This window comes from Burkholderia sp. B10 (assembly GCF_004368385.1).
Lineage (GTDB): Bacteria > Pseudomonadota > Gammaproteobacteria > Burkholderiales > Burkholderiaceae > Burkholderia > Burkholderia vietnamiensis.
In genome coordinates, this window is the sequence record NZ_PQMX01000041.1 from 1 (window position 1) to 56,093 (window position 56,093).

The window sequence follows — 56,093 nt, forward strand, 5'->3', positions numbered from 1 at the left end:
GTTGCCGGGTTGCCGGGTTGCCGGGTTGCCGGGTTGCCGGGTTGCCGGGTTGCCGGGTTGCCGGGTTGCCGGGTTGCCGGGTTGCCGGGTTGCCGGTGCGAGCCAAGCGAACCCCGCCGCCTATGCAGCACGCCGGCGAATCGGCCGTTTTCCGTCCATTTGTCGTGAACGCTCCTCATCTGTAGCGATGTAGGCCATCGTTCGCCGCCTGTTGCGTCGATGGCCGCATGTCCAGGGCGCTCGCCATGCCCTCCCCGTATTCAGGCTCCGGCGTGTGACCGGCACGACCGGCACCACCAGCGCGCCGCATCTCCGCATGTCAGCCCCGCTGCCCGAGCAGCGCGCCAAGGTTCGCGCCGGCACGATTGCTCAGCGCTCGACATCCGCGACGGCGAAAGTCCGCAATTTCCATCCGAGTCGCACGGCGAGCATCCGCGTCGCGAAGCCTGCCACGAGCGCGACGATCGTCGCCGGCCCCGCGCCGATACCCAGATACTGCATGCCGACGTACAACCCGCCCGTGAACAATGCGACGCTCGCGTACAGTTCGTCGCGCAGGACCAGCGGCATCTCGTTGCACAGCAGGTCGCGCAGCATCCCGCCGCACACGCCGGTGATCGCGCCTGCCAACACGACGATGATCGGCGCCGCGCCGGTCGACGCGCCGATGTCGCAGCCGATGATCGTGAACGCCGCGAGGCCGATCGCGTCGACGGTCACGAACAGCGTCTTCATCCGCGACAGGTACCGCGCCGCCCACGACGCGGCAGTCGCGGCCGCGAGCGTGATCAGCAGATAGGCCGGATGCGCGATCCAGCCGAGCGGATAGTGTCCGAGCAGCACGTCGCGCACGGTGCCGCCGCCGAGCGCCGTCACCGCGCCGACCAGCGCGAGGCCGAACCGGTCCATCCCGCGCCGCATGCCCATCAGCGCGCCCGACATCGCTTCCGCAACGATCGCAATCAGATATAGCGTATGCATCGTGCGCGCCTCAGCTTTCGATACGAAACAGGCCGCGCACACGCGCGCGCCCGGCTGCGTCGATCGCGGGCAGCGGCGTTGCCGGCTTGCGTTGCGCGTGGCGCTCGATGGTTCCCGAAGCGCCGAGCGCGACGACGCGGCGGATCAAAGGCGCGAAGTCGTCGCTGCGCGTACTGCGCGCGGATCGGGCATGGGCGAAATCGCGTCGGTCGACGCGCGCCATGCGCGGCGGCTTCACGGCCACCGATAGGGTTCCGTCGTCGGTAGTCTTCATGTAGTCGGGCGAGACGGTCACCGCGAGCGGGATGCGCCGAACACAGCGGCGCGGCAATGCCGCACACACGGGTGGTCGCGACGATGGGTCGGCGGTGCGATGGATCATGCAGGCTCCTGATTCGATGTGGCGACCGCGCCCGCCGCAGCGGCGTTCGTCGATTGCGAAACGCGCGCATTGTCGAAGGGATGCCGCGATACCGGAACATTCTTTAGCCAAACTTTGACTGGCTAAATTTTATTTAGGAAAGGCCGATGCACGGGCCTCAGCCCCGGGCGCCGCGCCGCGCCCCGCGCGCGGGCGGCTTCGCCTGTACCATCGTCTGCATGTTCGACACTTATCTGCGCCGATGGGATCTCGTTCCCGACGGCGGCCCGATCCTCAGCGCGAGCGGCGGCGTGCTGCCGGTCACCCGGCATGCGCAGCCCGCGATGCTGAAGGTCGCGACCTGCGACGAAGAGCGGCGCGGCAACGCGCTGATGACGTGGTGGAACGGCAACGGCGCCGCGCGGGTGTGGCTGCACGATCGCGACGCGGTGCTGCTCGAACGCGCATGCGCGACGCCGACGCTGGGCGAGCTGTCGGCCGCCGGCCATGACGACGATGCGATCCGCATCGCGTGCGACGCCGTCGCGCGGCTGCATGCGCATCGCGCGCCGCAGCCGCCCGCGACGGTGCCGCTGCGCGACTGGTTCCACGCATTGCTCGCGCACGCGCACGACGACGGCCACGACGAAGTGCTGCGCGTGTCGGCCGAGATAGCCCAGCGGCTGCTGGCCGCCCCCGTCGACGAAGCCGTGCTGCACGGCGACATCCATCACGGCAACGTGCTGAACTTCGGCGATCGCGGCTGGCTCGCGATCGACCCGAAGGGCCTGCACGGCGAGCGCGCATTCGACTATGCGAACCTGTTCTGCAATCCCGCGCACGACCTCGCGGTCGATCGCGCGCGCTTCGAGCGCCGTGTGGCGCTCGTCGCCGACGCCGCGCAGATCGACCGGCAACGGCTGCTGCAATGGATCGTCGCGTGGGCCGGGCTATCCGCGGTGTGGTCGATCGACGACGGACGAACGGCCGATACGCCGCTGCAGGTCGCGATGCTGGCCGCCGGTTCCCTCGGCCTGAAGTAGCACGCGACGCACACGCCCCGTATCACCCAAAAAGACGCCGGCATGCGCCGGCGTTTCCTCCGATCCAACGCGCGATGCTCAGCGCGCGGGATTCAGCGTCAGGTTCATGTGGCGGTTCACGTCCTTGTACAGCAGATAGCGGAAGCGGCCGGGCCCGCCCGAATAGCACGCCTGCGGGCAGAACGCGCGCAGCCACATGAAGTCGCCCGCCTCCACCTCGACCCAGTCCTGGTTCAGGCGATAGACGGCCTTGCCTTCGAGCACGTACAAGCCGTGCTCCATCACGTGCGTCTCGGCGAACGGAATCACGCCGCCCGGCTCGAACGTCACGATGTTCACGTGCATGTCGTGACGCATGTCGCTCATGTCGACGAAACGCGTCGTCACCCATGCGCCGTTGGTGCCCGGCATCGGAATCGGCTCGACGTCCTGCTCGTTGGTCACGAACGCGTCCGGCAGCGCGATGCCGTCGACGGCCTGATAGTGCTTGCGGATCCAGTGGAAACGCACCGCGGCATCACTGACGTTGTGCAGCGTCCAGTCGGCGCCCGGCGGAATGAACGCATAGCCGCCCGGCTTCAGCGTGTGCTGCTTGCCCTGCAGCGTCAGCTCGGCCTCGCCCTCGACGACGAACAGCACGGCTTCGGCGTTGCGGTCCTGCTCGGGCTTGTCGCTGCCGCCGCCCGGATTCACTTCGACGATGTACTGCGAGAAGGTCTCGGCGAAACCCGACAGCGGGCGCGCGATCACCCACAGGCGCGTGTGGGTCCAGAACGGCAGCCAGCTCGTCACGATGTCGCGCATCACTCCCTTCGGAATGACCGCGTACGCCTCGGTGAACATCGCGCGATCGGTCAGCAGATCGGTCTGCGGCGGGTGGCCGCCATGCGGCGCGTAATACGTAGTCTTCGACATAAGGCATCCAGGCAATGGGTTGGTCCAACGTCCGCAGCGCAACGCGGCCGCGTCGCACGACAGCGCCTTCGTTCGGTCGGACAGGCTTCGCGACGGGGCCGCGCGCGGATCCGGGCGCGCGCCGATGCTTGCCGCTCCGCACACGCTCGGCGTCACGCGGGACGGGATCGGGACGGCAACGCTCGATTCCGTACGCGGGCAGCGCTGACGATAGCGAAGTCGATTGCGACCGACCAATTAAATGTTGCGATGCCTTTCATTCGATTCCGCACTACCGGTGCCGAGGCTCGGCGAGCGTGAGTTGTGCGCGTCGGGGGGAATCGTGACGGTGTCGGCGGACATCGGGCTCTGTGCCGAGCAGTTGCATGGATGTACGCGCGTATGCCGAACGGCTACAAGGGAACGTAGCGCGCGATGTCGTCGAAGAGGAGAAGGTACGGCAGGAGGGAATGCGCCGGCCAATCGAGCGTAGCCGGGGAAGGACTGCGGAGGAACGACAAGACTGCAGGTTTCGTCGGCGACGGCGGCCTCTGCGAGGCCGCCGCGCCTGCCGGATCGGGCGCGCCGGTGCGCGCGTCGCGCACCGTGCGAGGCCCGTCGCGATCAGTCCCAGTCGCGGTGATGACGGTGCTTGCGGTGGCGATAGCCGCGATCGCCATGGTCGCGGTCGTACGAGCTGCGCGACAGGTTGCCGCCGAGCGCCGCGCCGGCGCCGCCGCCGACGGCCGCGCCCAGCAGGCCGCCCGTGCGGCCGCCCATTGCGTTGCCCGCCGCGGTGCCTGCGCCGCCGCCGAGCGCGCCGCCGATGATCGCGCCGGTGCGCTCGCGACGGTTCGACGTCACCGCGCCACCCGCGCCGCCGCCGATCGCGCCGCCGATCACGGAACCCGTGCTGCCGCCGACTGCGCCGCCGACCGCTGCGCCGGCAACCCCGCCGAGCGCGCCGCCAAGCGCATTGTTCAGGTCACCGGCCATTGCCGGCACTGCAGTCGCGCCGGTCAGCACGGCGACGACGAGAGCGGGGGCGATTTTCTTCCACATTCCCGTATTCTTCCTTGTTCGCAATCTGGTTATTGAAGGTCCGCTCGCTACCACGATCCGAACCGGTCGGCGTCGACTCCGGCATTGTGCGGAACCGCGACCAATTCATTTCAATGAGCTTGCGGCGAAGAATAGCACCGCTCGCAGGTCCTTGCCGCCGTCATTCGGTAACAAGTTGTTCGCCGAAACGGAACCGGAAAAGCTTGCCGGAAATCGGCCGCGAAGGCCCGTCGGCCGGGGCTCCGCCGGCGGCCGCCCACGGTTTCCGCGCGGGCCGGAACGGGCGCGAGGCATCGCTTCGGACACACGTGGCAACACATCGGCGCAGCCGCACGCGGCGGCAACGATCGCGCGACACGCGGAGTCCGATCGACGCGCGCGATGCGCTACGCATGCATTGCGGGTTCGTCGCAGCGGCTGCCTGCGGCGGGCGGAATCACCGTGAAGAATAGGACGAGGCGCAGCCGGCTCAATGAACGAGCAAGCCGTCGATGGCTCGGGCGACAGAGTTGGGATGGATGGCGCGACGTACGGAGAACGCGGCGTCACGACGCGCAGCAATACGAATGCGCCGGCTCGACACGGCCGCGCGGCGCGCATGCTGGACGCGCCGCGCGTACCGCGCGATCAGCGGATGCGGAAGTGGCCGCCGATGCCGACGCTGACCGCCGGCGCGTAATAGGCCGGCGCATAACCGTAGTAGGCGGGCGCATAGCCGTACGCGGGCGCGGGTGCGTAGCCGTAAGGCGGCGCGACATAGCAGCCGGACAGGCCCGCGATCAGCGCAAACGAGATGAGGACTTTGTACATGGCTCGACTCCGGCGAAAAGAACGCATCGCACCGTGCGAGCGCCGTGCCGTCGCGGCGTGCGACCGTACGGCCGCATGCGCCGATCCGCGTTGCCGTCGCCCGGTGTAGCGATGCGCGGAGTCTAGCGCCGGCCTCCGCGGGAGGCGTTTCGCTGGCCGTTACAGGTGTTACCGGGCGTCACCGCGGAAACAGCCGCGGCGGGCGCCGCGGCGCGCGCGTGCTGGCGCCCTGGCCGGAGCGAGCCGCGCGGCCGTTACACGAAACGTGCGCGGATGCGCTGCGCGAGGGCTTCCAGCGTCGCCGCATCGGCGAAGTCGCGCGCGTGCATCCGCAACTCGACGCCTTCCCAGCGCGGAATCACGTGGAAATGCACGTGCGGGACCGTCTGGCCCGCAGCAGCACCGTTGAACTGGCCGATGAACATGCCGTCCGGGCCGAGCGCGTCACGCACGGCCGCCGCGACGCGCTGCGTCATGCGGATGCTCGCCGCGGCCGCGTCGCCGGACAGCTCGAAGAGCTGCGCGGCCGGCTCCTTCGGGATCACGAGCACGTGCCCGTCGGCCTGCGGCATGACGTCCATGATCGCGACGGTGGCGTCGTCTTCGGCGATCTTCACGCACGGCAATTCGCCGCGCAGGATCCTGGCAAACGGGTTGTTGTTGTCGTAGGACATGGCGTTTTCCGGTTTCTGGATTGGGTTCGAGGGGTAACGATGCCGGTCGATTATCGACCGGCCGCCGTCCGCAGTTCAACCTGCGCATCTCCGGCGCGCGTTTGCCGGCTTGCCGGTCGCGCCATCGCACGTGCAGCGACGCGCGATGCACGCTGCCGCCGTTCGTCACGCGCGCGCGATTGCACCGCGTCGCCCGAACCTGCGACACTGCCGGATCGTTGCCGGCCGGCACGCCACCGAGGACGCTCGCGCATGACGCTCCCGTTCAAATCGCTGATCCTGCGCGGCGCCGCCGTCGCAGTCGCCGTCACGCTCGGCTATGCGGGCTACATGCTGTCGCGGCTCGCGCCGATCGCCACCGGCTATGCGGCCAAGGCGCTGTGTTCGGGCGTGTTCGTGTCGGGCCGTCCGGCCGCATCGGTGATCGACGTCGACATCATGGCCGGCGTTCATCCGCTGCTGAAGCTCGTGCGTCCGTCGCTCGATCCGGAGCATCGGCGCGCGGTCGCGACGTTCGCCGGTTTCGCGCGACGCGAGGCCGACTTCCGGCCAGGGCTCGGCTGCACGCTCGCGCTCGGCCCGGCGCACGATGTGCTGCCGGCCGCGCTGCCGCCCGTTGCCGATCCGCCGCACGCCGTGGCCGTAGCCGCGCCGGCCGCCCTATCGGGCATCGACACCGGCAAGCTGCAGCACGCGCTCGACCGCGCCTTCGACGAACCCGATCCGGCGCGGCTGCGGCGCACGCGCGCGGTCGTCGTGATGTGGCGCGGCCAGGTGATCGCCGAACGTTATGCGCCCGGCTTCACCGCCGACACGCCGCTGCCCGGCTGGTCGATGACGAAGACCGTGACGGCCGCGCTGGTCGGCATGCTGGTCGCGCAGCACCGGCTGTCGCCGCAGGCGGCGGCGCTGCTGCCCGAATGGCGCGGCAGCGGCGACCCGCGCGCGGCGATCACGCTCGACGAACTGCTGCGCATGACGAGCGGCCTGCGATTCAACGAGGACTACGACGACCCGCTGTCCGACGTCGCGGTGATGCTGTTCACGCAGCCCGACACCGCGCGCTTCGCATCCGCGATGCCGCTCGCCGCGCGACCGGGCACGCAGTGGCAGTACTCGAGCGGCACGAGCGCGATCGTCGCGCGTGTGATGCGCGCAGCGATGGGCGGCAGCGACGCCGATTACCTCGCCTTTCCGCGCCGCGCGCTGTTCGCGCCGCTCGGGATGCGCAGCGCGGTGTTCGAGCCCGACGCGGCTGGCACGCTCGGCAGCGCGTCGTTCATGTATGCGAGCGCGCGCGACTGGGCGCGCTTCGGCCAGCTGCTGCTGCAGGACGGCGTATGGGACGGCCGGCGGCTGTTGCCGGCAGGCTGGGTGCGCTACCTGACGCGCCCGACGCCGCTGTCGACGCGCGGCGAATTCGGCGCGCACCTGTGGGTCAAGGTGCCGGAGCCGTTCGACGCTCACGATGGAGCCGCGAGCGCGCTGCCGGCCGACGCGTTTCATGCGGTCGGCCATGAAGGCCAGTTCGTGAGCGTGGTGCCGAGCCGCCAGTTGGTGGTCGTGCGGCTCGGGCTGTCGCGGCCGGAATCCGCGTGGAATCACGACGCGTTTCTCGCGCGCGTGCTGCAGGCGGTGCCGGCGGCGGCGGCCCGGTGACGATGCAATGCCGCAGCGCCGGCCGCGCACGCGCGCGACGCCGCGTGCATCGTTACGGGTTCGCGCTGCCCGCGTACTTCTTGAAGCCCTCGCGCGTCGCCAGACGCTCGACGTAGCGCTGCACCGCCGGCAGATCGGGACGCTCGAACGGCGTGCCGAACCAGCGGTTCACCGACAGGCCGATCGGAATGTCGGCGAGCGTGAAGTGCTCGCCGGCAACGAACGCATCGGTCGCGTCGAGGTGCGCGTTCAGCACCTGCATGTGGTTGGTCCAGCCGGCGATCGACTGCGCGATCGCGGCCGGGTCCTGATGCTGCGGCGACTTGCGCACGAGGCCGAGGAACGCGCCGACCCACGAACGGTTCAGGTCCGACGCCTGCCAGTCGATCCACTGATCGACCCGCGCGCGAGCGCGCGGGTCGGCCGGATACAGCGCGTCGTCGCCGTAGCGGTTCGCCAGATAGCGGATGATCGTGTTCGATTCCCACAGCACGAAATCGTCGTCCTTGATGACCGGGACGAGGCCGTTCGGATTCAGCGCCAGATAGGCGGGGTCGTTGGTCGAGCGAAAACCCGAGCCCCAGTCTTCCTGCTCGAACGGCAGGTCGAGTTCGGTGCACAGCCACAGCACCTTGCGCACGTTGATGGACGGAATCTTGCCGAGGATCTGCAGCATGCGGGCTCCTTGTGAGGGTCGAGAGCGGAGCGGTCGGCCGGCACGGCGCGGCCGAACGCGGTCATGTCGGATTTATACACGAGCGCGCGGAAATCGACAGCGCGCGCTCGTGAAATCGGCGTTTCCGCCGCCGTCGCGCCGCCCGCATCGGCCCGGCTACGCGCCGCGGCACGCACGCGCCGCGGCGGTCCGACCCGACGCTCGCAAGCGCCGCCCTGTTCCCACCGCGCCCGCCGCGCCCGCCGCTTCCATTACAATGCGCGGGATTTTTCCGTTTTCAGGCCGTCCCTGCCTTTCTGACAAGAGGATTTCATGATCATCAAACCGCGCGTGCGTGGCTTCATCTGCGTGACCACTCATCCGGTCGGCTGCGAGGCCAACGTCAAGGAACAGATCGACTACGTGACTTCGCACGGCCCGATCGCCAACGGCCCGAAGAAGGTGCTCGTGATCGGCGCGTCGACCGGCTACGGCCTCGCGGCCCGGATCTCGGCCGCCTTCGGCTCGGGCGCGGACACGCTCGGCGTGTTCTTCGAGCGCGCCGGCAGCGACACCAAGCCGGGCACCGCCGGCTGGTACAACAGCGCCGCGTTCGAGAAATTCGCCGCCGAAAAGGGGCTCTATGCGCGCAGCATCAACGGCGACGCGTTCTCCGACAAGGTCAAGCAGATCACGATCGACACCATCAAGCAGGACCTCGGCAAGGTCGATCTGGTCGTCTACAGCCTGGCCGCGCCGCGCCGCACGCATCCGAAGACGGGCGAGACGATCAGCTCGACGCTGAAGCCGGTCGGCAAGTCGGTGACGTTCCGCGGCCTCGACACCGACAAGGAAACGATCCGCGAGGTGACGCTCGAGCCGGCGACGCAGGAAGAGATCGACGGCACCGTCGCCGTGATGGGCGGCGAGGACTGGCAGATGTGGATCGACGCGCTCGCCGACGCCGGCGTGCTGGCCGACGGCGCGAAGACGACCGCGTTCACGTATCTGGGCGAGCAGATCACGCATGACATCTACTGGAACGGCTCGATCGGCGAGGCGAAGAAGGATCTCGACAAGAAGGTCGTGTCGATCCGCGAGAAGCTCGCCGTGCATGGCGGCGACGCGCGCGTGTCGGTGCTGAAGGCCGTCGTCACGCAGGCGAGCTCGGCGATCCCGATGATGCCGCTGTACCTGTCGCTGCTGTTCAAGGTGATGAAGGAGAAGGGCACGCACGAAGGCTGCATCGAGCAGGTGTACGGGCTGCTGAAGGACAGCATGTACGGCGCGACGCCGCACATCGACGACGAAGGCCGGCTGCGCGCGGACTACAAGGAACTGGATCCGCAGGTGCAGGCGCAGGTCGTCGCGATGTGGGACAAGGTCACGAACGACAACCTGTACGAGATGACCGACTTCGCCGGTTACAAGACCGAGTTCCTGCGTCTGTTCGGCTTCGAGATCGCCGGCGTCGACTACGACGCGGACGTGAACCCGGACGTGAAGATCCCCGGCATCATCGACACGACGGCCTGACGGCCGATGCCCGCCGCGTGCGCATGCGTGCGGCGGGCCGTGTCGGCGCGGACGTCATCGCGTTCGCCGCCGCAGCGCGGTCGCTTCACTGGACGGCCGCTGCGGCATCCCACAGCGGCTGCCGGCCGAGCGCCGCATGCCATGCATCGAAACGCGTGCGCCACGATTCGAACGGCTCGGTCAGCGGGTGACGCGGATCGCCGCTGAGCGAATACGCCATTCCCTCGATCAGCCAGCGCGGCTTGGTCGCGACCGCCAGATTGCCGAGCGCTTCCGCCTGCCGATGGTGGATCAGCTCGTGCGCCACGAAGTAGGTCTGCCAGCCGCGCGGCGCGAAGACCACGCCGAAGTCTCCCAGCGTCAATGCCGCGCGTTCGCCGAGGCCGAACCGGTCGGCACACGCGCGCGTCGAGCAGAACACGACGCGCGGCGCCGAGCGGAATGCGCCGGTCACCGCCGCCGCGCGCGCGTAACCGTCGCGATAGAGCTGCCGCGCCTCGCCGAGCTTCGCGGGATCGTCGATGCAGATGTCGGCGCCCGCGCACGACACGCCGGGAACCAGCGCGGGCGCGATCACGCGCAACGGCTTGACGAGCGCCCATGCGGCGACGGGCAACGCGACGAGCAGGCCCGCGAGGGCAACGGCGATGGGGGTGCGTTTCATCGGGGCGGGGTTCCTTGGTGGGAAGGAGGATGTTGCGGCATCGATCGATCGGACGGTCGGGCGGCGCGGCCTGCGCAGCTTTTTGCGCCGTCGCGCGCCAGCGGCGGCGCGATCACGTCGCCTGCCCGCCCCGCAGCCCGTCGGCCGCGGCGCCCCATCGACTCGACCGGATCCCGAGCCACAGAATCGCGACGCTGCATCCTAGCAGGAGCGCCTCGAGCAGCGTCGAGTCGAGGTGCCAATAGCGCGACAGCAGCACGACGACGAGATCGATCGCGAAATGAACCGCGATCGCGCCGAGCAGCCAGCGCTTCGTGCCGCGCACGAACGTCTGCATCACCATCAGCGACATCCCGACATGCGCGGCAACCGCGCTCACGCGCTCGAGCACCGCGAGGAACGGCGACGCGAGCGTCATGCCGGCGAACTGCGACGCGATCAGCGTTTGCACGCCCGCGCTGGTCACGAGCCCGGCGCGCGCGAGCAGATAGCCGCCGCAGAGCGCGACGAAGCCGACGCCGACCAGCAGCATCGCCTCCAGCCCGCCGTGGCCGAGCCCGTACATCACCGCGGTGCGCGGATCGCGTTGCCCGGCCAGCAGATAGCGGAACGCGACCCAGCGCCCGCACTCCTCGAACAGTGCCGCGGTGAGCGCCGCGAATACGAGCATCGGCATATGCCAGCGCGGATCGTCGCCGAGCCAGCGAAACAGCGGAATCTGCCAAGACAGCCGCAGCACCGGCTGGAATACGAAGAAGATCAGCATCCCGCAGAAAAACGCGCGCCACGGCACGCCCGCGCGATGCCGCCACACGAGCGCGAGCAGCGGCGGGCCGGCCAACGCGGTGACGCCCGCGCAGAACGTGGCGAACAGCAGAACCGGATCGATGATGTGCATGGGAACGGAACGGGATGAAAGGGCGAGTGGACGTGCGCGGCGCCGATCGTGCGTGCATCACGACACAAGCTGCTTGTGAAAATACGTGGTCGCGCACGGCGTGCCGTCGGGCATCAGCGCGTAGTTCGGCACGACGCCGACGCGCTGCCAGCCGGCTCGCTCGTACAGGCGTTCGGCATCGCCGCCCGTCACCGTGTCGAGCACGAGCACGGTCTTGCCGGCTTCGCGTGCGGCGTGGTCGGCGGCGGCCAGCAGCTTCGCGGCGATGCCCTGCCGACGCGCGCGGCGGGACACGAGCATCTTCGCGACGTCGGCGCGATGCGGCTGGTTCTCCGCTTGCGCGGTCACGATCTGCACGGTGCCGACGATGCGCGCGGCCGCGTCCTCGGCGACGAGCAGGATGCGCTCGCCGCGCGCCACGCCTTCGGCAACCTGCTTCCAGAATGCAACGGCCGTCGCGCGCGCGATCGGCAGCATGAAGCTCACGGACGCGCCGCCCTCGACGCAGTCGATCAGCACGTCGGCCAGCGCATCGGCGCACGCATGTGCTTCGCGCGCGTCGACGCGACGCACGGTGACAGGTTCGGTCATTCCTTCTCTCTCCGGAAGTCAGGCGGGCGGCATGCGCCCGATCGAAGCCGACGACGGCATGCGCGCGAAGGCGCGCACGGGACGGCCCGCGTCCGCCAATACGGCGCCGAGCCGGGCCGCCGAGTGATGCCGCCCCGTCATGCTACGCGAACCGACGATGCATCGCCTATGCTCGCTGCACGGCCCACTTTCAGCGATGTATCGCAGGCGCCGGCCGCCAGGTCGATGCGTTGAGCGTTGCTGCGCCGACAACGGCGCGCGGACCATTCCGGCGCTGGCCGCACCGTTCGATATGACGCGACCGTCGTCCTGAAGCGTGTCGCAGCGCCCCCGTCCTGGCGCGATCCGCGAATCGGAACGCTCGCGGCCCTGCAAGCGACTCGTCATTGCGAGACGCCTGCCGCGCGCCTACGATGCGTGAAAGAAGCACGACGACACGCCGTCGCCGGCGTGCACCGTCACGCGCTTCGCAGGAGGCGACATGCTGCACATGCACACGCATTCGACCCGGGTCAGCCGGCACCTGAACGCACCGCGCGGACGCGTCTACCGCGCATTGCTCGATCCGCACGCGGTCGAACGATGGAAGGTGCCCGACGGCATGACGTGCCGCGTGCACGCCTACGACGCGCGCGAAGGCGGTGCGCTGCGCGTGTCGCTCAGCTACGACGCGCCGTCGGACGGCACCGGCAAGACCACCGCGCACACCGACACTTATCACGGCCGCTTCGTGACGCTCGTGCCCGACGAGCGGATCGTCGAGATCGACGTGTTCGAAACCGACGATCCGCTACTGCGCGGCGCGATGACGGTCACGATCACGCTGTCCGACGAAGCGGGCGGCACGCGCGTCGAGGCCGTGCACGACGGCGTGCCGCCCGGCGTGCCGGCCGCCGACAACGAGACCGGCTGGCGGATGGCGCTCGCGAAGCTCGCGGCGCTCGTCGAGCACGGGTGAGCCGGCCCGCAGCACACACTGCCAGCCGGCAGCGCGAAAGCCCGCCGCATGCGACACTGGCCGCCGCTGCGTGCATCGCGCCGGCCGCCGGCGCGATGCCCGTGACCGCCTTCCGACTCCGCACAAGGGACCGACGATGAACGCCACGCGCACCGCCACCTGGTATTTCGATTTCGTTTCGCCGTTCGCCTATCTGCAGCAGGAACGCTTCGACACGTTGCCGCCCGACATCGCGTTCGAGCCCAAGCCGATCGTGCTCGGCGCGCTGCTCGCGCATTGGGGACAGAAAGCGCCGGCCGAGATTGCGGCGAAGCGCGTGTTCACCTACCGCCACGCGCAATACCGCGCGGACAAGCTCGGCATTGCGTTCCGGATGCCGCCCGCCCATCCGTTCAACCCGATCCGGCCGCTGCGACTCGCGATCGCGATGGGCGGCTCGCCCGACGCGATCCGGCGCATCTTCCGGCACATCTGGCGCGACGGCAACGACGTGTCGACACCGGACGGCTTCGCCGCGCTGTGCGAGGCGGTCGGCTTCCCGGACGGCGTGACGGCCGTCGACGCGCAACCGGTGAAGGACGCGCTGCGCGCGAACACCGACCGGGCGATCGCGCACGGCGTGTTCGGCGTGCCGACCTTCGAACTCGACGGCGACCTGTTCTGGGGCGAGGACGCGACCGACATGTTCGTCGACTGCGCGACGTCGCGCGCGTGGCTCGACTCGCCCGAAGTGCGCCGCATCAGCACGCTGCCGGAAGGCCTCCGGCGCGGCTGACGGCGCGCCCGGCGCCTACGCGCCGCGGTCTTCGACGAGCGGCGGCACCGCGTCGCGCATCATCGCGACGAAGCGCACGAGCCGCGACGGATAGAACTGCGCATGCGGATAGGTCAGGTACACCGGCAGCGGCGACGCCTGCCAGTCGGGCGCGAGATGCACGAGTTCGCCGCGTGCGAGATGATCGGCGAGCAGCCACGACGAGCCGACGCATGCGCCGACGCCGAGCAGCGCTGCGCTGCGCAGCGCGTACAGGTTCTCGGTCGTGACGCGCGGACGGATCGCGATGCGTCGCGTGTCGCCGGTGACGGCGTGCGTCAGCGTGAGTTCGTTCCGGTAATAGGTACGCAGCGCGAGCCACGGCAACGCGGCGAGCGCGTGGGGATCGGCCGGCACGGCCGCGCGATCGAGCACCGACGGCGCGGCCACCACGAAGCGCGGCACCTTCGTCAGCCGGATCGCGACGACGCCCGGGTCGCTCGGCTCACCCACCTGGATCGCGCAGTCGATGCCGCTGCCGACGAAGTCGCGCACCTCGTCCTGCAGCAACCATTCCACCGAGACGCGCGGATAGTCGCGCAGGAACTGCGCTAGCGGCGCGACGAAGCGCTCCTGCCCGAACGCATGCGGCACCGCGACCCGCAGCAGCCCGTCCGGCTCCTCCTGCGCGCCGCGCAGGTCCGCCTCGAAGGCGGCCCAGCCGGCCAGCAGCTCCTTTGCGCGCGTGAAGCAGCGTTCGCCGTCGACGGTCAGCCGCATCGCATGCGTCGTGCGCTGCAGCAGCCGCATGCCGAGCGAGCGCTCGAGCGCCTGCAGCCGCCGGCTGACGGTCGGCTGCGTCGTGTGCAACTGCGCGGCGGCCGCCGACAGGCTGCCGGCTTCGACTATGCGCACGAACGTTTCCATCAGCTCGAAACGGTAGCCTGCGCCGTCGACCGGAACCGTCTCGAGGCGCGGACACCGGCCAGCAGCGGGCGAATCGGAGATTTCGTCTGTCATTCGCGCAGCGTATAACAAATGTGCGCCGCGCGGTACTACCCACGCCCGGCGGCGATCGGCACACTGCGTTCCATCCGTTACCCGAACCAGGATGCACGCGATGTCCACCCCCACCCATCTCGCCGCCGCGCCCCGCACGGCTCATGCGCCGGCCCATGCGGCCGCCGTGTCGCTGCCCGACCGCCGGCTCGTGATGCTGCTGGCCGCGGCGGCCGGCCTCGGCGTTGCGCCGCTCTATTACGCTCAGCCGATGCTCGCCGCGCTCGGCGCCGACGTCGGCGCATCGGCCCGCGCGATCGGCTTCATGCCGACGCTGACGCAGCTCGGCTATGCGCTCGGCATCCTGCTGCTCGCGCCGCTCGGCGACCGCTTCGACCGACGCCGCGTGATCGTGTCGAAGGCCGCCGCGCTGGTCGTCGCCCTGTTGCTCGCCGCGTTCGCGCCGTCGCTCGGGCTGCTGCTGGCCGCCAGCTTCGCGATCGGCCTGACCGCGACGATGGCGCAGGACGTCGTGCCGGCCGCCGCGACGCTAGCGCACGACGCCCATCGCGGCCGCATCGTCGGCACGGTGATGACGGGGCTGCTGCTCGGCATCCTGCTGTCGCGCGTCGTCGCCGGCTTCGTCGCCGAAACGATCGGCTGGCGCGCGATGTTCGCGCTCGCGGCCGCGAGCGTCGCCGCGATCGGCGTGATCGCCGCACGCGGGTTGCCGCGCTTCGAGCCAGCCACGCAGCTGTCCTACCGCGCGCTGATCGCGTCGCTCGGCGAACTGTGGCGCCGTCATCCCGCGCTGCGCCTTGCGGCGCTCGCGCAAGGGCTGCTGGCCGTCGGCTTCAGCGCGTTCTGGTCGACGCTCGCGGTGATGCTGCACGGCGCGCCGTTCCATCTCGGCAGCGCGGCCGCCGGCGCATTCGGCCTCGCCGGCGCGGCGGGCGCACTGGCCGCGCCGATCGCCGGACGCCTGGCCGATCATCATGGCCCCGAGCGCGTCACGCGGATCGGCATCGCGATCGCGACGGTGTCGTTCGCCGCGATGGGCGCCGCGCCGCTGATGACGCCGCATGCACAGCTCGCGCTGCTCGCCGCGGCGACGATCGGCTTCGACCTCGGCGTGCAGGCCACGCTGATCGCGCATCAGGCGATCGTCTACCGGATCGATCCCGCGTCGCGCAGTCGCCTGAACGCCGTGCTGTTCGTCGGCATGTTCATCGGGATGGCGGCCGGCGCCGCGGCGGGCAGTGCGTTGCTCGCGCAGTTCGGCTGGAATGCGGTGATCGTGCTGGCCGTCGCGACGTCGGTCGCGGCGCTCGCCGTGCGGATGTGGCGCCGGTAATTCTTCCGCGCAGCGCGGATATGAAGCGGGCAGGCTCGACGGCCTGCCCGCTTTTTTTATTTTCTTTCGCGGGTCGCACGGGGCGCCGCCGCGCGACAGCCGGGCGCGGCCGGCGCCCCCGGTCCGCTCATCCGGTGCAAGGTCGACGGCACGTCGCCCGCTCGGCAGTCCGGCCAATTATTTTTCCGCACGCCCCGATGGTTGCTCCTGCAACCGTATGACGATTTCGCGGAGCCGCGCCGCACGGCGTCGAGCAATCCGGCCCCATCGAAAAACCGCATTTTCTCCGGGAATTCCCGGTATTTTTTCCCATTTTCTTCAACATTACCGATGACATACTTGCCCCCCGTCGTGCTCGGTTGCGAGCGCGCTTTCTGATTCCGCCGGTCGCAGCCGATGGGTTGCCGTGCCGTCGGGCCGCATGACATGAATGATTTCGACACCACGATCCAGGTCTTCCTCACGCACATCACGTTCGGGCCGCTGATGAATCACGCGATCCGCGTGATCGCCGGCCTCTATACGTTCAAGGGCTTCGTCCTGATCCCCGTGCTGTGCTGGCTATGGTTTCAGCCGGGGCCGCGGCGCGAACGGCAACGCGAGCTGGTCGTCGCGACGGTGGCGAGCGGGCTCGTCGCGCTCGCGGTCGGGCGGCTGCTCGCGAAAACGCTGCCGTTCCGCGTGCGGCCGATCTACAACCCCGAGCTGCATCTGCACTTCCCGTCCGACACGCTGCGCGCGGCCACGCTGCAAGCGTGGAGCTCGTTCCCGAGCGACCACGCGATGCTGTGGATGGCGATCGCGACGGGCATCTTCATCATCGCGCGGCGCGCCGGCGTGTTCGCGCTGCTGTATGCGGTCGTGTTCATCTGCGTGCCGCGCGCGTATCTCGGCTATCACTATCCGACCGACCTGATCGCCGGCGCCGCGATCGGCATCGCGATCGCGTGGCTGCTCACGCGCGATGCGGTCCGCTCGCGCTTCGCGCCGCACGCGCTCGCCGCGATCCGGCGCTTTCCCGCGCCGGCCTATACGCTCGCGTCCCTGCTGTGCTTCGAGCTGATCACGCAGTTCGACGAACTGCTCACGCTCGCGCAGTCGGTCACGCATACGACGTTGTAACGGCGTGGTCGGCGGATGCGTTCGGTGCGGTCGTCGCGACGCGCGCGCATACGCTGTGGGCCGCGGGCGATCGCATCGCGCAGCTCGCATGGAGGTGGATGCGGTGCCGATGCCGATGCCGAGCCGGTGCCGGCGCGAGTAAGGCTGCGTCCACGTGCGTCAGTCGCGATCGGACGCGCCGAGCGGAAAGGACGCACGATACGATCGTGCTTCATCAACCGCGCATGCAAACGACGAACGCGCAAGCAACCGCGTGCGCGTCCGGCCAATTCGACATCGGCCCGCGATGTTCTTACGCTCGCCCGTCCGCCACGATGCGCCCTTCGCTGCGCCAGCGCAGCATCCCGCCGCCGAGGTTCGCCACCGCGTCGAAGCCGGCCTTTCGCAGGATCACGGTCGCCTGCGCGGAGCGGCCGCCCGCGCGGCACACGGTCACGATCGGCCGCGTGTGCTCGAGCTCGCCGGTGCGCGCGGCGAGTTCGCCGAGCGGAATCGGCGTCGCGCCGGGCAGATGGCCGAGCGGGCCGGTGAATTCGTCCGGTTCGCGCACGTCGACGACCTGCACCGTGCGCAGATGATCTTCGAGCCACTGCGGATCGATTTCCCAGAACCCGGCGAACGTGTAGACGAGCGGCGCCCAATCCGGCGCGGCCTGCACATCGGGCGCGTTCGCGGCGACGCCGCACTGCAGGTTCGCGGGCACCGCGACGTCGATCTGCCGCGGATGCGCGAGCCCGAGGTTGCGCATGTAGCCGGCGAAATCGTCTTCGCTGAGATCGCCGCCGAGGCGCGGGTTGAAGCGCCGCTCCTCGCCGACGCTCGTCACCGTCAGCCCGCGGTAGTCGTGCGCCGGATACAGCAGGCACGCGGCCGGCAGCGTGAACAGCCGGCCGTGCACCGCGCGATACAGCGCACGCGGGTCGCCCTGCTGGAAATCGGTGCGGCCGGTGCCGCGAATCAGCAGGCAATCGCCGGTGAAGGCCATCGATTCGTCGTCGAGCACGAGGCTGATGCAGCCGCTCGTATGGCCGGGCGTCGCTCGCACGGTCAGGTAGCGGCCGCCGAACCGGCAGCGCTCGCCGTCGTTCAGATAGCGGTCGGCGCCTTGCGCGCCGCTCGCGGCCGAGATCGCGATCGTGCTGCCGGCGCGCTGCTTGAGCAGCCACGCGCCCGTCACGTGATCGGCGTGCACGTGCGTATCGATCGTCGCGACGAGCCGCAGCCCGAGCTCGTCGACGAGCGCCGCGTCGCGACGCACCTGTTCGAACACGGGATCGATCAGCAGCGCTTCGCGCGATGCCGGGTCGGCGAGCAGATAGGTGTAGGTCGACGATTGCGGGTCGAACAGTTGGCGGAAGATCATGGCGATGTTGCTCCGTCGGCGGAGTGTGGCGGTCGCGCGGAAGGCGGCATGGATGCCGCCGATGCGGGGCGATATGCGCACGTGTACCCACAAGCGTAGTGCAAAACGCGGCGGCCATTGGCGGCTTCGTACGGGAGACGCGTGACGCTGCGGGCAGTCGCATGCGGCCTTACACTGGCGGGCCTCATCTCACGTCACCGGAGTTGCGTCGCATGTCTCTGACGATCGACCCCAAGCAGGCCGCCGCGCTGCTCGCCGTCGCCGACACCGGCAGCTTCGAGCAGGCCGCCGGCCGGCTGCACGTGACCGCATCGGCCGTCACGCAGCGCGTGCGCGCACTCGAGGTGAGCCTCGGCACGCCGCTCGTGCTGCGCACGCGCCCGTGCCGGCCGACGATTGCCGGCCAGCGCGTGCTGCAGCATCTGCGCCGCGTGGCGCTGCTGCAAGCCGACCTGCAAAGCACGCTCGCGGCCGAGCGCGCATCGCCGATCTCGGTCACGATCGCGCTGAACTCCGACAGCCTCGGCACGTGGTTCCTGCCCGCGCTGACGTCGGTGCTGGCCGGCGAGCGCATCCTGTTCGAGCTGATCGTCGAGGATCAGGACCACACGTTCGCGCTGCTCGAAAGCGGCATGGCCGTCGGCTGCGTGACGACCGAGCCGAAGCCGATGCGCGGCTGCGTCGCGACGCCGCTCGGCACGATGCGCTATCGCCTGCTCGCGGCCGCCGCGTTCGCCGCACGGTGGTTTCCGCGCGGGCTGAACCGCGCGAGCGCGCGCGCGGCGCCCGTCGTCGCGTATTCGCGCCGCGACACGCTGCAGTCCACGTTTTTGAAGGAGAAGCTCGGGCTGCCCGACGGCGCGTATCCGTGCCACTACGTGCCGGGCACGCATGCCCACTTCGCGGCAGTCAGGCACGCGCTCGGCTATGCGATGGTGCCCGAGCCGCTGCTCGGCGATGTGCCGCTCGACGCCCAGGGTCTCGTCGACCTCGCGCCCGCGCATCCGACCGACATCACGCTGTACTGGCACGCGTGGACGGTGCAGTCGCCGACGATGGCGTCGCTGTCCGCGCGGGTCGTCGAAGCGGCGCGCCGTTTGCTCGCGCCGCTGGCGGATTGAGAGCAGGTGGGGCCATGTGCGCATCGCGCCGCGTAGCGCACCGTCCGCGGCGCACTCTGCACCGCGTGATCCGTGTAATCGGCCCAACCGACGCAACCAACGCAATCGGCCGAACCGCCCCACCCATCCGGTTACCCGCGACGCTTCGCGAAATACGCGCGCACTGCGTCAACGAAGGTATCGATATCCGCCCGCGACACGTCGCAGTGCGTGACGAAGCGCGACGCGTACAGCATCTGCGTCAGAATCCCGTGCTCCTTGAGCCACGCCTCGAGCGGCGCGCAGTCGGCTTCGGGGAATTGCGCGAACACCATGTTGGTCGCCTGCGACGTCACCTTCACCGGCTCGATGCGCGCGAGGCCCTCGGCGAGGTGCGCGGCATTCGCGTGATCGTCGGCGAGCCGCTCGACGTTGTGATCGAGCGCGTACAGGCACGCGGCCGCGAGGATGCCCGACTGCCGCATCCCGCCGCCCAGCACCTTGCGCCAGCGCTGCGCGCGCTCGAGCAGCGCGCGGCTGCCGACCAGCACCGAACCGACCGGCGCGCCGAGCCCTTTCGAGAAACAGATCGACACGGTATCGAAGCCCTCGCACAGCTCGGCGAGCGAGCGCCCCGACGCGACGGCCGCGTTGCACACGCGCGCGCCGTCGAGGTGGGTGGCGAGCCCGCGGCTGCGCGCGAGCGCGACGGCTTCGCGCACATAGCCTTCCGGCAGCACCTTGCCGCCGATCGTGTTCTCGAGCGCGAGCAGGCGCGTGCGCGCGAAGTGATTGTCGAGCGGCTTGATCGCCGCGGCGATCTTCTCGAGCGGCAGCGTGCCGTCGGGCGCGTTCTCGAGCGGTTGCGGCTGGATGCTGCCGAGCACCGCCGCGCCGCCGCCCTCGTACTTGTAGGTGTGCGCGAGCTGACCGACGATGTATTCGTCGCCGCGCTCGCAATGCGCCATCAAGGCAGCGAGGTTGCTCTGCGTGCCGCTCGGGAAGAACAGGCCGGCTTCCTTGCCCGCGCGCTCGGCCGTGACGGCCTGCAGGCGCAGCACGGTCGGGTCGTCGCCCCACACGTCGTCGCCGACTTCGGCGGCAGTCATGGCGGCCAGCATCGGCTGGCTCGGACGCGTCACGGTATCGCTGCGTAAATCGATCATCTTCGTGCCCTGTGTGAAAGCGGACCGGAACCGAGACGCCCGGCCCTGCCGAAACGAGACTCAGAGTGTACGCAATTCATGCGACGCACGCCGCAGCCGCGCACGCAGCGGCGTGTTGACGCACGACAGGCGATCCGCATGATGCGTCGCGCCATATTGCCGCACGTGCGACCGACCGCCGCGCAGCCGTCGCATGCGCCGCGCATCGCGTTGTTGATACGAATCAACGATTTATCTCGAAAACGGGCGCGACGCGCTGGACATCTGCGACGAGTTGGCACATTTCGCAGCGCAGCATCGGGGCAGATACTCCAGCCAACCCCGCCGCCCTCGACGGTTCGGGGGCCGCCGGCACCCGCCGGCGGGTATCGTCAGCCTCGGTCAACTGGTATGAACTCCGCATTTTCGGCCTTCGATCTGGCCCGCCTGCAATTCGCGTTCACCGTCTCCTTCCACATCGTGTTCCCGGCGCTGAGCATCGGCCTCGCCAGCTTCATCGCCGTGCTCGAATATCGCTGGCTGAAGACGGGCAAGTCTTACTACAAAACCCTGTGTCTGTTCTGGTCGAAGATCTTCGCGGTCGCGTTCGGGATGGGCGTCGTCTCCGGCGTCGTGATGAGCTACCAGTTCGGCACGAACTGGTCGGGCTTCTCGAGCTTCGCCGGCTCCGTCACCGGCCCGCTGCTGATGTACGAGGTCATGACCGCGTTCTTCCTCGAAGCGGGCTTCCTCGGCATCATGCTGTTCGGCTGGAATCGCGTCAGCCCGCGCGCGCACTTCGGCGCGACGCTGATGGTCGCGATCGGCACGCTGATCTCCACCTTCTGGATCCTCGCGTCGAACAGCTGGATGCAGACGCCGCAGGGCTTCGAGATCGTCGACGGCCGCATCGTGCCGACCGACTGGCTCGCGATCATCTTCAACCCGTCGTTCCCGTACCGCCTGCTGCACATGGCGATCGCCGCGTTCATCGTCGCGGCGCTGGTCGTGGCCGCGACGGGCGCATGGCATCTGCTGAAGGGCCGTCGCGACCGCGGCGTGAAGAAGATGTTCTCGATGGCGCTGTGGCTGCTGCTCGTGCTCGCGCCGCTGCAAGCCGTGATCGGCGACCAGCACGGGATCAACACGCTGAAGCACCAGCCCGCGAAGATCGCCGCGATCGAAGGGCTGTGGGACACCGAAAAGGGCGGCACGGCGCTCAACCTGTTCGGCATTCCGGACATGAAGGCCGAAACGACGCGCTACGCGGTGAAGGTTCCGCATCTCGGCAGCCTGATCCTCACGCATAGCTGGGACGGCGAAATCCGCGGGTTGAAGGACTTCCCGCCGCAAGACCGCCCGAATTCGACGATCGTGTTCTGGAGCTTCCGGATCATGGTCGGCATCGGCTTCGCGATGATCGGCCTCGCCGTGCTCGCGTGGCTGCTGCGCCGCCGCGGCAGCCTGTACGAATCGAAGTGGTTCCACCGCTTCGCGCTGGCGATGGGCCCGACCGGCTTCGTGTCGCTGCTCGCCGGCTGGGTGACGACCGAAGCGGGCCGCCAGCCCTGGGTCGTGTACGGCGTGATGCGCACCGCGCAGGCCGTGTCGCCGCTGACGCTGCAGCAGGTCAGCCTGTCGATGATGACCTTCGTGATCGTCTACTTCCTGGTGTTCGGCACCGGCATGTACTACATCCTGAAGCTGATGAAGGCCGGCCCCGCGCTGCCCGACGCGACGCACGACGCGAACCACGACGCGCCCGGCTCGCGCCGCGATCACACCGCGCGCCGCCCGATGTCGGCGGTCGACGAACTGATCGAGACCGTCTGAGCCCTCTTCTGAGCAAACGAGAAAACCTATGGACGTCACCGTAATCTGGGCCGCGATCATCGCATTGGGGCTCTTCATGTACGTCGTGCTCGACGGCTTCGACCTCGGCATCGGCATCGTCTTCCCGTTCTTCCCGGACGAGAAGGAACGCGACCTGATGATGAACACCGTCGCGCCCGTGTGGGACGGCAACGAAACGTGGCTGGTGCTCGGCGGCGCCGGGCTGTTCGCGGTGTTCCCGGTCGTGTATGCGACGGTGCTGTCGGCGCTCTACCTGCCGCTGATCTTCATGCTGGTGTGCCTGATCTTCCGCGGCGTGTCGTTCGAGATCCGCGCGAAGGCGCGCCGCACGAAGCATCTGTGGGACCTCGCGTTCATCGGCGGCTCGGCCGGTGCGACGCTGTTCCAGGGGATCGCGCTCGGCGCGTTCCTGCAGGGCATCAACGTGAAGAACGGCGTATTCGCCGGCGACGCGTTCGACTGGCTCACGCCGTTCAGCCTGCTGACGGGCCTCGGCCTCGTCGTCACGTATGCGCTGCTCGGCTGCTGCTGGCTCGTCGCGAAGACGGAAGGCGACCTGCAACGCCGCCTGCATCGCGTCGTGTGGCCGCTGACGGTCGTGCTGCTCGGCTTCATCGCGGTCGTCAGCCTGTGGACGCCGCTGCAGGACCCGGCGATCGCGCAGCGCTGGTTCGACACGGGGCTGTTCTGGCGCCTGCTGCCGGTGCCGTTCCTGGTCGCCGGATGCGCGGTGTGGATGCGTCGCGCGGTGCGCGACCGGCACGACATGACGCCGTTCGTGCTGGCGCTGGCGCTGGTGCTGCTCGGCTACGTCGGGCTGCTCGTCACGATGTTCCCGTATGCGATCCCGCCGACGATGACGATCTGGGAAGCCGCCGCGCCGCGTTCGAGCCAGACCTTCACGCTGGTCGGCGCAGCGATCATCCTGCCGATCATCATCGCGTACACGACGATGGGCTACTGGGTATTCCGAGGCAAGGTGCGTCATGAAGACCAGCATTACTACCACCACTGATTGCCGCGCGCGCCCGGCCGGCGCGCCGCGGCCCCGGATGCGCGGCTGGATGTGGTTCGTCGTGCTGTGGGCGGGCGGCGTGCTCGGCGCGGTCACGCTCGGCTACGCGTTCAAGCTGTTCATGAACCTGACGCTGTTTGCGGTGAAGTAAGCGGCGCGGCCTGTATCGCCTCCACACGCCTCGCGCATCCGTCGATCAACCGGCGGATGCGCGGTCCCCCCGCGACGGTACGGACCGTGCGCACCCATCGCACGACGCCGAGCTTCGATCTAGCCATACCGAACCTGCGGCCGATGGCCTGAACCGCTGGCCCGCTGCATCCCGGCCGTGCGGCGCTACGCCGAATCGGCCAGCCACTGCGCCACGCGCGCGACGAGCCGGTCGGCGTCGTCGAAGCACTCGACGCCCGCGACCTGCGGCGCGTCGCAAATCGTGAATACCGGCTTGCCCCACTGCAAGCCGAGCGCGATTTCGGACAGCGTGCCGAGACCGCCGCCGACCGCGATCAGGCACAGCGACGCGCGCGCCACCAGCGCGTTCCGCGTGATGCCGAGCCCGGTCGGCAGCGCGACGCTCAGATACGGATTCGCGAGCGTCGCGTCGTCTTCGGGCAGCAGCCCGATCGCACAGCCACCCGCCGCATGCGCGCCGCGCGCGGCGGCTTCCATCACGCCCTGCTTGCCGCCGCCGACGAGCGCGACACCCGCCGTCGCCAACGCATGGGCGAGCCATTCCGCGACGCGCATCTGCTCGTCCGTCGCGTCGCGCGGGCCGATCACGCCCACCGGCATCCGATGCCGGCGCACGCCGTTCTGCCGCTGCGCCAGCCGCGCGAGCTGATCCCGCGCCGCCCCCGACCATTCAATGCCGCCGTTGCCGAACAAGGCCTTCCCCCAGTGCAAGAACGCAGGTGCAGATGGCGGTCAGCACGATCGACAGCACGGCCGCCTGCGAAAAATCGGTTTGCCCGTCCGACAGCTTCAGATACATCAGCAGCGGCAGGATGTTGATCTGCGTGCCGGCCAGCGCGAGCGCCGTGCCGTACGTGCCGAGCGCGATCGCGGTCACGAGGCACCAGGCGGACATGATCGACGGCCACAGCTCGCGCCACGCGACGTCGAGCCACGCGCGCCACGGCCGCGCACCGAGCGTCAGCGCCGCTTCGAGCGGCCGCCGGTCGAAATTCGCGAGGGCCGGATAGATCATCAGCGCGACCCGCGGAATCAGGTAATACGCATAGGCGAAGGCGAGCCCCGGCATCGTGTAGATCGCGCCGCCGATCGCGTTCGGATCGGCGCCCAGCGCCGCCAGCAGCATGGTGACGAAGCCCGCGCGGCCGAACGCGAGGATGAAGCCGTACGCGATCACGAGGCCGGAGAACGCGAGCGGCACGCCGAGCAGCGCCAGCGACCAGTGGCGGCGGGCCGGCGACTGGCCCGCCAGCACGAAGGCGAGCGGCACGCCCACGCCGACCGACAGCGTCCCGGCGCCGACGCCCAGCGCGAGCGAGCGGGCGATCGCAGCGGCGACGAGCGGGTCGCGCAGCACCGCCGCGAATGCCCGCCCGCCGTCCGCACAGGCGGCGTCGACCAGCGCGGCGAGCGGCAGCACGAAGCACACCGCGAGCAACGCGGCCGCGGGAAGCGCGCCGAAGCGGCGCAGCACGCCGCGTTCCGGTAACGAAGCCTGCATCGCGAGCCCCTTAGTTGCCGAGCGTGGCCTGCGACCACAGCTGGTCGACCTCGGCCTTGCGCGCGGCCGCCTTCGCGACATCGAGCGGGCGAACCTGCGGCGCATTCGGCAGCTTCGCCGCGACGTCCTGCGCCACCGGCGTGCCGGGCACGGCCGGACGCACGTAACCCTGCGCGAACAGCGCCTGGCCGACGTCGCTCATCACGAGGTTGAGCCACAGCTGCGCGGCGGACGGATTCGGCCCGTTCTTCACGAGACTCATCGCATACGGCGCCGACACGCTGCCGTCCTGCGGAATCACGACGTCGGCCGCGTCGCCCATCCCGTCCGCATACTTCGCCTTCAGGCCGTCGTTCTCGTAGCCGATCAGGATCGGGATCTCGCCCTTCACGAATTTCGCATACGGCGTCGTGCCTTCGACGCGCAGCACGTTGCCCGCGCGCTTGAGCTTGCCGAAGAATTCGGCGCCCGGTTTCGGATTGTCGACGCCGCCGCCGTTCGCATACGCGGCCGCGAACACCGCGACCTGGCCCTGCCCGGTCGAACGCGGGTCAAGATAGACCACGGCGTTGCGGTACTCGGGCTTCAGCAGATCGGACCAGCGCTGCGGCACGTCCTTCACGAGCTTCCGGTTGACGAGGAACGCGATGTTCAGCGAATGCACGGCGAACCAGCGGCCGTCGGCCGCGCGGAACACGCCCGGCAGCTTGTCGAAGTTGATCGGCCGGAACGGCGCGACGACGTCCTTGGCCGCGGCGTCGAGCGCCGACGCCGCGAAGTAGTACGCGGTATCGGCCTGCGGACGGCGGCGCGACTTGTCCAGCGCGACGACGGTGGCCGCGGAGCCGATGTCGTTGTACGTGATTTCGACCTTCGGGTAGCGCTTGCGGAATTCGGCGAACAGCGCCTTCCAGTTCGCCCATTCGGGGCCGGTGTCGAACGACACGACGAGCCCTTCGTCGGCGGCCTTCGCATACAGCGCGTCCTCGCCCGGATACAGCGGCGCCGCACGCGCAGCCGCGCAGGAAAGCGCCGCGAGCGCGCACAGTGCGAGTACGCGCGCACGCATGCCTTTCACGAAAAGGGAACCTGCAGACATGGTGAATCTCCGTTGAACGAAAGGGGTCATGGCGCGTCCGGCGACGCCGGCAGCACGGGCAACACGAGCAGATGGCGCGGATCGATCGCGATGCTGCGGGCGGCGGGCTCGCGCCCCTCGCACAGCAACGGGTCGGACGCTCCGTGCGGATGAAAGTCGTAGCGCTGCGTCGCGCCGAGGTAGCGCACGTGGCCGGGACGGCCGTCGAGCCGGTTCACCGTGTGCGTCGGCGGATCCGCCTGCACGTGCTCGGGCCGCACCAGCACCGCGATTTCGGCGCCGGGCCGGTGCGCGCCCGTGTCCGCGTGCAGCGTCGCGAAGCGCACGTCGACGGCGCCGTGCGCGAGCACACGGCCGGGCAGCAGCGTCGAATGCCCGACGAAGCGCGCGACCTGCGCGCTCGCGGGACGCTCGTACAGGTCGCGCGGCGTGCCGGCCTGCAGCACGCGGCCGCCGTCGACGATCGCGACGCGATCCGCCATGCTCAGCGCCTCGTCCTGGTCGTGCGTGACGAACAGCGTCGTCGCGCCGCACGCGCGCTGCAGCATGCGGATCTCGTCGCGCAGCTGGTGGCGGATGCCGGCATCGAGCGCGGCGAGCGGCTCGTCGAGCAACAGCAGCTTCGGCTCGATCACGAGCGCGCGCGCCAGCGCGACGCGCTGCTGCTGCCCGCCCGAAAGCATCGCCACGCCGCGCGTCGCATGCGCGGCCAGGCCGACCCGCTCGAGCATGTCGAGCGCGCGCTGGCGCCGCGCGCCGGCCGCGACGCCGCGCATCCGCAGCCCGTACGCGACGTTGTCGACGACCGACAGATTCGGAAACAACGCGTAGTGCTGAAACACCATCCCGACTTCGCGCCGCCATACGGGCACGCCGGCCACGTCGTCGCCGCCGATCGCAATGCGGCCGCGCCAGCCGTCGAGCAGGCCGGCGGCGAGCCGCAGCAGCGTCGACTTGCCGGAGCCGCTGCGCCCCATCACCGCGAGCAGTTCGCCCTGGGCGGCGGACAGCGTGACGCCGTCGATGCCGTGACGCGCACCGGGATACTGGAAACTGACGTGTTCGAATTCGAGGCTCATGGCTGATTCACTTCAGGCGTTGCATGGTGCTGGTGGACACGAGCGTCGCGAGCACGGCGAGGACGAGCAGCACGACGGTCGCCGCGCAGGCCATCCCCGTCGCGCCGTAGAACGCCTGCAGCAGCACGATGGGATAGTTCCGGTAGCGAAAACCGGCGATCAGGTTCGAGATCTGGAATTCGCCGATCGACAGCGCGGCCACCATCACCAGACCGGAAAACAGGCTGTGCCGCAGGTTCGGCAGCACGATCGTGAAGAACTGGCGCAGCGGCGTCGCGCCGAGCGTCGCCGCGCAGGCCTCGAGACGCGCAAGCCCGAGATGCCGCAAATCGCTCAGCAGCGTCTGCAGCAGATACGGCAGCGTCAATACCGCATGCGCGGCGATCATCAGCGGCAGCGTGCCGAGCCAGGGCAGCGTGTCGCCGCTGAAGATCACGATGTAGCCGAAACCGAGCGTGAGCGCCGGCACGGCGATCGGCATCAGCATCACGATGCGCGTCGCGAGGCCGCCGCCGGCCTGCGCGCGATGATGCAGCGCATACGCGAGCGGCAGCCCGATCGTCGCGTTGAGCGCGCAGCAGGCCAGCGCGACCATCAGGCTGACGCCGAACGCTCGCGTGAAGCCCCGGTTCGCGGCCAGATCGGTGAACCAGTGCGCGGTGAAGCCGGCGGGCAGCAGCGTATTGGTCCACGACTGGCCGACCGAGCCGACCAGCAGCAACGCGATCGGCAACAGCAGGTAGAGGCCGAACGCGGCGACGAGTGCCTGCAGCAACAGCCGGCCGATGCGGGGGCGCGCCGCTTTGCTACGACGAATCGGAACACCGTCGGCCAATGCCGGGACGGATGACGGATGCATGACACACTCGCTGACGATGGGGGAGGACCGCGCGCAATGCCCGTCGGAACGGGCTCGTGGGCGTTGTCGGAACCCGCGCAGTGTGCGGATTCGACATGGCACCGTCATGAAAAAAACGTACAAAGACGGCATCGATCCATGCGAGAACGGAACAGCAGCCGATGAAACACCTGTATCCGAACGTCGCGGAACTGCACGCATTCGTCGCGTCGGCGAAATACCTGAACTTCTCGTACGCGGCACGCGAGCTGGGCCTGACGCCCAGCGCGGTCAGCCGGCAGATCGCCAGCCTCGAGGCGCTGTTCGGCGTGAAGCTGTTCGTGCGCGAAGGACGCGGCCTCACGCTCACCCGCGCGGGCGAGGTGTATCACGCACGCGTCGTCGCGCCGCTGCGCGAGATCGGCAATGCGTCGATCGAGCTGCTGAGCGCCCGCGAGAACCGCGACCTGCTGACGATCGCGAGCGTCCCGACGTTTACGACCAAGTGGCTGCTGCCGCGGCTCACGCGCTTTCTCGCCGGCGCGCCGGGCGTCACGCTCGGCTTTCGCCGCCATCTCGCGCCGGGCGACCCGTTTCCGTTCGGGCTCGATGCGGCGATCCGCTATGGCGACGGCGCATGGGAAGGCGTACGAAGCGACTATCTCGACGGCCGGACCTTCGTGCCAGTCTGCACGCGCGAATTCGCGGAGCGGCATGCGCTGCGCGGCCCCGCCGACGTCGCGACGGCGCCGCGCCTGGTGCACGAACAGGCGGAGAGCGCATGGTCCGAATGGGCGCAGCGCCACCACGCGACGCGGATGAATGCGCTGGCCGGCGCCCGCTTCGAACAGTATTCGGTGCTGATCCAGGCCGTCCAGGCCGGGCTCGGGATCGCCCTGGTGCCGCGCTTCCTGATTCTCGACAATCTCGCGGCCGGCACGCTGATCGAGCCGTTCGACGCCCCGGTCGACCTGGACGCGCAGGGGCACTATCTCTGCTACGCGCCCGAACGCCTCGCGACCAGCGACGCGCTGCGGCGTTTCCGCGAGTGGATGCTCGACGAAGCGACGCAGGGTTGATCGACGGCGAGCGCCGGAGCGGTCGCCATCGGCGTCCGGGCGACCGGACGCGGGCTGGCGTATCCGGTGCCGGACGCCGCGCGACGGCGGCATCCGGCCCGCGCAAGGTCAGCGATCGATACCGAGCCCCGGCAGCACGCGCGTGTTCTCGGCGACGACCGCGTGCAGCAGCTTCGGATCGGCGCCGAGCAGCCCGAGGATCGTCGGCGCGACCTGCTTCGTGCCGACCAGATCGCTCACGCTGCGCGCGCGCTGCAGGCCCGGATACGACACCAGCAGCGCGAGATGGCTGTCGTCCGGCGCGTTGCCGCCATGCTCCTCGTCCTTCTTCGTGCTCGACGTGTAGATCACGCCCGGATTCGGCTGCACGATGAGGTCCGGCGTGCGGCCGTTGGCCGGGTCGCCGAACCGCTCGGCCAGCGCCGCGCCGTACAGGATGTACGCCTGCGGGCCGTCCGCGCAGATGCCCGGCGCGTTGCAGCCGAGGTTGGCCTGCAGCGAGCGCACCACGGCCGTGCGCTGGCCGCGGTCGCGCAGCCAGATCAGGCCGACGTCGTCGGTCTGCACGAAGCCCGTGCCGGCGAGGCCCGAACCGTCGTTCGGGTTGCCCGTCGTCGTGTTGTTCTGGCCGAAGTTGCCGTTCGGATCGAGGTAATCGTTCGCTTCGAGCAGCTTCGTCAGCGTGTCGCCATTCTTCACGAGCTTGGTGCGATCGGTCGGCGACTGGCCGTGCTTCGCGGTGACGATCACGGCCGTCGACGTGTACAGGTTGCGCTGCTTCAGCTCGGCGACGATGTGGCCGATCGCGCCGTCGACGTAGGTGATCGCATTCGCGACCTGGCCGTTCGGCGTGAAGTTCGCATCGAGATAGCCGCCGCCCTTCGCGACCGGCGCCTTCTGCGCGACGCTGAGCGTCTGGAAGTTCGCGCCGAACAGCGTCGGCACCGGCGCCGTCCTGGCGCCGGTCGAATCGCGGCCGTCGATCTGGTTGATCAGCGCCTGCACGTGCAGGTTGTCGAAGCGCGCGGTGTGCGAATAAACGTCGGTGTACGGGCTGTTGGTGGCCGGGTCGATCGAGTTGATCTCGGTGCGCATCAGATCGTCGACGCCCGTGCCGGACGGGCCGTTCAGCCAGTCGTAGCCCCACGCGTGCTTGTCGGCCCACGCGGTGTACGCGTTCGGCACGCCGGCCTTGACGGCCTCGAACACCGTGTTGGTCTTCAGGTAATCGTGCGGGTAGACCGGCACGCAGCGGCCGCCGACCTTCGCGTGCGGAATGGCCTGCGGGTTGAACGCGCCGCCGCCGTCGAGGTGCACGAGCGCGCCGCCGTTCATCGCGTCGATGCCGGTCGTCTCGTCGAACACCACGTTCCAGCCCTGCTTGCCCGAGCAGGTCGTGTCGCTCGGCGCGTACAGGTTGCGGTCGTAGGACACGTCGTAGAACAGGCCGGCCGTCTTCGGCGAGCCGCCCGTCACGAGCGCGGCGAGGCCCGGGAACGAGTCCGACAGGCCGGGCGTGTACGCATTCGTATAGGTGACGCCGCTTTGCGCGAGCACCGCGAGGTTCGGACACGTGTTCGCGCCGATGCAGCGCGCGAGATCCTGCTCGTGCAGGCCGTCGACGCTGATCAGCAGCACGTGCTTCGCGACGCGCCGGCCATGGCTGCCGTCGTCCTGCTGCGCTGCCTGGGCGCTGGCGCTCGCGAGCGCCAGCGCGCCCGCCACCATCACCGCGACGTTTCGTTGCTTGGCGAATCTGGAAATCATCACCCCACCTCATCGATTGACGTTGAACCGCATGACTTGCCGGAAGGCGCGCAAAATATGGCCGGCTCGTGCGGCGGTCCGATGAAGCGGGGCTTTCTGTTGTCTGTCAAACGTAACCAATCGCAAGCGGCATCGGACGGTCGCGATGCGCCGCGTCGGCCGCCGCGCGTGCACGCGGCCGGATTTTTGTCGGACTTGGCGCGCGACTATTGGCGTGTAATAAAGGGTTTTCCCTGACCCGGAGCACGAGTATGTCGACCCTGGAAGCGCTCAGGTTCGTGCTGGACGATGCACGCACCCCCGAAATCATTCGCCATCACGTCGTCGACGCGCTGCAGTACGCGTTGCGCAATTACGGCCAGGTGTTCACGGCCAAGGAAGTCGAATGGCTGACGCAGTGGGACGATGCGCGCCTGCCGCTCGCCGCGAGGAAGGAACTGGACAAGCGCGAACCGGCGCTCGACGGGCGCTGACGCCGCACGGGCCGCGCCGCGCGATCGTGCGCGGCGCGGCCGCGTCGAACGACGCGCGGCCGCTTGCTTGCCGCGTTACTGCAGGCCGAAATCGACGCGCGTCGTCGCGCCCTTGTCCTCGATGCCCTTCGCATCGAGCTTCGGCGCGACGACGAACATCCGGCTCGAATCGATCTTGCCGTCGAGGTACTGGCGCACCGCCTGCGCACGCTGCTGCGCGAGCGCGCGCAGCGCGTTGTCGTCGGCCGGCGCGTGATCGGCGAGCGCCTTCTTCATGTCCGCATCCGGCAACGTCTTCTGCAGGCCGACCAGGTTGCGCGGCTTCTTGAAATCGGCCGCCTTGTACGCGCGCGTCAGGTATTTGTCGTACTCGGCCGGCGCGACCTTCACCGTCATCGGGTCGACGCTCTCGCCCTGCCCGATCACGTCCTTGAGCTTCTGCTGACGAACCAGCCGGTCGACATACACGTCGCGCAGCCCCGGCGTGTCGACGGCCGGATCGACGCGGCCGATCAGGTCGAGCCGGATCGACGGCTTCTCGGTCAGCATCTTCGCGACGGTGTCGAGCTTCTTCTGCTGCGCGTCGCTGAGCGCGTACGAGCCCGGCGCGAACTCGACGTAGCCGAGATCCTCGCCGCCGCTGCCGCCGAACGCATGCGACAGCAGCGTGAACGGCGACGTCACCGCCTTCGCGATCAGGTTCAGCACCGCGCGCCAGATCAGCCCGCCGATGCTGAACTCCGGATTCGACAGCGAGCCCGACACCGGCAGGTTCACGTCGATCTCGCCGCGCGTGTTCTTCAGCAGCGAGATCGCGAGCTTCACCGGCAGCTTGGTCGCCGTGTCGTTCTCGACGTGATCGCCGAACGTCAGCTGGTCGATGAAGATATGGTTGTTCGCCTGCAGCTGGTCGTTGGCGAGCTGGTAATGCAGGTCGACGTTGAGCTTGCCCTTCGTGATCGGGTAGCCGGCGTACTTCGCCGAATACGGCGTCAGGTTCGTCAACTCGACGCCGTGCGCGGTGGCGGTGAGGTCCAGCGCCGGCTTGTCGATCAGCGGGTTCACCGAGCCCCTGATCGAGATCGGCCCGTTGCCGGCCAGGTTCGCGGCGACGTCGACCGGAGCCGACGTCGTCGAATCCGTGCCGAACGCGCCGACCGTGCCCTTGATCGCGACGAGGTTCGCCGTGTAGTTCGGCTTGATGAAGTTGTCGGTGTAGGTCACGCGGCCGTTTTGCAGCACCAGCTCGCCGAAATGCATACGCACCGGATTCTGCGGCGGCGGCGCGGCCTTCACGATCACCGTCGCCGCTGCGGCGGACGGCGCCGATGCCTGCCGCGCGGCCGCGGCCGACGCCGCCTGCGCGGCGGCCGGCGGCGTCACGCCGGGCGACAGCGGCACCGGTTCGCTCTTGCTCGCGTCGCGCGTGAGCGACTGCGCGGGGCCGGTTTCCTTCGCGACGACGTCCTTCAGGTTCAGCCGCCCCTGCGCGTCGAGCAGCACGCGGCCATAGAAGTTCGAGAACGTCACACGCGCGGCGTCGACGTCGGTGCCCTTCTCGTCGTAGTTCACTTTCAGGCTCGACAGCGCGAGCGAGCGCCAGCCGGCGAACGGGTCGGACGTCGCCTTGTCGAGCATCCGCACGTCGACCAGCGCGGCGTCGCCGTGGTAGGTCGCGCGCGGCGCGCCCTTCACCTGCGCGAACGTCAGGTTGCCCTGCGCATTGAGCAGCGCGCTCGCGATGGTCGCGTTCAGCGCGCTGCCGAAGTACGGCTCGAGCGCGGCTGCGTCGAGCCGGTTGCCGTCGATCTTCAGGCCGACTTTCAGCGGCATCGCGGTGACGTCGCCCGACGCGGCGAGCGAGCCCTTGCGGTTCAGCGTCGCCTTCAGGCGCACCGGCAGCGGCTTCGTCAGGTCGTCGCTGATCTGCTGCACCGACAGCTCGAGCGGCTTGATCGCGAGCTTCACCGGGCGCGGCGTCGTCAGGTCCGTGAAGTTCGCGGACGCGTCCTTCACGTTCAGCGCGTCGATCCGGTAATGCCACGCCGGCGCGCTCGCGGCGGCCTTGCGCGCGACCGTGCGCGCCGGCACAGGCGCCGCCGGCCGGGCCGGCTCGCCGAGCGCCGCGAGGTCGATGCTGCCGTCCTTCAGACGCTGCACGTCGAGCGCGAGACCCGTCGTGTCGACGCTCGTGATGTCGGCCGTGCGCGCGCCGACGTCGATCTTCGCGATCTTCGCGCTGGCGTCGCCGAGCGCGATCGCGGGCGCCTTCGCGTCGGGCGTCGCGAGCTTCAGCGCTGTCAGGCTGACCGTGCTGTCGACGACCTGCGCGTCGAGCGGCGTCTTGCCCCAGTCGGCCTTCGCGTTGAGGTTCGCGCCCAGCGTGCCGTCGAGCACGCGCGCGCGGGTCGCATCGGCGAGGTACGGCTGCAGCGCCGGCAGCGCGAGCGCAGCGACGCTCAGCTTCGTGTCGGCCTGCTTCGCCGCGACGCTCACCGCGCCTTCGGCCTTCAGGTCGCCGCCGCGCGACAGCGACGTCGACAGCGTGTATTTCGCCGGCGTCTTGCCCTGCAGCGTGAAGCCGTCGAGCGTCGCGGCGAGCTTCGTCAGCGAGATCGCGGCCGGGGTCGCTGGCGCGCGGTCGTCGAAGTTGAGCGTGCCGCCGTCGATCGCGAAATGGCGGATCGTCAGGTCGAGCGGCGGCGCTTGCTTCGCGGTGGTGTCGGCGTTGGGGGCGGTCGGCGTGCTGGCGGCGGTGACGTTCGCGGCGGCAACGCTCGCCGTGGCGACGCTCGCGGCACCCGATGCGGCCGCGCCCGAGGCTGCGGGCTTTTCTGCTGCGGTCTTGTCCGCTGCCGGCTTCGCCACGGCGGCCGGCTGGCCGCCGAGCTTCTCGACGTTCAGCACGCCCTGCCGGTCGCGCGACAGATCGACGACCGGCTGGTCGATGCGGATCTCGTCGAAATGCAGCACGTTGCGCAGCGGCTCGAGGCCCGCGGCCGCGACGTGCACGCCGCGCGCGGCGAACAGCGGCTCGGACGCGAGGCCGGTCACCTTCGCGTCGTTCAGATCGACGGTGCCCGCGACGCGCAGCGACGGCGTGTCGCCGCTCATCACGAACTTCAGCGTCAGATTGCTGCTCAGCAGGCCGCTCGTGACGACGACCGGCAGCTTCGTCGGCGCATACGAAATCAGCTTCGGCACGTCGAGCCGGTCGAACGTCAGCGTGACTTCGGATTCGCGCGACTGCGCGAACGGCTTCGTGCGGCCGTCGATCGCGATCGGGCTGCCGTCGAACCGCGCGCGCAGCTTCGGCTGCACGAAGATGTCGGTCTTCGACGGCAGCGTCGCGATGAACGGGATGCCGAGCGTCCAGTTGTCGACCACGTGCCGCTCGTTCAGCAGGCGGTCGTCGAAATCGATGCGGCCGTCGTTGACCTGGATGTTCGACACCGAGAACAGCGTCGGCTTGCTGGCCGGCTGCGACGGCGTCGAGAACTTCTCGATCAGGTCGGTGAAGTTCAGGCGCTGCGCGTCGTAGCGGACGATGTGAAAGCGCGGCGAGTCGACGCGCAGTTCGTTGACGATCGGCGCGCCGCGCAGCAGCGACGTCCACGACGGCCGCACCACCAGCTTGCCGATGTCGATGAAGTCGCCGCGGCCGCCGCGCTCGCCGATGTGCACGCCATCGGCTTCGAGGTTCAGCGTGTACGGGTTCAGCGCGATGCGCCGAATCGTCGACGGCCGGTCGAGTTGCTTGCTCAGTTGCTGCTCGGCGAGATGGCGAATCAGCGGCGGCGCGGCGAAGAAACCCAGCAGCCCGAACACGATGACGAAGATCAGCACGCCGATGCCGATGCGCCGGGTCCGACGCGAGCGTGCAATGCCGCCGAGGGCATGGAGGGTCGAGGTTACGGTTTTCTTGTCTGCGCTTGCCATGCTTGAATGCCTCGGGAACACGAGCAAGGCCGCGCCGGTTTTCCGGCGCGGCCTTGCAAGCTATCCCGAAAGTATAGGCCGAGGTGGTGACGGAGCGTCGTTGGGGTGCGGCCGCCACGCCCGCGCATCGGACAGCGGCGGCGCGTGCCCGTTCATTTCCGGACGACGGCGGGCGGCAACCAGGAGCCGTCGGTCGCTTGCGGCTTCGGCGCGTACAGGCGCAGCGCGAGCGCGAAATCGGTGCGCGGCGCCGGCAGCCAGTTGGCCCCGCGCGCGCCGCTCGACGTCGCCGACACGACCACGTCGATCGAGCCGTCGCGGTTGCGGCGCAGCCGCTCGCGATCGCCGAGCGAGCGGCGTGCCGCACCGACGTCGGGCAGCGCGCCGTTGGTCGCATACGGCGTGAGCGTCCAGAAGCCGCGCACCGGCGGCACCGCGCCCGGCGCGAAATGCAGCATGTAGCGGTTCGCGCCGTTCAGCGGCTGGCCGTCGCTGTCGACGCGCACGAGCGCGAGCGTTTCGTCGTCGCGCGTCGCGGTGCCGAACTGCGTGTAGGCCGCGTACGCGCGCAGCGCGTAGTCCTGCCCGTACTTGCCGGCCGTGTCGCCGATCCAGCTCCAGCCGTTCGCGCCCAGCAGGTTCGACGGCGGCGTCGCGAGGCGAGCGCGCGCTTCGGCGACGCCGGCCGTCGCCGCGCTCAGGCGGTCGCCCGTCCACTGCACCGGGTAGCCGGCCGACACGCCGATATCGCTGAGCAGTTCCTGCGCGTGCGCGTCGTCGGCGGGCGGCGGGTTGTCCTGCAGCGCCTGGGCGAAGCGCGTGAAGAACGCCTTCGGATCGAGCGCCGCGACCTGTTCGGCCGGCGTGCCGCCGCTCGCGGCTTCCGACGGCGCGCTGCCCGCATGGACGGCCACCGACGCGCCGCGCGCGGCGCCCGTATACACCGACAGCGGCACCACGCGGATCGCCCGCTGCAATTTCCTCACGTTCGTCAGGTCGCGGCCGCCGCTCGTCTGCAGCCGCACTTCGAGCCATGCGTTGGCCGACGGCACGTCGACGCGCACCGCGCCCTTCGGCAGCGTGCCCTGCCAGTCTTTCGCGACGAAGGCGATCGTTTGCGAGCGCATGGCGCCGCGCGCACCGTGCAAGGCCACGCTCGACGACGACCACAGCACGTTCGTCCACATGTCGAGTGCGCGCGCGTCCCAGTAGCGGCCGCGCGTGTCGGGCAGCGTGACGATCACCGGCTCGGCGCCGACGTCGAGCCAGCCGGTCGAGTCGAGCGTATCGACGCCCGGCAGCGGCGGATTCAGCGCGCCGACCGGCGGCAGCGCCTGCGCGTGGCGCAGCGTGTTGAGCGGCGCCTGGCCCGGCTGCGCGCCGTCCCCGCCGGTCGCGGCTTCCTTCGCGACGTCCATCAGCACGAGCGGATACGCATATATATAGGAGTCGGCGACTTCGGCGCGCATCCAGCCGGTTTTGCGCTGGATCGCATCGGGTTGCGACGCGCATCCCGCCAACAGCGCCGCGATGGCGAGCGACGCGGCGGCGGCGCGTCGCAGAGAAACGGTTTCTCGTCGATTTTCAATCATTGATCACTGGCCGAATATCTTTTTTGTCAGTCAACGCCTTGTTCGACGCATGCTCGGCGCAAGCAAGGCACTTCAGCGGCCCTGATTGCCGTCTCGTCGCGGCGGGCGCTGATGTCAGGCCGGTATCATAGCGCCTAAGGGCATCCCCCAATATGCCGAATAGCAGGCTAAGGTCATTGCGGGGCCGAGGGTCGATCGCGAACCATTATTTTGATATCTCGCTCCGGATCGACATCGCCGCTTGACCTTCCCATCATGGGAATGTCGATACTGATGTCATTCGCGGCACGAACCGTGCCTTTGGGGAATCCGACATGACTGAATCACTCGCGTCCACGGCAACGCACACGATCGAACTCGATATCGACGGAATGACCTGCGCATCGTGCGCCGGCCGCGTCGAGAAGACGCTCGCCAAGGTGCCGGGCGTCGCACGGGCATCCGTGAACCTCGCGACCGAACGGGCAAGCGTGGCCGCCACTATGGACGTCGGTGCGACGCAGCTCGCGGACGCTGTTCGGCAGGCCGGCTACGGCGCGACACCAGTCGCGGCGGAGCCGACCGCCAGCGCGCAGCCGGCTGCGGCTCCTCAGGCTCAGGCTCCGGCCAGCATCGAGCTCGACATCGACGGGATGACCTGCGCATCGTGCGCCGGCCGCGTCGAGAAGGCGCTCGCGAAGGTGCCGGGCGTCACGCGGGCATCCGTCAATCTGGCCACCGAGCGCGCGAGCGTCGACGCCGCGCCGGACGTGTCCGCGTCGCGGCTCGTCGACGCGGTCCGGCAGGCCGGCTACGGCGCGACGCCGGTCGCCGCCACACCCGCGGCCGACCGCGCCGGACCGGCCAGTTTCGAGCTGGACATCGGCGGCATGACCTGCGCGTCCTGCGCGGGCCGCGTCGAGAAGGCGCTGGCCGCGGTGCCGGGCGTCGCGCGCGCGTCGGTCAATCTCGCGACCGAGCGCGCGTCGGTGCAGGCGGCCGGCACGCTCGACGCCGCCGCGCTGATCGCGGCGGTCACGTCGGCCGGTTATCAGGCGTCGCTCGCCGCCGAGGCGCAGGCCGCGGCAGCCGGTCCCGCCGCGGCCGACCCGGCGCAGACCACCGACGCGCGCAAGCGCCGCGACGCGATCCGCGAACGCAATCTCGTGATCGGCGCGGCCGTGCTGAGCACACCGCTCATCGTGCCGATGCTCGTCGCGCCGCTCGGCATCGACGCGATGCTGCCCGGCTGGCTGCAGCTGGTGCTCGCGTCGATCGTCCAGTTCGGTTTCGGCGCGCGCTTCTATCGGGCCGCGTGGCACGCGGTAAAGGCGCGCACCGGCAACATGGACCTGCTCGTCGCGCTCGGCACGTCGGCCGCCTTCGGCCTGAGCCTGTGGATGCTGCTGCGCGAGCCCGCGCATCCGGGCCACCTGTATTTCGAGGCATCGGCCGTGATCGTCACGCTGGTGCGGTTCGGCAAATGGCTCGAAGCCCGTGCGAAGCGCCAGACCACCGACGCGATCCGCGCGCTGAACGCGCTGCGCCCCGATCGCGCGCGCATCGTCGAGCACGGCGTCGAGCGCGACGTGCCGCTCGCCCAGGTGCGCGTCGGCACGACCGTGGCGATCCGTCCGGGCGAGCGCGTGCCGGTCGACGGGCGCATCGTGTCGGGCCGCTCGCACGTCGACGAATCGCTGATCACCGGCGAAAGCCTGCCGGTGCCGAAGGACGACGGCGATCCCGTCACGGCCGGCTCGATCAACGGCGAAGGCGCGCTCGTCGTCGCCACCACCGCGATCGGCGCGGAGACGACGCTCGCGCGCATCATCCGCCTCGTCGAATCCGCGCAGGCCGAGAAGGCGCCGATCCAGCGGCTCGTCGACCGCGTCAGCGAAGTGTTCGTGCCGTCGATTCTCGGCATCGCCGTGCTGACGCTGACCGGCTGGCTGATCGCCGGCGCCGGCGCCGAAACGGCGATCCTGAACGCCGTCGCGGTGCTCGTCATCGCATGCCCGTGCGCGCTCGGTCTCGCGACGCCCGCCGCGATCATGGCCGGCACCGGCGTCGCGGCGCGCCGCGGCGTGCTGATCAAGGACGCGCAGGCGCTCGAGCTCGCCCAGCGCGCGACCGTCATCGCGTTCGACAAGACCGGCACGTTGACCGAAGGCAAGCCGTCCGTGACGGCCTTCGACGCCGTCGACATCCCGCGTGAGCAAGCGCTTGCTGTGGCAGCAGCCGTGCAGCGCCACAGCAATCATCCGCTCGCGCGCGCGGTGGTCGCCGCGTACGACGCGGACGTCGCCGCGCGCGGCGGCGCAGCCGTGGCGGCCGATGCTGCGGCGGCAACCGACGCGCGGGCGGTCGCCGGACGCGGTGTCGAAGCGCGTGTGAACGGCCGGCTGGTCGCGCTCGGCAGCAGCCGCTGGCGCGACGAGCTGGGCATCGCGGTTCCGCCCGAACTCGGGGCGCGCGCGGCCGAGCTCGAACGCGCGGGCAACACGATTTCGTGGCTGATGCGCGCCGACGCGCCGCGCGCGCTGCTCGCGCTGATCGCCTTCGGCGACACGGTGAAGCCGGGCGCGCGCGACGCGATCGCGGCGCTGTCGGCGCGCGGCGTCGCGAGCGTGCTGGTGACGGGCGACAACCGCGGCAGCGCGGCGGCCGTCGCGGCGGCGCTCGGGATCGATGAAGTGCATGCGCAGGTGCTGCCCGACGACAAGGCGCGCGTGGTCGCCGAGCTGAAGCGCACGCATGGCGGCGTGGTGGCGATGGTCGGCGACGGGATCAACGACGCGCCGGCGCTCGCCGCGGCCGACGTCGGCATCGCGATGGCGACCGGCACCGACGTCGCGATGCATACGGCCGGGATCACGCTGATGCGCGGCGATCCGACGCTCGTCGCCGACGCGATCGACATCTCGAAGCGCACCTACCGGAAGATCCAGCAGAACCTGTTCTGGGCGTTCGTGTACAACCTGATCGGCGTGCCGCTGGCGGCGCTCGGTTGGCTGAATCCGGTGATCGCGGGCGCGGCGATGGCGTTTTCGAGCGTCAGCGTCGTGACCAACGCGTTGCTGTTGAGGAGATGGAAAGGCAAGGCGCGGTGATGTGGCGCGGGGCGAACACGGGGGCCTTCATCCGCCCGCTTCGCACCGCGCAGGGTTCAACGGCTTCGACGAAGCCACGAACGATACGCGGCGATCACGACCAACATCGCGCCGTCGACCATACCCGGCAACGGAAGCGGGTTCGTCCACTTGTCCATGTCGGTGCTGCGCGCGTAGTACGGCGGACCGTCGCCGTACGCCGCATTGAGACTGATTGCGTTGAACGCACAAGTCAGCAGGATGGCAATCAGCAGCGCCATACCGATCGAGATGCGCAACGGGCGTTTTCGCATATCAGTATTGAACCGTCCGTGGGACGTGGCATTCCGGGGCGTCTTTCGTTGCGGCCACGATTTCTCGAACGCATGGCCGATGCATCACGCTTCCTTCCGGAATGGAATGGAATGCGAACGCCGAGCCGTCGTTGGGGGAATCCCCGCCGCTACTCCTGAACGACCGGCTTGAGCAATGTGGTCGTGATCGGTACGAAGCCGCACGCCCGATAAAGCGCACGTGCAGCCGTGTTGTGATTGAACACCGACAGTCCGATCTCCGTGACGCCATGACGGCGCGCCTCGGCCTCGAGCGCATCGAGCGCGCGCGTCGCCCAGCGCTGACGGCGCCGGGACGGGACGATGTCGAGGTCGTAGATGAACAGCGTGCGGTTCGGCCCTTCGGCGACGATCGCGTACCAGAGATCGCCGACCGTATCGCCGGTGGCGGTGTCGATCAGTTGGACGAGCGTCTGGCCGGGGGTGAGCAGGCCGTCGGGCAGCAGCGTATCGAAGCAGGCGCGGGCGCGGCTGGCCGCATCGTCGATCGCGTTCTGGCCGGAGGACACGAGGTCGCGCGCGTAGCCGTCGACGGCGCGCGTGCGGTATGCATGGAATTCGCCGGCCGTCATAGGCCGCATCTGCAGCATGGCTCGGAGGTCGCGAAGCAAGTCGGACTTCCAGTGTAGCGGGACGGTCGCACCGGCGCGCGATGCGGCGGCGGAAAACGGGCAGGCAGGTGCGGCGAGCGCCGCGCCGAATCAGCGAATCAGCGAATCAGCGAATCAGCGAATCAGCGAATCAGCGACGGTACAGGACGATCGGCGCCAGGTTCGCACGACGCATACGCTCGACTTCGGCGTGACGCGCGGCGTACGAATAATCGGTGTCGAGCGGGAGGTGCGGGGAGACGAACAGGTCGTCGATCTTTTGCAGCAGGGCGAGAATGAAGCTCATTTGAGACTCCTGACAAAGTGCGCTAGGGTTTTCCCTTAGACGGCTTCCATTCTAAGGGTTTTCCCTGAACTCCGCCAGCGTTACGCATCAATTCGTCGCACCGCTGTAGTCGTCTCACGACGCCGTAATACGGCGATCGTTGCCCGGCGTGGCGTTGCAGGTAGGGTCGGACTGCTTAGCGGGTTCGACGCACGCGCTTCGCGGCCGCGGCCTCGCGATTCGCATTGCGCTGGAGCCGGTCGACTTGCGACAGCAGCGCCTCGTGGCGGTCCGCGAGGGTCATCAACGTCGCCTGCTGCGCCGACAGATCGGCCGCCAGCCGATCGATTCGCTGTTGCCGGACATCGAGGTCCTGTTTCAGCTGCGCGATTTGCCGGGTTTGCAACACCAGCGCGACGAGCCCCGCGCACACGACGACCGCCAGCGTCAGCAGCAGCCGGTTGACACGGCGCATCTCGCGATCGGCAACCTGCTTGATGCCGGCCGTGTCGGACTGCAACGCGGCGAGCCGCTCGGACAGCGGACGCAGATGAACGTCGGGATCGAAGGCCGACGACTTCTGCCCGGCCGGTTGCGCGCGATCGGCCGACGGCTTCGTCACGAACGACGCCGCGGACGCCACCGGCGGCACGGCCGGCTGCGTCGGCGCGGCGGTGCGCGGCGCATTTCCGGCGCTCGTCGCAATCGCGGCAGCGGCGGGAGCGGCCGGTTTGGCTGGCTCGACCGACGCCTGCCGTTCAGCGGATGGCGCAACGTACTCGGGCATCGTTGAAGACGGGACCGAAGCCGAAGCCGGCTCCGCGGTCGCAACAGACGCCTGCGCTTCCGGCGTGCCGCTCGCTGCCGTCGTTTCGCGCGCACCGCTCGCTGCGCGCCGCTTGCCGCCCGACGACGCGCGGCGCGCCCTGCTGCTCTGGCCGCGCGTCCGCTCTGCTTCGTCGCGTTGGTCCGGCGTGCCCGCAAGTTCCGCATCGTTAGCGGATTTCACGGGCGGTTCAGCGGCGGCCGCATCGGCAACTGCGCTGGCAGTCTCGGTCGCAAGCCCCGCAGCCGTTACGGCCTCGGCGGCGGTTTCCGGCACGCCGCCGGCCGGAGCTTGCGCGCCGTCGATCGCCGGCTCGCTAATCGCAATCGCACCGACGTCAGCGGGTTGCCGTACGTCGGCTGCCTTCGTTGCGTGGGGGTCGACCGTGTGCACGACATCCGCGTCGCGCGTATCGCCATGTCGCACCGCAGGCGACGACCCCAGTTCCGATTCCGCCGACGCGGCAACGTCTCCATCACGCATCGCGGTCGCACCGATCGCGCTGGTGGCACCAAACCCGTCCAGCGTCGCCTGCCGCCCGGCGTCCTCGCTGTCCGCCGTGGCCGCTGCCGCTCGTGCGTCCGCCGACGTATCGTCACGCGCAGCGCCCGCCCCACGCGCAGCCGGCTCGAGCACCGGATCGCCGAACAGGTCGAGCGTAACTTCGTCCCGCGACGCATCGCCAGCCGGCGCGTTGGCCGGCCGCGCGGATGCCTTGGCAGCGCTATCCGCGGCAGCCGCGGCCGAGCGCGAACGAGTCGAAGAACGGTTGGAGTCTGACGCATCGCCGGCCGGCGCGTTGGCCGGCCGCGCAGAGGCATTAGCGGCGCTATCCGCGGCAGCGGCGGCCGCGGCCGAACGCGAACGAGTCGAAGAACGGCTGGAACGGGAACGCGGCACGGAAACGGATTCGGTCATGGAGTCGGATGACGGGTCGCGCCAGCGGCGCCGGATGTCGAACGGAATCGGTGACGGCCATTGTCGCATGACCAAATGTCGATCCGGCCGCTGCGCCGACGCGCTCGACCGACGTTCATTCGTCGCCCGCCAACCCGTTGCCTTCGTCGAATCGCGTCACGCACGGCAACCCGCGCAGCTTGTCGCAGATCGCGCGGAATTCGAGGTCCGACACGCGCGCGAGCGCGATGCGGACTTCGTCGTGCTCGCCCGTTTCGTCGGCGCGCTGCACGATGAACTGCTTCACGCGCGCGCTGTCGGGGCCGAGCGCCGCGTGCAGCGAATCGAACGTCAGCGCGCCGCTCACCACCGTCAGCGCGAGCTGCCGGCGCTGCCGCACCGTGAAGTAGCGCCGCTCCAGCGGCTTGATGCCGGCGAGGATGATCAGAATGATGATCGTCGCGGAAATCGACGCGACGTACAGGCCGCCGCCGACCGCGAGCCCGATCGCCGCGACCGACCACAGGCTCGCGGCCGTGGTCAGCCCGCGCACGATCTCGCCGCGCAGCAGGATCGAGCCGGCGCCGAGAAAGCCGATGCCCGACACGACCTGCGCGGCGATCCGCGACGGGTCGAGCACGACGTGCTCGCGGCCGAGCACATCCGCAAACCCGAACGCCGACACGATCATGATCAGCGTCGAGCCCACGCACACCAGCATGTGCGTGCGCAGGCCGGCCGCCCACGACAGCCGCTCGCGTTCGAAGCCGATCACACTGCCGAGCGCGGCCGCGAGCACCAGCCGCATCACGAGTTCCAGATTGCCGAGCATCGGATTTATCTCCTTTTTTTGCTGCCGGCGCCGCGGAATGTTTTATCCTTGGCCTCGGTCGCGCCGGTCCACCGGGCCGCGCCGACACGTTTCGATCCCAGCGCACAACCCCGTCATGTCCGTTTCCGACTCCGCTTCCGCCCAGGCCGCCCAGTTGCGCGACCATTTTGCGCACGTCATCTTGCCGATCTGGCAGGGTCCAGGGTTCGACCGCACGTTGCGGCTGCCGTTCGAGGCCGTCGATCCGGTCACCCATGCGCCGCTGCCCGTCACGCGGTATCGCGCGATGGCCTGTGCGCGGCAACTGTTCGTGTTCGCGCAAGCCGGTCACACCGCGCACGCGGCCACGCTGTTCGATTCGCTCTGCAGCCGCTTTCGCGACCCGCAGCACGGCGGCTGGTTCTACAGCATCGACGCGCAGGGCGCGCCGCTCGACACGACGAAGGATCTCTACACCCATGCGTTCGTCGTGTTCGCATGCGCGGCATGGCATGCGGCGTCGGGCGACGCCGCGGCACGCACGGTCGCCGAGCAGACCGCCGCGCTGATCCAGGACCGCTTCGCGCCGCAGCCGCGCGCCGCGCTGCTCGATGCCGCGCGCCACGCCGATTTCTCGTCGTCGGGCAGCGGCGCGCTGCAGAATCCGCTGATGCATCTGACCGAAGCATGGCTCGCGGCCGCCGATGCGTTCGGCGACGCGGCGTTCGACGATGCGCTGGCGCGCACCGCGCAGGCGGTCGAGCGCACGTTCGTCGATCCCGCGACCGGCTGCGTCGCCGAGCTGCCGCTCGGTGCGTCCAGCAACCGTTTCGAGCCCGGCCATCAGTTCGAATGGTTCTATCTGGTCGATGCGGCCGGCGCGCGGCTCGCGCATACGGGGCTGCGCGACGCGCTCGGGCGCGCGTTCGCGTTCGCGCAACGGCACGGCGTCGATGCGCAGACGGGCGCCGTGTGCGCGGCGCTCGACGCGCACGGCGCATGCATCGACGGCACCCAGCGGATCTGGGCGCAGACCGAATACCTGCGCGCACTCGCGACGCACGGCGACACGCCGGCCGGCGCGCCGCTCGCGCAGCAGATCGCGCGCTTCGCCGCGCGCTTCCTGCTGCCGCGCGGCTGGATCGAATGCAAGTCGGCCGACGGGCAGGTGTCGCGCGCCGACATGCCGTCGACCACGCCCTACCACCTCGCGACCGCCTACGCGGCGCTGCCCGCCGCTTCGTAAGCGGCGTCGGCCGGCGACGGCGACACCGCGGCGCGCTCGTCGCGCACCGCACGCTGCGCACGCGCGTCGCCCAGTTCGAACACCGACACCGCGCGCATCAGCTGCGCGGTCTGGTCGTTCAGCGACGACGCCGCCGCCGCGACCTGCTCGACCAGCGCCGCGTTCTGCTGCGTCAGCTGATCCATCTGCGTGACGGCCTGGTTCACCTGCTCGATGCCGACGCTCTGCTCGACCGATGCGGACGTGATTTCCGTCATCGTCTGCGCGACGCGCGTGATCGACGTCGATACCGTGCGCATCGCCGCGCCCGCGCGCTCGACGAGCTCCGAGCCGCCGTCGATCTGCGCGACCGATTCCTCGATCAGCGCCTTGATCTCCTTCGCCGATTGCGCGCTGCGCTGCGCGAGCGAGCGCACTTCGCCCGCGACCACCGCGAAGCCGCGGCCCTGCTCGCCCGCGCGCGCCGCTTCGACCGCCGCGTTCAGCGCGAGGATGTTGGTCTGGAATGCGATGCCGTCGATCACCGAGATGATTTCCGCGATGCGCCCCGAACTGTGCGCGATCCCGCGCATCCGGTCGATCACGCTGTCGACCACGCTGCCGCCCTGGCGCGTCGCGTCGAGCGCCGCGTCGGCCAGCGCGCTGGCCGCGCGTGCGCTGTCCGTGTTCTGACGGACGGTCGCGGTCAACTCCTCCATGCTCGCCGCGGTTTCCTCGAGCGACGCGGCCTGCGTGCCGGTGCGCGCGGACAGGTCCGCGTTGCCGCCGGCGATCTCGCCCGCGCCGACGTGGATCGCATCCGACGCGTGGCGCACGGTGCGCACGGTGTCGGCGATGCTCGCCTGCATCGCGGCGAGGCCGCGCAGCATCCGGTCGATCTCGAACACGCCGCCCGCGCGCACGGCTTCGTCGAGTCGCCCTTGCGCAATCCGCTCGAAATGGCGGCCGGCTTCGTCGAGCGGCGCGACCACCGCGCGCCGCGCGCCCCCGTAGATGGCGGCACTCGCCGCGAGCATCGCGACCAGCAACACGATGCCGACCCACTTGAACCATTGCATCCCGCCATCGATCGTGGCGAGCGCCGTGCGGCTCGACGCGCCGCCGTAGTCCGCGAAACGATGTAGTTCCGCGATGTAGGCGTCCTGGAAGCCTTGCGTCGGCTGGTCGAGAAACGCCTGGATGTTGCCGGCGTCGAGGAACTGCACGAGTTCGCCGAGCGCGCCGCGCAGCGCGCGATAGCGCTCGGTGAGCGCCGCGACGCGCGCGCGGTTGGTGTCGTCGACCGGCGGCGCGGCCGCGAGACGCGCGAATGCGCTGTCCGCTTCGGCGAGCGACGCGCTGGCATGACTGATGATGTCGTCGGGCTTGGGGCCGCCGCGCACCATCCGCGTGCCCGCACGCGACAGGTTCACGCGCGCGTCGAGCAGCCGCTCGGTCGCCTGGCTCGCCGCGTCGACCTGCGCGATCGCGACGTTCGACAGATCGTCGACGCCGCTGCGCGTCGACGTGAGCGCCCAGAACCCGAGCGCCTCGATCGCGAATAGAAAGAGGCAAAACACGGTCAGCACGCCGAGCAGACCCGACGCGAGCTTGATTTTTCCGAACATGGGGGAAGATTCCTGGAAGCGGAGGATGGAGCAATGCCTCGGCATTAGCGGCATTTCCGCGTCGGACTTTAGGCCGCCGCGCAGCGGCGCGCACGATTTCCGCCGAATCGGCCGCCGCCGACGGCTTCGCACGCATTCGACGCAATAATCGCGTCGCATCGCACCGGTATTTGCGCGCAATGCGGACGAATTTCCTTGCTTATCCGCAGCCCCCTTCCTAGAGTTCAGCGCAAGCGGACACGCATTGCGAGGCAAGTCGATGACGGACATCACGGACCACGCGCGCGGCGCATTGCGCGCGCAACCGTTCAGCATGCTGCTGGGCACGGAGCTGATGCATATCGGCGACAACGAGGTGTCGCTGTGCCTGCCCGTGCGCGACGAACTGCGGCAGCAGCACGGTTTCGTGCACGGCGGCGTGATGGGCTATCTGGCCGACAATGCGCTGACGTTCGCGGGCGCACTCGTGCTCGGGCCCCGGGTGATCACCGCCGAGTACAAGATCAATTACCTGCGACCGGCCGTGAACGGCACGCTCGTCGCGCGCGCGCAGGTCGTCTACGCGGGCCGGCATCAGGCGACCTGCCAGTGTCACGTGTACGTCATCGACGGCGATCACGAGCGGCTCGTCGCGATCGCGCAAGGCACGATCAATCGTGTCGGCGACGGGAAGATGCCCGAGGCGGTGGCGGAAACGGCTTGAATTGGTTCGGGGTGCGGTTGCTTGCGTGGTCGGCCGCCGGAGACGTGCGCAGTCAACGTTTATCGCTTCGTCGCGGCAAGGTCGACGGCATCGCGCATTTCGCAGATCAGTCGATCGCCCACGCTGCGCAACGTGATGTTGTAGCGGTGCGGATAGACATGCAGCGTAGCCGGAGGAATACGGCGAGGCTCGCCGAACCGCTCGACGAATCGAGTTCAAAGCTCAACCAGCTCGGCCTTGACGCCCCGCGTTGCCTGCCGCGCATCGGTGCTTATACGGGCCCGTTCGCTTGATCGTCCGTCAACGGCAGAAACCGCGGCGCGACGCGTGCGCGAATGTCGCCGTTCGAATCGGTGCGATAGATCGCCCGCGCCACGTTGTGCGGATGCGTCGCGGCTTCGGCCACGCTGAGCACCGGCGCGAAGCACGCGTCCGTCCCTTCGAGCAGCGCGCGCCAGTGCGCGGACGGCTCGCGTGCGAACACCTCCGCGAAACGCGCCTTCAGCGCAGGCCAGCGCGCGCGATCGTATTGCGACGCCGGATCGACGTCCGTCAGCCCCAGGCGCTCCACGAGCAATGCGTAGAACGGCGGCTCGAGCGCGCCGATCGTCACGCATGCGCCGTCCGCGCAGCGATAGACGTCGTAGAACGGCGCGTCGTGGAACAGGCTCGGCTGCGCGCCGTCGAGCTGCCCGTTCGCCCGCGCCCACAGCGCGAGCGAGCCGAGCATCGAGACGATGTCGACGATCGCACCGTCGACCACGCGCCCCGCGCCGCCGGCGCGCACGTCGAGCAGCGCGCAGACGATGCCGAACGCAAGGCCGAGCGCACCGCCCGCGTCGCCGACCACCGTCGGCGGCACGCCCGGCCTGCCTTCGCGCGGCGCGGACAACGACAGCAGGCCCGTCAGCGCCACGTAGTTCAGATCGTGTCCGGCCGCGGTCGCGAGCGGCCCGTCCTGGCCCCAGCCGGTCATGCGTCCATACACGAGCGCGGGGTTGCGGTGCGCGCAGTCGTCGGGCCCGAGGCCGAGGCGCTCCATCACGCCCGGCCGCAGCCCTTCGATGAGCGCGTCGGCCTGCGCAATCAGTGCGAGCGCCGCGTCGCGGCCCGCCGCGCTCTTCAGATCGAGTTCGACGATCGTCTTGCCTTCGCGCAGCAAGTCGCCGTCGCGCGCCCGCAGTGCATCGGGCGCGCTGCTGCGTCCGGCCGGGCGCGCGATCAGCGTGATGCGCGCGCCCATCCCCGCGAGCATCCAGCCGGCGAGCGGGCCGGGGCCGAGACCTTCGAATTCGACGATATGGATGCCGGCAAGCGGCGCGTTCAATGGCATGGCGACCTCGTGGGGATGGGCTCGAAGCAAATGGAGGCGCGCGCGGCAGGCAGACGTGTGCGCCGGGTATGCGTATTCTGACGCGCTTTCGTGCGTGGAAGGCGTCCGATGCGAACGCGCGGCGCGATACGGCGCAGCGAACCACAAACGAAAAGGCCGGCGCCACGACGCCGGCCTGTGCCGTCAGGGAACGATCCAGCACTGCCCCTGGTAGATGCGTGCCGCCGTCGACACGTCGGACATATCGATCTCGACGTAACGGCTGACGACGCGTCCGCTCACGGCAGCATCACGGCGTTTTCCATTGCCCGCCTTCGTAGACTCGCCCCGTCGAATTGGTATTCGTGAGGTCGATCTCGATGCTGCGCGACCGCGCCCGCGAGAAGATCGTCGACGTCTCGATGTTCTGCTCGAACCACACGAGCACCTTCTCGATCGGGGTGAACGACGCTTCGCCGGAGACCATCACTTCGGGCGCGGCGTAGATCGGCGTGCTGACGGCCTCGCCGTCGATACCCGTACTCAGCTGGCAAATGCCCGGATGGATCTCGCCGTAGTCGTTCTCCATGTTGATCGCGGTCGGGTCGCCGCCGGTCGACGGCGAGCCGAACTGGCCGTACTTGTCGAGCGTGACGATCTCGCCGAGGCCGATGGAGACCTTCTTGGTCGACGCCTTGACGGTAATGCCGTCCTGATAGCGGTTCGTGCCGAAGATCTGGTAGATCGGCGTCCAGGAGAACTCGTTGTCCTCGAGGTACTCGAACGATGCGCGCCACACGACGTTGTACGCCGCGTCGCCGACCTTCTTCGCGAAGCACAGGTTGTAGCCAGCCTGCTTGAGCGTCGCGAAGTCCTTCGGACCGATGCCGATCGCGACGGTCTTGGTCACGGCAGCCAGCACGTTCTGGAACGACTGGGCCAGCACGGCGTACTCCTCCGCCTGGAACAGCTGCGCCTGCACCTGGAACTCCGCCACGTTGCCGGTCGAGCTGAGGCTCTTGCACACGACCTTCTGCCCCTGGTCGACATGGCTGCCCTGGTACACGTAGTACGTGTTTTCGGTTCTCAGGCTTTCCTTTTTCACGCCGGTCACGGAGAACGTATCCCCGACCTTCTTCTTCAGCTCCCCGGTCCCCTCGGTAATGACGTCCCAGGCGCTACCCACTTTCGGCCAACGGCAAACTTTCAGGATGCTCATTTTGTAATTCCCTCGGATAAGCTCGCTAAAAATGAATCTTCCGCACGCGGCGAGCGTCACGCACAAAAACAAACGCCTTATTTATTGACGAATCGAACAATTTACAATTTAAAAATTATTGACAGATCAATTCATCTATTTGTATCTGCAGCGCATGGATGCAGATTAGGATTCTCCCGAGGAATTCGCCATGCCACATTTCGCGTATTGACCGGCGATCCACGCGACCAGTTGACGCGTCGATTTGCACGAAAATTTATCGAGTAAATGCTCGCGATGCTTGTCGACGGTACGGGGGCTGATTTGCAGCAAGCGCGCGATGTCCTTGCTGCCGCGTCCATGACACAGCAGTCGCAGCACGCGGGATTCGGCCGGGCTCAGATGGACGCCGCCCAGATCCAGGCGCTCGAGCCATCCGGGGTGGTCGGGCAAATCGCCGCCCGGCAACGCGATGACGGATCGGACGCCAGTCTTCTGCTTGACGCGGCTCACGTGGCGCCGCGCGGTATCGAGTCCGACGCCGAGATGAGCGGCAATGGCCTTGTTGCTGAATCCGCGACGCAGCAGATCCACGACTTCTTTCTCTCGCGGCGTGAGAGCAGAATTCGATTCCATCGCCCCGGTCGGCTGGTTTTCGCCGCCGGGTAGGTGTGGTCAATCGAATGCGAAGGCGTCGGCCGCGGTATTTGTGATCGAAATTTCCGGCAGAGCGTCGCATATAACGCGGTTCACGGCCCACAACTTCAATACACATTGATCCGGATCATTCGATATCCGGAAAACCGAAATTGCAGCACATATCCGGCGCATGAATTCGAATCGTTTCCACGATCTGGATATTTTTATTATCCAGCCATCGACGACCGGAATTTTCTTTCGAATCGAAACATCGTGGAATATCGCGATTGCGCGCCGCGCCGCATCGCGCAATGGCCTGCCCATGACGGGCAGGCGGCCCGCTTCGCCCGGCATACCGCCGGGCAAAGCGGGCAAGTCGCAGTTCGCCCGCCCCTCGCGGGGCGCAGCGACGACGCTTAAAACGCGTCGCCCGGCACGCGCACCCAGCCTTCCATCAGCACGCGCGCGCTGCGGCTCATGATCGCCTTGGTGACGGTCCATTCGCCGTTCTCGAAGCGCGCCTCCGCGCCGACGCGCAGCGTGCCCGACGGATGCCCGAAGCGCACCGCGGTGCGTTCGCCGCCGCCTGCGGCGAGGTTCACGAGCGTGCCCGGAATCGCCGCGGCCGTGCCGATCGCGACCGCCGCCGTGCCCATCATCGCGTGATGCAGCTTGCCCATCGACATCGCGCGCACCAGCAGGTCGACATCGCCCGCGTTCACGCGCTTGCCGCTCGATGCGACGTAGTCGGCCGGCTTCGCGACGAAGGCGATCTTCGGCGTGTGCTGGCGCGTCGCGATCTCGTCGAGTGTGTCGATCAGGCCCATGCGCAACGCGCCGTGCGCACGGATCGTCTCGAACTTCTCGAGCGCCTTCGGATCGCCGTTGATCGCGTCCTGCAGCTCGGTGCCCGTATAGCCGATCGCTTCGGCGTCGACGAAGATCGTCGGAATGCCCGCGTTGATCATCGTCGCCTTCAGCGTGCCGATGCCCGGCACGACCAGATCGTCGACGAGATTGCCGGTCGGGAACATCGACCCGCCCGCGCCGTCTTCCTCGGCAGCCGGGTCCATGAACTCCAGCTGCACCTCGGCGGCCGGGAACGTGACGCCGTCCAGCTCGAAGTCGCCGGTCTCCTGCACCGCGCCGTTCGTGATCGGCACATGCGCGACGATCGTCTTGCCGATGTTCGCCTGCCAGATCCGCACGGTCGCGATGCCGTCGCGCGGCACGCGCGCCGCATCGACGAGCCCGCCGCTGATCGCGAACGGGCCGACGGCCGCGGACAGGTTGCCGCAGTTGCCGGTCCAGTCGACGAACGCCTTGTCGATCGAGACCTGCCCGAACAGATAGTCGACGTCGTGGCCGGGCCGCGTGCTCTTCGACACGATCACCGTCTTGCTGGTGGACGACGTCGCGCCGCCCATCCCGTCGATCTGCTTGCCGTACGGATCGGGGCTGCCGATCACGCGCAGCAGCAGCGCGTCGCGCGCGGCGCCGGGCGCCTGCGCGGCCTCCGGCAGGTCCTGCAGCCGGAAGAACACGCCCTTGCTCGTGCCGCCGCGAAGATAGGTCGCGGGAATCCTGATTTGTGGAATGTGAGCCATGTTTCGGTTATCCCTGTGTGTCCGGCTCAAGCCGCCTGCGACGATTCGAGGAAGTCCTGCGCGAAACGCTGCAGCACGCCGCCCGCGTCGTAGATCGACACTTCTTCCGCCGTGTCGAGCCGGCACGTGACGGGCACCTCGACGCGCTCGCCGTCGCGACGATGAATCACGAGCGTCAGGTCGGCGCGCGGCGTACGTGCGCCGATCACGTCGAACGTTTCGGTGCCGTCGATGCCGAGCGTCTTGCGGTTCGTGCCGGGCTTGAACTCCAGCGGCAGCACGCCCATCCCGATCAGGTTCGTGCGGTGAATCCGCTCGAACCCTTCGGCGACGATCGCCTCGACGCCCGCGAGCCGCACGCCCTTGGCCGCCCAGTCGCGTGACGAGCCCTGGCCGTAGTCGGCGCCCGCGATCACGATCAGCGGCTGCTTGCGATTCATGTACGTCTCGATCGCTTCCCACATCCGCATGACCTTGCCGTCGGGTTCAACGCGGGCGAGCGAGCCCTTCTTCACCGCGCCGTCGACGACCGCCATCTCGTTGACGAGCGTCGGGTTCGCGAAGGTCGCGCGCTGCGCGGTCAGGTGGTCTCCCCGGTGCGTCGCGTAGGAATTGAAGTCTTCTTCCGGCAGGCCCATCTTGGTGAGGTACTCGCCGGCCGCGCTGGTCGCGAGAATCGCGTTCGACGGCGACAGGTGGTCGGTCGTGATGTTGTCGCCGAGCACCGCGAGCGGCCGCATGCCCTTGAGCGTACGCTCGCCGGCCAGCGCCCCTTCCCAGTACGGCGGACGGCGAATGTAGGTGCTCTGCGGCCGCCACTCGTACAGCGGCGCGGCACGCTCGCCCGCATCGGCCGTGCGCGCGAACATCGGCTCGTAGACCTTGCGGAACTGCTCGGGCTTCACGCTCGATGCGACGATCGCGTCGATCTCCTCGTCGGTCGGCCAGATGTCCTTCAGCGTGACGGGCTTGCCGTGCGCGTCGTGGCCGAGCGCGTCCTTCTCGATGTCGAAGCGGATCGTGCCGGCGATCGCATACGCGACGACGAGCGGCGGCGACGCGAGGAACGCCTGCTTCGCATACGGATGGATGCGGCCGTCGAAATTGCGGTTGCCGGACAGCACGGCGGTCGCGTACAGGTCGCGATCGACGATCTCCTGCTGGATCTTCGGATCGAGCGCGCCCGACATCCCGTTGCAGGTCGTGCATGCGAACGCGACGATGCCGAAGCCGAGCTTCTCGAGTTCCGGCAGCAGGTTCGCTTCCTTCAGATACAGCTCGACCGCCTTCGAGCCGGGCGCGAGCGAGCTCTTCACCCACGGCTTGCGCGTGAGGCCGCGCGCGTTCGCATTGCGCGCGAGCAGCGCGGCCGCGATCACGTTGCGCGGGTTGCTGGTGTTCGTGCAGCTCGTGATGGCCGCGATGATGACCGCGCCGTCCGGCATCTCGCCCGGCTTCTCTTCCCACTGGCCGGCGATGCCGCGCGCGGCGAGGTCGGAGGTCGGCAGACGCTTGTGCGGGTTCGACGGGCCGGCCATGTTGCGCACGACGCTCGACAGATCGAACGTCAGCGTGCGCTCGTACTGCGCATGCGCGAGCGTGTCGGCCCACAGCCCGGCCGCCTTCGCGTACGTCTCGACCAGCTTGACCTGTTCGTCGCTGCGGCCGGTGAGGCGCAGATAGTCGGTGGTCTGACCGTCGATGAAGAACATCGCGGCCGTCGCGCCGTATTCCGGCGCCATGTTCGAGATCGTCGCGCGATCGCCGAGCGTGAGGCTCGCCGCGCCAGCGCCACGGAATTCCAGATAGGCGCCCACCACCTTTTCCTTGCGCAGGAACTCGGTCAGCGCGAGCACGACGTCGGTCGCGGTGATGCCGGGCTGACGCTTGCCGGTCAGCTCGACGCCGACGATGTCGGGCAGGCGCATCCACGACGCGCGGCCCAGCATCACGTTCTCCGCCTCGAGGCCGCCCACGCCGATCGCGATCACGCCGAGCGCGTCGACGTGCGGCGTGTGGCTGTCGGTGCCGACGCAGGTGTCCGGATAGGCGATGCCGTCCTGCACCTGGATCACCGGCGACATCTTCTCCAGGTTGATCTGGTGCATGATGCCGTTGCCCGGCGGGATCACGTCGACGTTCTCGAACGACTTCTTGGTCCACTCGATGAAGTGGAAGCGGTCCTCGTTGCGACGATCCTCGATCGCGCGGTTCTTCGCGAACGCGTCGGGATCGAAGCCGCCGCATTCGACGGCGAGCGAGTGGTCGACGATCAGTTGCACGGGCACGACCGGGTTCACCTTCGCCGGGTCGCCGCCGCGCTCGGCGATCGCGTCGCGCAGGCCCGCGAGGTCGACGAGCGCCGTCTGGCCGAGGATGTCATGGCACACCACGCGCGCCGGGAACCACGGGAAGTCGCGCTCGCGCTTGCGCTCGATGATCTGCTTCAGCGAATCGGCGAGGATCGCCGGGTCGCAGCGGCGCACGAGGTTTTCGGCGAGCACGCGCGACGTGTACGGCAGCGTGTCGTAGGCGCCGGGGGCGATCGCGTCGATCGCGGCGCGCGCGTCGAAGTAGTCGAGCGACGTGCCGGGCAGAGGTTTGCGGTAGGCGGTATTCATGATGTGGGGCGGAATTCGGGATGAAACGTTGCGCGCGCGCCGGACGCCCGCATCGCGGACGCCGGCGCGCGCGGCGGCATGTCAGCGCTTGTCGATCGGCACGAACTGCAGATCTTCCGGACCGGTGTAGTTCGCGCTCGGGCGGATGATCTTGTTGTCGATGCGCTGCTCGATGATGTGCGCGCTCCAGCCGGACGTGCGCGAGATCACGAACAGCGGCGTGAACATCGCGGTCGGCACACCCATCAGGTGATACGACACGGCGCTGAACCAGTCGAGGTTCGGGAACATCTTCTTCGCGTCCCACATCACGGACTCGAGGCGCTCGGCGATGTTGTACAGCTTCAGGTCGCCCGCTTCCTTCGACAGCTTGTGCGCGACGCCCTTGATCACCTTGTTGCGCGGATCGGAGATCGTGTAGACCGGATGGCCGAAGCCGATCACGACTTCCTTGTTCTCGACGCGGCGGCGGATGTCCAGTTCGGCTTCGTCAGGCGAGTCGTAGCGGCTCTGGATGTCGTATGCGACCTCGTTCGCGCCGCCGTGCTTCGGGCCGCGCAGCGCGCCGATCGCGCCGGTGATCGCCGAGTAGATGTCCGAGCCGGTGCCCGCGATCACGCGGCCGGTGAACGTCGATGCGTTGAACTCGTGCTCCGCGTACAGGATCAGCGACGTGTGCATCGCTTCGACCCACGACTTCGACGGCGCCTTGCCGTGCAGCAGGTGCAGGAAGTGGCCGCCGATCGAGTCGTCGTCGGTTTCCGTCTCGATGCGCTTGCCGTTGTGCGAGAAGTGATACCAGTACAGCAGCATCGAGCCGAGCGACGCCATCAGGCGATCGGCGATGTCGCGCGCGCCCGGCAGGTTGTGATCGTCCTTCTCCGGCAGCACGGTGCCGAGCACCGATACGCCGGTGCGCATCACGTCCATCGGGTGCGCCGACGCCGGAATCTGCTCGAGCGCGGCCTTCAGCGCGTTCGGCAGCCCGCGCAGCGCGCGCAGCTTGGTCTTGTACGCAGCCAGCTCGGTCAGGTTCGGCAGCGTGCCGTGTACCAGCAGGTGCGCGATTTCCTCGAAGTCGCACGATTCGGCGACGTCGAGAATGTCGTAGCCGCGGTAGTGCAGGTCGTTGCCGGTCCGGCCGACCGTGCACAGCGCGGTGTTGCCGGCCGTCACGCCGGACAGCGCCACCGACTTCTTCGGCTTGAATCCGCCTGCTGCGGCCGGTGCTGCTGCGTCTTTCGTCTCACTCATGTTTACATTCTCCAATGGGGATGC

General features: G+C 69.0%; 51 protein-coding genes and 1 pseudogene. 17 read left to right on the plus strand and 35 right to left on the minus strand.

Annotation, left to right across the window (positions count from 1 at the left end):
* Positions 1-369: 369 nt before the first annotated feature.
* Both C3Y15_RS20035 and C3Y15_RS32360 read right to left on the minus strand, forming a co-directional pair.
* Positions 370-981, minus strand: coding sequence for a trimeric intracellular cation channel family protein (locus C3Y15_RS20035; RefSeq protein ID WP_059583114.1), 612 nt, complete (start codon positions 979-981; stop codon positions 370-372).
* A 10-nt stretch (positions 982-991) separates the two neighbouring features.
* Entirely contained in the window at positions 992-1,204 is a 213-nt protein-coding gene (locus tag C3Y15_RS32360; RefSeq protein ID WP_224020231.1) for a hypothetical protein, read from the minus strand.
* A gap of 377 nt (positions 1,205-1,581) precedes the next feature.
* Between C3Y15_RS32360 and C3Y15_RS20045 the strand changes: the two genes are divergently transcribed.
* The gene (locus tag C3Y15_RS20045) at positions 1,582-2,385 is read left to right on the plus strand and encodes an aminoglycoside phosphotransferase family protein (RefSeq protein ID WP_059623687.1); all 804 of its coding nucleotides are present in this window, start codon (positions 1,582-1,584) and stop codon (positions 2,383-2,385) included.
* Positions 2,386-2,463: 78 nt separating this feature from the next.
* Here the strand turns inward: C3Y15_RS20045 and C3Y15_RS20050 are convergent, their stop codons facing one another.
* From C3Y15_RS20050 to C3Y15_RS20065, 4 genes are all read right to left on the minus strand, one after another.
* On the minus strand, positions 2,464-3,300 hold the full coding sequence (locus C3Y15_RS20050; protein WP_011880980.1) for a bifunctional allantoicase/(S)-ureidoglycine aminohydrolase: 837 nt from the start codon (positions 3,298-3,300) through the stop codon (positions 2,464-2,466).
* A gap of 603 nt (positions 3,301-3,903) precedes the next feature.
* Positions 3,904-4,341 carry a hypothetical protein gene (locus C3Y15_RS20055; RefSeq protein ID WP_011880981.1) on the minus strand — a complete coding sequence of 146 codons (438 nt, stop codon included), beginning with the start codon at positions 4,339-4,341 and terminating at the stop codon, positions 3,904-3,906.
* A gap of 627 nt (positions 4,342-4,968) precedes the next feature.
* On the minus strand, positions 4,969-5,151 hold the full coding sequence (locus tag C3Y15_RS20060; protein ID WP_011880983.1) for a hypothetical protein: 183 nt from the start codon (positions 5,149-5,151) through the stop codon (positions 4,969-4,971).
* Between the two features lie 254 nt (positions 5,152-5,405).
* Positions 5,406-5,825, minus strand: coding sequence for an HIT family protein (locus C3Y15_RS20065; protein ID WP_011880984.1), 420 nt, complete (start codon positions 5,823-5,825; stop codon positions 5,406-5,408).
* Positions 5,826-6,077: 252 nt separating this feature from the next.
* On the opposite strand from C3Y15_RS20065, the gene C3Y15_RS20070 reads away from it, so the two are divergent.
* Entirely contained in the window at positions 6,078-7,484 is a 1,407-nt protein-coding gene (locus tag C3Y15_RS20070) for a serine hydrolase (RefSeq protein WP_045577640.1), read from the plus strand.
* Positions 7,485-7,536: 52 nt separating this feature from the next.
* Here the strand turns inward: C3Y15_RS20070 and C3Y15_RS20075 are convergent, their stop codons facing one another.
* Positions 7,537-8,160: a glutathione S-transferase gene (locus C3Y15_RS20075; protein WP_045577639.1), complete on the minus strand. Its 624-nt coding sequence runs from the start codon at positions 8,158-8,160 to the stop codon at positions 7,537-7,539.
* A gap of 312 nt (positions 8,161-8,472) precedes the next feature.
* Here C3Y15_RS20075 and fabV point away from each other — a divergent pair, with 312 nt between their 5' ends.
* Positions 8,473-9,675: an enoyl-ACP reductase FabV gene (fabV, locus tag C3Y15_RS20080; RefSeq protein WP_014724132.1), complete on the plus strand. Its 1,203-nt coding sequence runs from the start codon at positions 8,473-8,475 to the stop codon at positions 9,673-9,675.
* 85 nt (positions 9,676-9,760) lie between these two features.
* On the opposite strand, the gene C3Y15_RS20085 is transcribed toward fabV, so the two are convergent.
* The 3 genes from C3Y15_RS20085 to C3Y15_RS20095 all read right to left on the minus strand — a co-directional run bounded on the left by C3Y15_RS20085 (position 9,761) and on the right by C3Y15_RS20095 (position 11,828).
* Positions 9,761-10,339 carry a membrane protein gene (locus tag C3Y15_RS20085; protein WP_034193383.1) on the minus strand — a complete coding sequence of 193 codons (579 nt, stop codon included), beginning with the start codon at positions 10,337-10,339 and terminating at the stop codon, positions 9,761-9,763.
* Between the two features lie 112 nt (positions 10,340-10,451).
* Entirely contained in the window at positions 10,452-11,237 is a 786-nt protein-coding gene (locus C3Y15_RS20090; RefSeq protein ID WP_045577637.1) for a YhfC family glutamic-type intramembrane protease, read from the minus strand.
* Between the two features lie 57 nt (positions 11,238-11,294).
* Positions 11,295-11,828, minus strand: a complete 534-nt coding sequence (locus C3Y15_RS20095) for a GNAT family N-acetyltransferase (RefSeq protein WP_046425037.1) — start codon at positions 11,826-11,828, stop codon at positions 11,295-11,297.
* Between the two features lie 481 nt (positions 11,829-12,309).
* Between C3Y15_RS20095 and C3Y15_RS20100 the strand changes: the two genes are divergently transcribed.
* Together C3Y15_RS20100 and C3Y15_RS20105 are read left to right on the plus strand one after the other, a co-directional pair.
* Positions 12,310-12,786 (plus strand): SRPBCC family protein, encoded by a 477-nt coding sequence (locus C3Y15_RS20100; protein WP_011880990.1) that lies wholly within the window; start codon positions 12,310-12,312, stop codon positions 12,784-12,786.
* A 136-nt stretch (positions 12,787-12,922) separates the two neighbouring features.
* Positions 12,923-13,561 carry a 2-hydroxychromene-2-carboxylate isomerase gene (locus C3Y15_RS20105; protein WP_034193385.1) on the plus strand — a complete coding sequence of 213 codons (639 nt, stop codon included), beginning with the start codon at positions 12,923-12,925 and terminating at the stop codon, positions 13,559-13,561.
* Between the two features lie 15 nt (positions 13,562-13,576).
* Here C3Y15_RS20105 and C3Y15_RS20110 read toward each other — a convergent pair whose 3' ends face one another.
* Positions 13,577-14,560 (minus strand): LysR family transcriptional regulator, encoded by a 984-nt coding sequence (locus C3Y15_RS20110; protein WP_059475302.1) that lies wholly within the window; start codon positions 14,558-14,560, stop codon positions 13,577-13,579.
* A gap of 100 nt (positions 14,561-14,660) precedes the next feature.
* Between C3Y15_RS20110 and C3Y15_RS20115 the strand changes: the two genes are divergently transcribed.
* Positions 14,661-15,893: an MFS transporter gene (locus tag C3Y15_RS20115; RefSeq protein WP_069224804.1), complete on the plus strand. Its 1,233-nt coding sequence runs from the start codon at positions 14,661-14,663 to the stop codon at positions 15,891-15,893.
* 426 nt (positions 15,894-16,319) lie between these two features.
* Positions 16,320-17,015 (plus strand): phosphatase PAP2 family protein, encoded by a 696-nt coding sequence (locus C3Y15_RS20120; protein WP_124260149.1) that lies wholly within the window; start codon positions 16,320-16,322, stop codon positions 17,013-17,015.
* A 159-nt stretch (positions 17,016-17,174) separates the two neighbouring features.
* Here C3Y15_RS20120 and C3Y15_RS20125 read toward each other — a convergent pair.
* Positions 17,175-17,273: pseudogene (locus C3Y15_RS20125) on the minus strand (glutathione S-transferase family protein); the annotation flags it as partial.
* Between the two features lie 34 nt (positions 17,274-17,307).
* Positions 17,308-18,378, minus strand: a complete 1,071-nt coding sequence (locus tag C3Y15_RS20130) for an MBL fold metallo-hydrolase (protein ID WP_011880995.1) — start codon at positions 18,376-18,378, stop codon at positions 17,308-17,310.
* A gap of 212 nt (positions 18,379-18,590) precedes the next feature.
* Between C3Y15_RS20130 and C3Y15_RS20135 the strand changes: the two genes are divergently transcribed.
* Positions 18,591-19,499: an HTH-type transcriptional regulator ArgP gene (locus tag C3Y15_RS20135; RefSeq protein WP_060122080.1), complete on the plus strand. Its 909-nt coding sequence runs from the start codon at positions 18,591-18,593 to the stop codon at positions 19,497-19,499.
* Positions 19,500-19,630: 131 nt separating this feature from the next.
* Here C3Y15_RS20135 and ltaE read toward each other — a convergent pair whose 3' ends face one another.
* Positions 19,631-20,644: a low-specificity L-threonine aldolase gene (ltaE, locus tag C3Y15_RS20140; protein ID WP_059460645.1), complete on the minus strand. Its 1,014-nt coding sequence runs from the start codon at positions 20,642-20,644 to the stop codon at positions 19,631-19,633.
* Between the two features lie 390 nt (positions 20,645-21,034).
* Between ltaE and C3Y15_RS20145 the strand changes: the two genes are divergently transcribed.
* Genes C3Y15_RS20145 through C3Y15_RS20155 form a run of 3 tightly spaced genes read left to right on the plus strand, consistent with a single transcriptional unit; the run spans position 21,035 to position 23,643 of the window.
* Complete coding sequence (locus C3Y15_RS20145; RefSeq protein ID WP_059475304.1) at positions 21,035-22,456, plus strand: cytochrome ubiquinol oxidase subunit I; 1,422 nt, start codon at positions 21,035-21,037, stop codon at positions 22,454-22,456.
* A gap of 28 nt (positions 22,457-22,484) precedes the next feature.
* Positions 22,485-23,492: a cytochrome d ubiquinol oxidase subunit II gene (gene cydB, locus C3Y15_RS20150; protein ID WP_011880999.1), complete on the plus strand. Its 1,008-nt coding sequence runs from the start codon at positions 22,485-22,487 to the stop codon at positions 23,490-23,492.
* A complete protein-coding gene (locus tag C3Y15_RS20155) occupies positions 23,464-23,643 on the plus strand; it encodes a hypothetical protein (protein WP_011881000.1) in 180 nt (59 codons plus the stop codon). Before cydB ends, C3Y15_RS20155 begins: the two co-directional genes overlap by 29 nt.
* Positions 23,644-23,828: 185 nt before the next feature.
* Here C3Y15_RS20155 and C3Y15_RS20160 read toward each other — a convergent pair whose 3' ends face one another.
* From C3Y15_RS20160 to C3Y15_RS20180, 5 genes are all read right to left on the minus strand, one after another.
* Positions 23,829-24,284: a TIGR00725 family protein gene (locus C3Y15_RS20160; RefSeq protein ID WP_124260153.1), complete on the minus strand. Its 456-nt coding sequence runs from the start codon at positions 24,282-24,284 to the stop codon at positions 23,829-23,831.
* Positions 24,285-24,354: 70 nt separating this feature from the next.
* Complete coding sequence (locus tag C3Y15_RS20165) at positions 24,355-25,185, minus strand: ABC transporter permease subunit (RefSeq protein WP_034193389.1); 831 nt, start codon at positions 25,183-25,185, stop codon at positions 24,355-24,357.
* A 10-nt stretch (positions 25,186-25,195) separates the two neighbouring features.
* Positions 25,196-26,284: an extracellular solute-binding protein gene (locus tag C3Y15_RS20170; protein ID WP_059889667.1), complete on the minus strand. Its 1,089-nt coding sequence runs from the start codon at positions 26,282-26,284 to the stop codon at positions 25,196-25,198.
* 26 nt (positions 26,285-26,310) lie between these two features.
* A complete protein-coding gene (locus C3Y15_RS20175; protein WP_059460640.1) occupies positions 26,311-27,363 on the minus strand; it encodes an ABC transporter ATP-binding protein in 1,053 nt (350 codons plus the stop codon).
* A gap of 7 nt (positions 27,364-27,370) precedes the next feature.
* Positions 27,371-28,222, minus strand: a complete 852-nt coding sequence (locus C3Y15_RS20180) for an ABC transporter permease subunit (RefSeq protein WP_014724147.1) — start codon at positions 28,220-28,222, stop codon at positions 27,371-27,373.
* Between the two features lie 161 nt (positions 28,223-28,383).
* Between C3Y15_RS20180 and C3Y15_RS20185 the strand changes: the two genes are divergently transcribed.
* Entirely contained in the window at positions 28,384-29,280 is an 897-nt protein-coding gene (locus C3Y15_RS20185) for a LysR substrate-binding domain-containing protein (protein WP_014724148.1), read from the plus strand.
* A 108-nt stretch (positions 29,281-29,388) separates the two neighbouring features.
* On the opposite strand, the gene C3Y15_RS20190 is transcribed toward C3Y15_RS20185, so the two are convergent.
* Positions 29,389-31,047: an alkaline phosphatase family protein gene (locus C3Y15_RS20190; RefSeq protein WP_069246407.1), complete on the minus strand. Its 1,659-nt coding sequence runs from the start codon at positions 31,045-31,047 to the stop codon at positions 29,389-29,391.
* Between the two features lie 251 nt (positions 31,048-31,298).
* Between C3Y15_RS20190 and C3Y15_RS20200 the strand changes: the two genes are divergently transcribed.
* Positions 31,299-31,520, plus strand: coding sequence for a hypothetical protein (locus C3Y15_RS20200; protein ID WP_011881008.1), 222 nt, complete (start codon positions 31,299-31,301; stop codon positions 31,518-31,520).
* A 75-nt stretch (positions 31,521-31,595) separates the two neighbouring features.
* On the opposite strand, the gene C3Y15_RS20205 is transcribed toward C3Y15_RS20200, so the two are convergent.
* Positions 31,596-35,459, minus strand: coding sequence for a DUF748 domain-containing protein (locus C3Y15_RS20205; protein WP_069246406.1), 3,864 nt, complete (start codon positions 35,457-35,459; stop codon positions 31,596-31,598).
* A 152-nt stretch (positions 35,460-35,611) separates the two neighbouring features.
* Positions 35,612-37,051, minus strand: coding sequence for a DUF1254 domain-containing protein (locus C3Y15_RS20210; RefSeq protein ID WP_034193396.1), 1,440 nt, complete (start codon positions 37,049-37,051; stop codon positions 35,612-35,614).
* Positions 37,052-37,365: 314 nt separating this feature from the next.
* Here C3Y15_RS20210 and C3Y15_RS20215 point away from each other — a divergent pair, with 314 nt between their 5' ends.
* Complete coding sequence (locus C3Y15_RS20215) at positions 37,366-40,140, plus strand: heavy metal translocating P-type ATPase (RefSeq protein WP_081058947.1); 2,775 nt, start codon at positions 37,366-37,368, stop codon at positions 40,138-40,140.
* 56 nt (positions 40,141-40,196) lie between these two features.
* Here the strand turns inward: C3Y15_RS20215 and C3Y15_RS20220 are convergent, their stop codons facing one another.
* From C3Y15_RS20220 to C3Y15_RS20235, 5 genes are all read right to left on the minus strand, one after another.
* Positions 40,197-40,433 carry a hypothetical protein gene (locus C3Y15_RS20220; RefSeq protein WP_059734673.1) on the minus strand — a complete coding sequence of 79 codons (237 nt, stop codon included), beginning with the start codon at positions 40,431-40,433 and terminating at the stop codon, positions 40,197-40,199.
* Positions 40,434-40,582: 149 nt separating this feature from the next.
* Positions 40,583-41,062 (minus strand): GNAT family N-acetyltransferase, encoded by a 480-nt coding sequence (locus C3Y15_RS20225; protein ID WP_034193398.1) that lies wholly within the window; start codon positions 41,060-41,062, stop codon positions 40,583-40,585.
* A 151-nt stretch (positions 41,063-41,213) separates the two neighbouring features.
* Positions 41,214-41,369, minus strand: a complete 156-nt coding sequence (locus C3Y15_RS31805) for a hypothetical protein (RefSeq protein ID WP_011881014.1) — start codon at positions 41,367-41,369, stop codon at positions 41,214-41,216.
* Between the two features lie 175 nt (positions 41,370-41,544).
* Positions 41,545-43,161, minus strand: coding sequence for a hypothetical protein (locus C3Y15_RS20230; protein ID WP_059734671.1), 1,617 nt, complete (start codon positions 43,159-43,161; stop codon positions 41,545-41,547).
* Positions 43,162-43,207: 46 nt separating this feature from the next.
* Positions 43,208-43,903 (minus strand): MgtC/SapB family protein, encoded by a 696-nt coding sequence (locus C3Y15_RS20235; RefSeq protein WP_011881016.1) that lies wholly within the window; start codon positions 43,901-43,903, stop codon positions 43,208-43,210.
* Between the two features lie 115 nt (positions 43,904-44,018).
* On the opposite strand from C3Y15_RS20235, the gene C3Y15_RS20240 reads away from it, so the two are divergent.
* On the plus strand, positions 44,019-45,128 hold the full coding sequence (locus C3Y15_RS20240) for an AGE family epimerase/isomerase (protein ID WP_059460635.1): 1,110 nt from the start codon (positions 44,019-44,021) through the stop codon (positions 45,126-45,128).
* Here C3Y15_RS20240 and C3Y15_RS20245 read toward each other — a convergent pair.
* Positions 45,101-46,735, minus strand: a complete 1,635-nt coding sequence (locus C3Y15_RS20245) for a methyl-accepting chemotaxis protein (protein ID WP_046425000.1) — start codon at positions 46,733-46,735, stop codon at positions 45,101-45,103. The genes C3Y15_RS20240 and C3Y15_RS20245 overlap by 28 nt on opposite strands.
* A gap of 259 nt (positions 46,736-46,994) precedes the next feature.
* On the opposite strand from C3Y15_RS20245, the gene C3Y15_RS20250 reads away from it, so the two are divergent.
* Positions 46,995-47,438 (plus strand): PaaI family thioesterase, encoded by a 444-nt coding sequence (locus C3Y15_RS20250; RefSeq protein ID WP_014724157.1) that lies wholly within the window; start codon positions 46,995-46,997, stop codon positions 47,436-47,438.
* A complete protein-coding gene (locus C3Y15_RS20255; RefSeq protein WP_124260150.1) occupies positions 47,435-47,731 on the plus strand; it encodes a hypothetical protein in 297 nt (98 codons plus the stop codon). The genes C3Y15_RS20250 and C3Y15_RS20255 overlap by 4 nt, the downstream gene beginning before the upstream one ends.
* Here the strand turns inward: C3Y15_RS20255 and C3Y15_RS20260 are convergent.
* The 7 genes from C3Y15_RS20260 to prpC form a co-directional block, all read right to left on the minus strand.
* Positions 47,710-48,771 carry a CaiB/BaiF CoA-transferase family protein gene (locus tag C3Y15_RS20260; RefSeq protein ID WP_011881020.1) on the minus strand — a complete coding sequence of 354 codons (1,062 nt, stop codon included), beginning with the start codon at positions 48,769-48,771 and terminating at the stop codon, positions 47,710-47,712. The genes C3Y15_RS20255 and C3Y15_RS20260 overlap by 22 nt on opposite strands.
* 289 nt (positions 48,772-49,060) lie before the next feature.
* Positions 49,061-49,969, minus strand: a complete 909-nt coding sequence (locus C3Y15_RS20265) for a hypothetical protein (RefSeq protein WP_124260151.1) — start codon at positions 49,967-49,969, stop codon at positions 49,061-49,063.
* A 165-nt stretch (positions 49,970-50,134) separates the two neighbouring features.
* The gene (locus C3Y15_RS20270) at positions 50,135-50,584 is read right to left on the minus strand and encodes a helix-turn-helix transcriptional regulator (protein WP_011881022.1); all 450 of its coding nucleotides are present in this window, start codon (positions 50,582-50,584) and stop codon (positions 50,135-50,137) included.
* Between the two features lie 39 nt (positions 50,585-50,623).
* A complete protein-coding gene (locus C3Y15_RS20275) occupies positions 50,624-51,088 on the minus strand; it encodes a hypothetical protein (protein ID WP_124260152.1) in 465 nt (154 codons plus the stop codon).
* Positions 51,004-52,194: a 2-methylaconitate cis-trans isomerase PrpF gene (gene prpF / locus C3Y15_RS20280; protein ID WP_059462702.1), complete on the minus strand. Its 1,191-nt coding sequence runs from the start codon at positions 52,192-52,194 to the stop codon at positions 51,004-51,006. The genes C3Y15_RS20275 and prpF overlap by 85 nt, the downstream gene beginning before the upstream one ends.
* A 26-nt stretch (positions 52,195-52,220) precedes the next feature.
* A complete protein-coding gene (gene acnD / locus C3Y15_RS20285) occupies positions 52,221-54,815 on the minus strand; it encodes a Fe/S-dependent 2-methylisocitrate dehydratase AcnD (RefSeq protein ID WP_011881024.1) in 2,595 nt (864 codons plus the stop codon).
* Between the two features lie 81 nt (positions 54,816-54,896).
* Positions 54,897-56,069 (minus strand): 2-methylcitrate synthase, encoded by a 1,173-nt coding sequence (prpC, locus tag C3Y15_RS20290; protein WP_011881025.1) that lies wholly within the window; start codon positions 56,067-56,069, stop codon positions 54,897-54,899.
* Positions 56,070-56,093: the final 24 nt, after the last annotated feature.

Coding starts and splice junctions, on each gene's coding strand:
- C3Y15_RS20035 (WP_059583114.1), bottom strand. CDS start 981: ATGCATACGCTATATCTGATTGCGATCGTTGCGGAAGCGATGTCGGGC.
- C3Y15_RS32360 (WP_224020231.1), bottom strand. CDS start 1,204: ATGGCGCGCGTCGACCGACGCGATTTCGCCCATGCCCGATCCGCGCGC.
- C3Y15_RS20045 (WP_059623687.1), top strand. CDS start 1,582: ATGTTCGACACTTATCTGCGCCGATGGGATCTCGTTCCCGACGGCGGC.
- C3Y15_RS20050 (WP_011880980.1), bottom strand. CDS start 3,300: ATGTCGAAGACTACGTATTACGCGCCGCATGGCGGCCACCCGCCGCAG.
- C3Y15_RS20055 (WP_011880981.1), bottom strand. CDS start 4,341: ATGTGGAAGAAAATCGCCCCCGCTCTCGTCGTCGCCGTGCTGACCGGC.
- C3Y15_RS20060 (WP_011880983.1), bottom strand. CDS start 5,151: ATGTACAAAGTCCTCATCTCGTTTGCGCTGATCGCGGGCCTGTCCGGC.
- C3Y15_RS20065 (WP_011880984.1), bottom strand. CDS start 5,825: ATGTCCTACGACAACAACAACCCGTTTGCCAGGATCCTGCGCGGCGAA.
- C3Y15_RS20070 (WP_045577640.1), top strand. CDS start 6,078: ATGACGCTCCCGTTCAAATCGCTGATCCTGCGCGGCGCCGCCGTCGCA.
- C3Y15_RS20075 (WP_045577639.1), bottom strand. CDS start 8,160: ATGCTGCAGATCCTCGGCAAGATTCCGTCCATCAACGTGCGCAAGGTG.
- fabV (WP_014724132.1), top strand. CDS start 8,473: ATGATCATCAAACCGCGCGTGCGTGGCTTCATCTGCGTGACCACTCAT.
- C3Y15_RS20085 (WP_034193383.1), bottom strand. CDS start 10,339: ATGAAACGCACCCCCATCGCCGTTGCCCTCGCGGGCCTGCTCGTCGCG.
- C3Y15_RS20090 (WP_045577637.1), bottom strand. CDS start 11,237: ATGCACATCATCGATCCGGTTCTGCTGTTCGCCACGTTCTGCGCGGGC.
- C3Y15_RS20095 (WP_046425037.1), bottom strand. CDS start 11,828: ATGACCGAACCTGTCACCGTGCGTCGCGTCGACGCGCGCGAAGCACAT.
- C3Y15_RS20100 (WP_011880990.1), top strand. CDS start 12,310: ATGCTGCACATGCACACGCATTCGACCCGGGTCAGCCGGCACCTGAAC.
- C3Y15_RS20105 (WP_034193385.1), top strand. CDS start 12,923: ATGAACGCCACGCGCACCGCCACCTGGTATTTCGATTTCGTTTCGCCG.
- C3Y15_RS20110 (WP_059475302.1), bottom strand. CDS start 14,560: ATGACAGACGAAATCTCCGATTCGCCCGCTGCTGGCCGGTGTCCGCGC.
- C3Y15_RS20115 (WP_069224804.1), top strand. CDS start 14,661: ATGTCCACCCCCACCCATCTCGCCGCCGCGCCCCGCACGGCTCATGCG.
- C3Y15_RS20120 (WP_124260149.1), top strand. CDS start 16,320: ATGAATGATTTCGACACCACGATCCAGGTCTTCCTCACGCACATCACG.
- C3Y15_RS20130 (WP_011880995.1), bottom strand. CDS start 18,378: ATGATCTTCCGCCAACTGTTCGACCCGCAATCGTCGACCTACACCTAT.
- C3Y15_RS20135 (WP_060122080.1), top strand. CDS start 18,591: ATGTCTCTGACGATCGACCCCAAGCAGGCCGCCGCGCTGCTCGCCGTC.
- ltaE (WP_059460645.1), bottom strand. CDS start 20,644: ATGATCGATTTACGCAGCGATACCGTGACGCGTCCGAGCCAGCCGATG.
- C3Y15_RS20145 (WP_059475304.1), top strand. CDS start 21,035: ATGAACTCCGCATTTTCGGCCTTCGATCTGGCCCGCCTGCAATTCGCG.
- cydB (WP_011880999.1), top strand. CDS start 22,485: ATGGACGTCACCGTAATCTGGGCCGCGATCATCGCATTGGGGCTCTTC.
- C3Y15_RS20155 (WP_011881000.1), top strand. CDS start 23,464: ATGAAGACCAGCATTACTACCACCACTGATTGCCGCGCGCGCCCGGCC.
- C3Y15_RS20160 (WP_124260153.1), bottom strand. CDS start 24,284: ATGCCGGTGGGCGTGATCGGCCCGCGCGACGCGACGGACGAGCAGATG.
- C3Y15_RS20165 (WP_034193389.1), bottom strand. CDS start 25,185: ATGCAGGCTTCGTTACCGGAACGCGGCGTGCTGCGCCGCTTCGGCGCG.
- C3Y15_RS20170 (WP_059889667.1), bottom strand. CDS start 26,284: ATGTCTGCAGGTTCCCTTTTCGTGAAAGGCATGCGTGCGCGCGTACTC.
- C3Y15_RS20175 (WP_059460640.1), bottom strand. CDS start 27,363: ATGAGCCTCGAATTCGAACACGTCAGTTTCCAGTATCCCGGTGCGCGT.
- C3Y15_RS20180 (WP_014724147.1), bottom strand. CDS start 28,222: ATGCATCCGTCATCCGTCCCGGCATTGGCCGACGGTGTTCCGATTCGT.
- C3Y15_RS20185 (WP_014724148.1), top strand. CDS start 28,384: ATGAAACACCTGTATCCGAACGTCGCGGAACTGCACGCATTCGTCGCG.
- C3Y15_RS20190 (WP_069246407.1), bottom strand. CDS start 31,047: ATGATTTCCAGATTCGCCAAGCAACGAAACGTCGCGGTGATGGTGGCG.
- C3Y15_RS20200 (WP_011881008.1), top strand. CDS start 31,299: ATGTCGACCCTGGAAGCGCTCAGGTTCGTGCTGGACGATGCACGCACC.
- C3Y15_RS20205 (WP_069246406.1), bottom strand. CDS start 35,459: ATGGCAAGCGCAGACAAGAAAACCGTAACCTCGACCCTCCATGCCCTC.
- C3Y15_RS20210 (WP_034193396.1), bottom strand. CDS start 37,051: ATGATTGAAAATCGACGAGAAACCGTTTCTCTGCGACGCGCCGCCGCC.
- C3Y15_RS20215 (WP_081058947.1), top strand. CDS start 37,366: ATGACTGAATCACTCGCGTCCACGGCAACGCACACGATCGAACTCGAT.
- C3Y15_RS20220 (WP_059734673.1), bottom strand. CDS start 40,433: ATGCGAAAACGCCCGTTGCGCATCTCGATCGGTATGGCGCTGCTGATT.
- C3Y15_RS20225 (WP_034193398.1), bottom strand. CDS start 41,062: ATGCTGCAGATGCGGCCTATGACGGCCGGCGAATTCCATGCATACCGC.
- C3Y15_RS31805 (WP_011881014.1), bottom strand. CDS start 41,369: ATGAGCTTCATTCTCGCCCTGCTGCAAAAGATCGACGACCTGTTCGTC.
- C3Y15_RS20230 (WP_059734671.1), bottom strand. CDS start 43,161: ATGCGACAATGGCCGTCACCGATTCCGTTCGACATCCGGCGCCGCTGG.
- C3Y15_RS20235 (WP_011881016.1), bottom strand. CDS start 43,903: ATGCTCGGCAATCTGGAACTCGTGATGCGGCTGGTGCTCGCGGCCGCG.
- C3Y15_RS20240 (WP_059460635.1), top strand. CDS start 44,019: ATGTCCGTTTCCGACTCCGCTTCCGCCCAGGCCGCCCAGTTGCGCGAC.
- C3Y15_RS20245 (WP_046425000.1), bottom strand. CDS start 46,735: ATGTTCGGAAAAATCAAGCTCGCGTCGGGTCTGCTCGGCGTGCTGACC.
- C3Y15_RS20250 (WP_014724157.1), top strand. CDS start 46,995: ATGACGGACATCACGGACCACGCGCGCGGCGCATTGCGCGCGCAACCG.
- C3Y15_RS20260 (WP_011881020.1), bottom strand. CDS start 48,771: ATGCCATTGAACGCGCCGCTTGCCGGCATCCATATCGTCGAATTCGAA.
- C3Y15_RS20265 (WP_124260151.1), bottom strand. CDS start 49,969: ATGAGCATCCTGAAAGTTTGCCGTTGGCCGAAAGTGGGTAGCGCCTGG.
- C3Y15_RS20270 (WP_011881022.1), bottom strand. CDS start 50,584: ATGGAATCGAATTCTGCTCTCACGCCGCGAGAGAAAGAAGTCGTGGAT.
- C3Y15_RS20275 (WP_124260152.1), bottom strand. CDS start 51,088: ATGGACCGTCACCAAGGCGATCATGAGCCGCAGCGCGCGCGTGCTGAT.
- prpF (WP_059462702.1), bottom strand. CDS start 52,194: ATGGCTCACATTCCACAAATCAGGATTCCCGCGACCTATCTTCGCGGC.
- acnD (WP_011881024.1), bottom strand. CDS start 54,815: ATGAATACCGCCTACCGCAAACCTCTGCCCGGCACGTCGCTCGACTAC.
- prpC (WP_011881025.1), bottom strand. CDS start 56,069: ATGAGTGAGACGAAAGACGCAGCAGCACCGGCCGCAGCAGGCGGATTC.